Consider the following 57,671-nt stretch of genomic DNA (forward strand, 5'->3'; position numbering starts at 1 on the left):
CGATGGGCGCATATGACGCCATCAAGGAACGGGGACTGACCATCCCCGGGGACATCGCTGTGATCGGCTTCGACAACCAGGAACTGATTGCGGCCTACCTCAGGCCAAAGCTGACCACGGTTGCGTTGCCATTCGAAAAAATGGGCGCTCTGGGAGTCCGGACGCTCGCCGCTCTGACAGCAGGACAGCCGATCACTGCCGACCAGCAACTGGTCGACTGTCCGCTGCTAGAACGCTCTTCGGTCTGACCGTGAAATCAATTTCGAAGAGCTAACCCTTACCCACCCCTTCACCTTGCTGATGAAGATAGGAAAGAGATACCCATCATGACACAACCCCGATACCTGAGGTCTGCCCGCGTGGCAGCGGCCGGATTGGCGGTAGGCGCAATGCTGCTCACTGGCTGCGTTGCCACCGTCAACAAGCCCGCCGGCACCGATGCAGGAGCGAACGCGAACGCCTTCCTGACCATCCCGCGTGAGGACATGGGGACGTTCGTACAGAACTTCAACCCGTTCGCCCCCACCGTGAATCCGATGGTTCAGCAATCGATCTACGAATCCCTGCTGATCTTCAACCCCGCTAAGGGAAACACGACGCCGTGGCTCGCCACGGAGTGGAAGGCCGCCGAAGACGGCAAGTCCATCACCTTCACCTTGCGCGACGGCGTGAAGTGGTCCGATGGTCAGCCGCTGGTGGCCGACGACGTCGCCTACACGTTCGAACTCCAGAAGAAGATCAAAGGCGGCTTCGAGTACCTGGACAAGGTAACCGCTGAAGGCACCAACAAGGTCACGTTCAACTTCAACAAGCCATGGTCGCCGGCCCTCTACGAGGTCGGACAGCTCAGCATCCTGCCGAAGCATGTTTGGTCAGCGCTAACCGACCCGGAGAAGGACGCCAACGCAAAGCCTGTTGGTACTGGCCCGTATACAGAAGTGGACAGCTTCCAGGCCCAGTCCTTCGTGCTGAAGAAGAACCCCAACTACTGGCAGCCGGAAAAGCAGAAGATAGCCGGTATCAAGATGCTCGCCTTTGCGGGCAACGATGGGGCCAACCTTGCCGCTGCTAACGGCGACGTGGACTGGGCTCCGCAGTACATTCCGAACATTGAAAAGACGTTCGTCTCCAAGGACAAGGAACACCGTCAGTACTGGTTCCCGGCCACGGGTGCCATGATCAACTGGCAGCTCAATACCACCAAGGCGCCGTTCAACGATGTTGACGTCCGCAAGGCGCTGAGCATGGCTGTTGACCGTGATCAGGTGACCAAGATCGGCATGAGCGGCTATGCCAAGCCCGCCGACTGCACAGGGCTCTCCGGCAACTACGAAACCTGGAAGAACAGTGAGGTCAAGGACAACTGCACCTGGACCAAACTTGATGTGCAGGCGGCAAACGACCTCCTGGACAAGGCCGGCTACCCCAAGGGTGCTGATGGCAAACGCACGCTCAAAGACGGCAAGCCGTTTGAGTTCAAGATCTCCGTGGGTGCGACGTCATCTGACTGGTTGTCCGTTGCCAACGTGATCTCGCAGAACCTCGCCGAGGTTGGCGTGACGGTCAGCGTTGACTCGCCGGACTGGGCAGCCGTGGTGGCTGGCTACGAGACCGGGGACTTTGACTCCGGCATTGTGTGGAGTGCCAACGACCCCAGCCCGTACAAGTACTTCAACACGTCCATGGGCACAGCGACCGTGAAGCCGGTGGGCACCAAGACGTTCGACAACTACCACCGCTTCGGCGACACCAAGGCTGATGCCCTGTTGGCCGAGTTCGCGGCAGAGTCCGACGAGTCCAAGCAGAAGGATATCGCCAACAAGCTGCAGGAAGAGTACAACGACGCCGCTCCGCTGGTCCCGCTCTTCTCCGGCCCGGAATGGGGGGCCTTTAACGACACCCGTTTCACCGGCTGGCCCACCCAGGACAACCCGTACGCAACCCTCTCGGTCCGTGCGCCCACCACAGTCCTGGTGCTGACCTCGCTGGAACCGCGGAAGTAGTCCCCACCGCCTCCCTAGCCTCGCTTCGCTTCGGCCAGGGAACCCGGGCGGCGTGGGCCCACCCACCGCCTCCCTAGCCTCGCTTCGCTTCGGCCAGGGAACCCGGGCGGCGTGGGCCCACCCACCGCTGGTCGCCGGCAACCCGGCGACCAGCCCTGAACTGCACGCCCGGCGGCGCCTCGCCGTATCGAGGGACAAGCCAGCCGGGCGTGGCCCCAAACGTTCCATAATTCCCGAAATGGAGGGAAACTGTGCGCTTCATCCTTCGCCGTCTTGGTTTCTACCTGATCGCCTTCTGGGCATCCATCACCCTGAACTTCCTGCTCCCGCGCTTCATGCCCGGCGACCCCGTCTCCCGCATGTTTGCCCGCTCCCAGGACAGGTTGCAGCCTGAACAGATCGACGCTCTGCGCAAGCTGCTCGGAGTGGATAGCCGGCCCCTCTGGGAGCAATACATCGGCTACCTGCAAAACGTGTTCACCGGCCAGATGGGCGTCTCCATTTCCCGTTTCCCCACTCCGGTCACCGAGGTTATCTCGTCCCAGATCGGCTGGACCCTCCTGCTAGGGGGCACCGCGCTGGTGATTGCCGCCGTCGTGGGCAACCTGCTCGGTATCCTCGCGGCCTGGCGACGGGGCGGGGTGATCGATTCGGCGCTGCCGCCGGTGCTGGTGTTTATCGGTTCATTCCCGTACTTCTGGCTCGCGATGGGTGCGCTGTACCTGTTCGGCGTGGTGCTGGGCTGGTTCCCGATCCGCCACGCGTTCACGGACGGATTGGAGCCCGCGTTTACCTGGGAGTTCATCGGCGACGTCGGTGCTCACCTTGTACTGCCGGCCTTGACGATTGTGCTGGTATCCATAGGCGGCTGGATGTTGGGCATGCGGAACACCATGATCGCCACGAATTCGGAGGATTACATCACCATGGCCGAGGCCAAGGGTCTCCGGCCGGGCCGGATCATGCTCCGCTATGCAGCGCGGAACGCCATGTTGCCGTCGGTCACGAGCTTCGGCATAGGGCTGGGCTTTGTGGTGGGTGGTGCGCTGCTCACCGAGGTGGTGTTCGCGTACCCCGGTGTTGGCTACCAGCTCCTCAATGCAGTCCAAGGCCTCGACTACCCGCTGATGCAGGGCCTGTTCCTGACCATCACCGCCGCCGTGCTGTTGGCGAACTTCCTGGTGGACATCCTCTACGTCCGCCTCGACCCGCGCGTGCGCAGCAACTGAGGGACCCATCATGACAACCGCAATTCTGAAGCAGCCCACTCAGCCCACAACTGCCCGCAAGCCCAACCGCAGTTTCGTCCACGGGCTTATCACCAACAAGAAGGCACTAGTGGGCATGATCGTGATGCTCGTGTTCATCGCGCTAGCTTTGCTGGCCCCCGTGCTGTTCCCCGGAGACCCGTCGCGGATCACCGCGATGGCCTCGCTTGAACCGTCCCCCGAGCACTGGCTGGGCACCACGGCCAAAGGTCAGGACGTGCTTGCCCTGACTGTCCACGGCTCCCGCAGTTCCTTGTTCGTTGGATTGACTGTGGGCTTCGCATCCACCTTCATCGGCATTTTGGTGGGCCTGGCCTCGGCGTACTTTGGCAAGTTCATTGACGAAGCACTGTCCCTGGTGACCAATGTCTTCCTGCTCCTTCCCGGACTGCCGCTTCTTGTCATCCTGGCCGCGTTCCTGCCGCCGGGTCTGGGAACCGTGATCCTGGTCCTCGTGGTCACCGGTTGGGCCGGGTCGGCACGTGTTTTGCGCTCTCAGGCGCTGTCCATCCGCTCAAAGGACTTTGTGGCCGCGGCCGTGGTGTCCGGTGAACGGGCCGGCCGGATCATGTTCCGGGAGATCCTGCCGAACATGGCCTCAATCGTCATGGGTACGCTGCTGGCCTGCGTGATTTACGGCATCGGCGCCCAGGCCGGACTGGAGTTCCTTGGCCTGGGTGACGTCAGCACCGTCTCATGGGGCAACAACCTCTTCTGGGCCGGCAATGAGGGCGCCCTACTGACCGGCAGCTGGTGGGTCTTTGTTCCCTCGGGTGTCTGCATCGCGTTGGTCGCGTTCGCACTGGCGCTCGTCAACTACGCCGTGGACGAGGTCACCAACCCCCGGCTGCGGAAGATCAAAGCCCCAAAAATTAGCGAAAGGAGCACCGCAAAGTGACAGTTTCCCAAGTTTCCTTCGGCTCCCACGAGCCCGTCCTTGAGGTCAAGAACCTCACCGTCAAGTACATCGGTGACACCCGCTCCACAACCGCCGTCGATCGTGTTTCCTTCAGCATCGGCACCGGTGAGGTGTTCGGGCTGGCGGGCGAGTCCGGCTGCGGGAAGTCCACCATCGCCAACTCGATCATGCGGCTGCTGAAGGATCCCGCGAAGATCGCCGGCGGCAGCATCTCCTTCGGCGGCAAGGACGTCCTGGCCATGAGCCCGGAGGAGCTGCGGCGCTTCCGCTGGCAGGACGTGGCCATAGTGTTCCAGTCGGCCATGAACTCGCTGAACCCGGTGCTGACCATCGGCGAGCAGATCGTGGACATTTTCACCACACACTCGGGCTATTCGCGCAAGGAATCGCTGCGGCGAGCCGGCGAGTTGCTCGAATTGGTGAGGATCGACTCCGCACGCCTCAAGTCCTACCCGCACCAGCTTTCGGGCGGCATGCGCCAGCGTGCGGTGATCGCCATGGCCGTGGCGCTCAAACCGTCCGTTTTGATCCTGGACGAACCCACCACCGCTCTGGACGTGGTGGTGCAGCAGGAAATCATGGCCCAAATCAAGGAACTCCAACGCGAACTGGGCTTCTCCGTCCTCTTTATCACCCACGACATGTCCCTCATGGTGGAGCTCTCGCACCGCATGGCCGTGATGTACGGCGGCCGCATCGTGGAGACCGCCAAGGCCCAGGACGTCTACACCAACCCCCGCCACCCCTACACTCAGGCGCTGATGAGTGCATTCCCGCCGCTCACCGGTCCGCGGGTCCCGCTGACGGGGCTACCCGACGGCGTGAAGTTCCGGAACATCCCGGACCTTACCGAAGCAGCACCCGGCCATTTCGTAGCACCCGTCAGTGCCGACGCTTCAGCGGCTGACACCGCCATCATGGAAGGAGCCGCACGATGAGTCACGCTGTACTGTCATCCCAGGACCCCTCCGCCGACACCGATGCTCCAGCCCTCGAGGTCCGCGGACTAGGAAAGTCTTTCCCAATAGGTGGTTTATTCTCCCGGGATTCCGTCCGGGCCCTGCACCGCGTGGACCTGACCATTGGCCGGGGCGAAATCGTGGCCCTCGTGGGAGAGTCCGGGTCCGGTAAAAGCACCCTGGCCCGGTGCGTTGCACGGCTGGAAAAGCCGAGCTCCGGCCAGATCCTCATTGACGGCGTCGACGTCCTCAAGCGAGACCGCTTCCAGGCATCCCGAGCCTTCCGCTCCCAACTGCAGATGGTCTTCCAGGATCCCTTCGGCTCGCTGAATCCTGCCCACAGAGTGGAGCACTTCCTGCGAAGGTCCCTAGCAATACACCGGAAGGGCGGCAGCTCCGAGGCAGAGACACAGCAGCGACTCGAGGAGCTTATGACCACCGTGGGCCTGCAGGCGGACATACTGAACTCCTACCCGCACGAGCTCTCCGGCGGTCAGCGCCAGCGAGTCGCGATTGCCCGGGCCCTTGCCGTGGAACCACAGGTCATCCTCGCCGACGAACCCACCTCCATGCTGGATGTTTCGGTCCGGATCGGCGTGCTGAACCTGATGCGGAAGCTGCGCGATGAACAGGAAATCTCCATGCTTTACATCACGCACGACCTCGCCTCGGCCCGATACCTCGCGGACCGGACGGCGGTCATGTTCGCCGGAGAGCTCGTTGAAGAGGGCGAGTCTTTGGACCTCCTGGCCAACCCTGCCCACCCCTACACGCAACTGCTGGTCACAGCCGTCCCGGATCCGGCCCGGGCTGGATCCTACGATCCCGTCCGCCGTGCCGAGCTGCGGCAGGCTGTGATGGCTTCGACCACCTGCACTTTCGACGGCGACCCAAACCAGGTCTGCTCGGCCGAGGAACCCGTTCGCCACCGCGTGGGCGACCCCGAAAACAGTCACTGGGTGCGCTGCCACCCATACCGCCCGCAAGCTGGAGCTGGCGGCCATGCCCTGGCAACTGAACCTACCGGCAACAGAGCTTCCGCATGACAGAACTTACGCACCCGCTGGCCACAGTGCCCCGGGACGAACTCGTCGCCCGGGCGGCAGCCGACCCGCTCCGGCCCCGCTTCCACTTTGTATCCCCGGCGGGTTGGCTCAACGACCCCAACGGGGTTTCGCAGTGGAACGGCACCTACCACCTCTTCTACCAGTACAACCCTCAGGGCGCCTTCCATCACCGCATCCAGTGGGGCCATGCCACCAGCACGGACCTGGTTACCTGGAAGGACCAGCCTGTGGCGCTGTCTGCGGGCGGTCCGGACAGCACCGACGCTGACGGTTGCTGGTCCGGGGTTTTGGTGAACGACGGCGGCACGCCCACCATCGTCTATTCCGGCCGGCACGGGGAGCATGAGCTGCCTTGTGTCGCGATTGGGAGCCCGGACCTGCTCAGCTGGACCAAGTTGGCCGAGAACCCTGTGATAGCCGCCCCACCTGCCGACGTCGACATCACCGCCTACCGCGACCACTGTGTCTGGGAGGAGGGAGGCCGGTGGCGGCAGCTGGTCGGCTCAGGCATCCGCGGGCGCGGCGGAACGGCGTTCCTTTACGAATCGGCGGATCTGCGGAGCTGGGAGTACATTGGTCCGCTCTGCATCGGCGACTCGTCACAGGGCAGACGCACCGACTCGGACTGGACAGGCACCATGTGGGAGTGCGTGGACCTGTTCCGTGCCGACGGCGATGCACCAGGTCAGGTTCCGGACACCTCGGGCGCTTCGGGTGGGGATTCGCATGTGCTGGTCTTCTCGGCCTGGGACGACGGCGTGACGCACCATCCCCTCTACTGGACGGGGCGATACTCGGGCGACGCATTCCAGCCGCACGCCCTGCACCGGCTCGACTACGGCGGCCGTTATTTCTACGCACCGCAGTCGTTCCAGGACGAGTCAGGCCGCCGGATCATGTTCGGATGGCTGCAGGAGGGTCGCTGCGAGGATACCTCCGTGGAGGCGGGATGGTCGGGAGTGATGAGCCTCCCGCGGGTTGTTTCGCGTGACTCTGACGGTTCCTTGTTCTTCGCACCGGTGCCCGAGGTCGCTGCCCTCCGCCGGGAGCACATGAGTGTGAGCCCGGCCGTGATCACGGAATCCACCTCGGGACCCCGTGTCGTCACCGGCGTTTCGGGCCTCCAACTGGACGTTGAGCTGGAGCTGGAACTGGACCCGGGCGCCGTCGTCCGCCTCGGCGTGCTGGAGACACGGGATGGAGACGGGTCCTCAATCGAGCAGACCGCCGTCGAGCTTTCCCGCGGGGACGCCAGTCAACGCTGCGGTGAGGCACCCAGTCAGGGCACGCTGCGCCTGGACCGGACCCGTAGCAGCATGGAAGCCGACGTCGACACTGATCCCAGGGAGGGGCCGGTGTCCATGCCTGGTGGGCGGGTTTCGCTGCGTGTCATCGTGGACCGTTCCGCCGTCGAGATTTTTGCGAACGGCAAACCCCTCACGGCACGCGTGTATCCGCGGCTTGGCGGAGGGGGCGTCAGCCTCGAGGCCATGGAAGGCACAGTCCGCGTGGTCCGTTTCGACGCCTGGACAATGGGGGAAATCTTCGGCAGCAAGCGCCTGCTCTTTCCTTGAACCCAGTGCCTATGCCGGGACTTCATCCTTTGATGCCAACTCGTGTGGGGGAAGTTTTGGCGAGACACCTGCAGCCTGATCTCCTGCCGGCGTATTCGCCAGCCAGCAGATGTTTTGCAGCCTTTCGAAGGAGGAGGGAAGAGTGTCATCGGGCCATACCGCCCCTATCCAGGCGATGATTTGAGCGGGCGTGTCCGGCCAAGGAAAATGGTCCGTGCCGATCATGTCTCCAACGCTGAGGAGCCCGGTTTTCAGGGCGGTCACGAGTTGCCCGATGACCTCTTCCCTCAGCTCAGGGCCATCCGGGCAGCCGGAAAGTGAACTGACGTGGTGGGCAAACAGGCCAAGACTCATGCAGTCGCCCCGGTTATCCGCAAGCACCAGCTGCAGGACGGGATTCACAGGGGCAGCTCTCATACGGGACTGACGCGCGTAAGTCCGGATCGTGACGCTGACCGTTCTGGAAGCCATTCGTGACGTGAAAGTCCTCAACAGGAAGCGCGGAGTCCGTCATGATTTCCGTCTCGCGGGGTTGTAAAGGTGTCGGATGGCGGGATCTGGCGGCCAAACTACTCAACCTGGCGAGCACCTCTCGCAATGAATACGGAGAAACGCCACGTGAGAAAGCCTCATATCGGAAAGCCACCCCTCGTATCCTGGACCGTCCAGTCAACGTTGCGCGACGACGTCGCAGATCCTGCCGGGTACACAAGTTTCATCCGCACCTACACGGAGATGTGGCCCGGGCGATACGGAAGGTTGGCTCACTCCATCCGGGTTAATGATTGGGACCAGGCCATGGACGCTGCACTGAGTCTCAGGTCCTCCAGCGAAATGCTGGGCGCCGTTAACCTAGCCAGATTGGCCTTGGCCGTTGAGCAGGCAATCCGCAGCAGGCAGCTTCATGCCGCCGGAATGCTGCTGCCCGGATTAAAGTCCTGCGGTGAGGATACGATGTCCGTCCTCCTCCGAGGCTCTCAGTCCGTAGGGCCGGAACGCACGGGATACCGTTCATAGCTCAGTCGTAAGTTAGCCATGCGCCTGACACACCTCACCTGCGCCCCGCATGCAGGGCCAACTCCAGCTCGAAGCGTGCTTTCGGATCCTCAAGATCCTCGCCGAACAGTTCGCGGAGCTGGGCGGCCCGGTAGCCCACTGTCTGTGGATGGATGCCCAGCTCGGCGGCAACGGGGCCTCGCTGGCCCCAATGCCGCAGCCAGGACAGGAGCGTCTCCGCCAACCGCTCGCGTTGGGCCGGGCGCAAGGCCTCCAAGGGGGCCAGCCGCCGGTTTGCGAGTTCAGCGATCGCCGACGGTTCGGAACCAAGGATGATCTTGGAGAGGTGGTCGTCGGCCCACACCGGACCTTCCTCCGGTCCTTCGCGCGGTGGCAAAACCGAGGCGGCCAGAACCGCCAGCCGCAGGGAATCAGGCACTTTTTCCCAGCCGACGGCAGGCCCAACAGCGGCGGAGCGTCCACGGAGTGCCTTTTCCAGCTGTCCGCGGGTTGCGGGGGAGTTGCGGGAGGGAACGAGTGCCACGACGTCGGTTTCGCGCTCCACCACCAGCGTTCCGGCGCCAAGCTGGAGCCGGAGCCCGGCGGTACGGTCAAGCGGCATGGTCACCACCCTCAGCTCCTCAGGAATGGCCCAGTCCGCCATGGAGGCCTTCTGCCGGAGGGCAGCCTCATCGGCCTGGCCGGACAACAGGAGTTCCAAGAGTTCGGTGCGCCGCCGTTCCACAGCTCCGGCACGCTCGGACTGTTCAAATGCGAATGCCTCTGCGCTGACGGCGGACAGCTCGTCAATGTAGGCGAGGATGGATTCGCCGAGGGCCACAACCACGTTCAGCCCCAGGTTCCGGTCCATGGAGATCCTCGACATCTCCCGGAAGGTCACCCTGGCGCTCATGCGATACGCGCTGAGGAGGGCATCCATGCTCCTGCCCTGCCGAAACTCCCCGCTTCCCAGGCCGGCAACCAGCTGCCTGCTTTCCTCAGAGAGTGCAGGCAGTCTGGTGCCGGGGAGCTGGAGGAACCTGTCGAGGGCGGCTCCCACTCCGCGCCGCAGCCCGCGGCCAAAGCGGCCTTCAATGGGGCGCGCATAGGCGGGCACCAGTTGGGGTACGGACTCAATGATTGCCTCGACAATGCCGGGCATCAGAGGCCGCAGTATTTCGCTGACTTCCACCGGAAGCTCCAGCCAGGGAGGTTCATGGGCCGGGGTGGCTTGACTCTTCTTGGAGGGATGGTTCATGAGAGACTTCCATAAGTTGTTTCGGGGGAACAGTTTAGAACGTTCGATCGTATTCCCTGGGAGAAGTAATATGCCTCGTTCCGACATAAGCTTAGGTCTATGATCCGGCTCCGTAAGCTGGCGCGCGCCGCATCTCTGTTCACAACCCCGCTGGCTCCAGAAGACTTCCTGGCGCTATTCAACCCTGTTTTCTCCACGCGACAACTTCGTGGCGTGGTTACCAGGGTGGTTCCGGAGACCGCCGATTCCGCCACAATTTTCTTCCGTCCCGGCCGCGGCTGGCAGGCCCACAAGGCCGGCCAATGGGCCCGCATAGGCGTCGAGCTTGATGGTGTCTTCCATTGGCGCTCGTATTCGCTCAGTGCTCCCGCCGGGCAGGACCCTGCCATTACTGTCTCCGACGTCGGGGCAGTATCAGGCGCCCTGGTCCGCAACACCAGGCCCGGTGACGTCCTCTTCCTCGCGCCGCCACAGGGCGATTTCGTGCTCCCCGAGCATCCGCGGCCGCTGCTGATGCTCACCGCGGGCGCCGGGATCACCCCCGTGATGTCCATGATCCGCACGCTGGTGCCGCACCGTCCTGATTCGGACGTCGTGCTGATCCACTCAGCGAGGACTCCAGCTGACAGTATCTTCAGGGAGGAACTGGCTGAACTCGCGGACCAGTTCCCGAACCTGCTGGTCACCGATTGGTACACCAGCGAACGTGGCAGGTTCGACTTCAGCTCGTCGAAAGAGCTGGATGCGCTTTGCCCCGACTGGCGCGGCCGTGCCGCGTATGCCTGCGGGCCCGAGGGTTTCCTGGACGACGCCGAGTCGCTGTGGTCGGCCGAGGCTGCTACCGCTGCCAGGAACGGAGGCAAGTCTCCCGCGGGGCCCTTTGCCGCTGACCCGGTGAACCTCATCATCGAACGCTTCACCACCAGCCTCGCCGGCGGTGACGCGCACGACGGCGGACTGGTCACCTTTGAGGCCTCCGACCGCGAAGTTGAGGCTGACGGCGCCACTCCTCTTCTCGACGTCGGTGAAGACGCCGGCCTGCTGATGCCCAGCGGATGCCGCATGGGTATCTGCCACAGCTGTCTCATTCCACTGCGCGCAGGTCACGTCCGTGACCTCCGCACCGGTGAAGTCCATGGCGAACCGGGCCAACTGATCCAGACGTGTGTTTCGGCAGCCGCCGGACCCGTTAACCTCGACATCTGAGGAGCAACATCGAATGACAACTGTTTCAAATCGCACCCACGAGGCAACGGCAGCCGGAGCTCCGGCAGGCGCCAAAACGCGCCCCGGCGCGCTTGCAACAACCGGCAGTCCGCTGGTACGCCCACCCGCTGCGGCCCACCTCACCGACGAACAGGTGGCGGAGCTGGGCCGTGAACTTGATGCCATCAAGGATGATATTCTCGGCAAGCGCGGGAGCTCGGATGCCGACTACATCCGCCGGATGATCAAGATCCAGCGCGCTCTGGAGATCTCGGGCAGGGCAGCCCTTCTCTTCAGCAAGAACAAGAAGGCCTGGGTGGCGGGTACCACGCTGCTCAGCTTCGCCAAGATCCTGGAAAACATGGAGCTCGGCCACAATATCCTGCACGGCCAGTGGGACTGGATGCGTGACCCGGACATCCACTCCACCACTTGGGAATGGGACTTCGTCACCCCGGCACGCTCCTGGCAGCACACCCACAATGACCTCCACCACCGTTGGACGAACGTTGTGGGCAAGGACAACGACGTCGGATACAACCTGCTGCGCATGGACGCCGACCAGCCATGGAAGCCCTTTAACCTGGGCAACCCGCTGTACAACGCGCTTCTGGCTCCCGTCTTCGAGTGGGGCATCGCCATCTACGACCTCGAACTCGCTGATTACCAGGAGGGAAAGAAGACCAAGGAAGCCCTGATGCGGGACCTCAAGGCCCTTGGGAAAAAGGCACTCAAGCAGTTCACCAAGGACTACGCCGCTACCCCTGCCGCAGCCATGCTCACCGGTTCAGGGAAGCAGGCGCTCTACGGCACCCTCACAGCCAACGCGGTCCGCAACGTCTGGGCCCACGCAGTGATTTTCTGCGGCCACTTCCCCGACGGCGCGGACACCTTTACCGAGGAAATGGTGGAAGGCGAGACCCGCGGCGATTGGTACGTGCGCCAAATGATCGGTTCCGCCAACATCTCAGGTTCCAAGTTCATGCACCTCATGACCGGCAACTTGTCCCACCAGATCGAGCACCACCTCTTCCCTGACCTTCCGTCCAACAGGTATGCCGAGGTGGCCCCGAAGGTGCAGGAGATCTGCAAGCGCTACAACCTTCCGTACACCACCGGCCCGCTGCTCAAGCAGGTCGGGTCATCGTGGGCGAAGGTCTTCAAACTGGCTGTTCCTGGCAAGCCCAAGACCACTTAGTTCACTCATTGAGGCCCCGGTTGCTCGTGAAAACAAGCAACCGGGGCCTTTGTCTGCCCCGCTCAGGCCAGGCCCGAAATCCCGCGCGGTAGGCACTGGTCGCTCCGGTAGGTTCGTGGAACACTGGGCAAATGGCAACCAGCTCAAACGCGCAGTCATGGCCAAAGGACTTCATCTGGGGATCCGCCACTGCGGCCGCCCAAATTGAGGGCGCCGGGCATGAGGACGGGAAAGAAGACTCCATTTGGGACACCTTCGCCCGCCTACCGGGTGCAATAGCCCATGGAGACAATCTGGAACGGGCAGTTGACCACTACCACCGGATGCCGCAGGACGTGCAGCTGATGAAGGAGCTGGGCCTTGATTCCTACCGGTTTTCCACCAGCTGGGCCCGGGTGCGGCCGGGTGATCGCTTCACCAACACCAAGGCCCTGGACTTCTACTCCAGGCTGGTGGATGAACTGCTGGAGGCTGGAATCCTGCCGTGGCTGACCCTTTACCACTGGGATCTGCCACAGGCGCTGGAGGATGAGGGCGGCTGGACCAGCAGGGACACCGCCTACCGCTTCGTGGAGTATGCCAACGACGTTTATGCCGCACTCGGTGACAGGGTGCAGCACTGGACCACCTTTAATGAGCCGTTCTGCTCGGCCCTGCTCGGCTACGGCTCAGGAGTGCATGCGCCAGGGCGGCAGGAGCCTCGAGCAGTCGTTTCAGCTGTCCACTATCAGCACCTGGCCCACGGGCTTGCCCTCGATGAGCTGCGCCGGCAGGGTGCCCAGCACCTGGGTATCACCCTCAATCTGAGCAACGCCATTCCCCGGGATCCCAATGATCCGCTGGACCTGGATGCTGCCCGGCGCTTCGATTCACTGCAGAACCGCATTTTCCTTGATCCCCTGCTCCGCGGGGCATATCCGGAGGACACTTTGCGGGACCTGACACCCTTCGGGCTTCCGGAGCTGATCCACCCGGGAGACATGGAGCTCATCGGGGCGCCGCTCGATTTCCTGGGCGTGAACCACTATCACGACGACCTTGTCAGCGGGCATCCGGACCAGCCGAACATTGACGGCCATTCCGGAGGTGCGGAGCGGAAGGCTGCCTCACCCTGGGTGGGTTCGGAAGACATCACGTTCCCCAGCAGGGGCCTGCCTCGGACAGCGATGAACTGGGAAGTAAACCCCGACGGCCTCCGCCACTTGCTCGTCCGGCTGGGCAAGGAATACCCTTCCCTGCCGCCGCTATACGTTACCGAGAACGGTGCTGCCTACGAGGACACTCTCAGCCCTGACGGGAAGATCCATGACCTGGAGCGGACCAACTTCATCCTGGACCATATTGAAGCGATGAGGCAGGCCATGGAACAGGGGGCTGACGTCCGCGGATACTTTGTGTGGTCGCTCCTGGACAACTTTGAATGGTCCTACGGCTACGGAAAGCGCTTTGGCATCGTGCGAGTGGACTACGACACCCTGGAGCGCACCATCAAGGACAGCGGACTGGCCTACGCCCGCCACATAGCCGCCGCCAAGGGCCAGCCAGTCAGCTGATCAGCAACCCCAGTGCCTCAGTCAGGTGCCCCACTTCCCTGACCGAGAAACCAGCCGGAACCGTGCCGGGCCCGCTAGGGCTCAGTGGGACTACTGCGTGGGTGAAGCCGAGCCGGTGGGCTTCGTGGATTCGCTGGTTGATGCCGGGGACGGGGCGGACCTCACCGGCCAGGCCCACTTCGCCGAATGCAATGAGTCGCTGGGGGAGCGGCTTCTTGGCTTTGGCCGAGGCTACCGCGAGAGCAATGGCCAGGTCAGTAGCAGGTTCGCTCAGCTTCACCCCGCCTACCGTGGCCACGTAGGAGTCGTCCTTGTGCAGCAAGCATCCGGCCCTCTGCTGAAGTACAGCCAGCAGCATCGCCACCCGTGAACTGTCCAGCCCGCTGGTGGCTCTCCGCGGCTGCGAGTTGGCGCTCTCGGCCAGCAGTGACTGGACCTCGGCCAGCAGGGGACGCCTGCCCTCCATGGTCACGGTGATGCATGTACCGGACACAGGATCCTTGGTGCGAGTGACAAATAGCCCGCTGGGATCGGCAAGGCCCACGATGCCGTCCTCGGTCAGGTCGAAGCAGCCGACGTCGTCCGTTGGGCCATACCGGTTCTTGACTGCCCGCAACAGCCTGAGCCGGGAATGGCGCTCGCCTTCGAACTGGCAGACGACGTCCACCAGATGCTCCAGGAGCCGAGGACCCGCAATTGAGCCGTCCTTGGTGACGTGGCCTACCAGCAGGGTGGTCATGTTGCGCCGCTTGGCTGCAGCGATGATGGACGCCGCCACGTCGCGAACCTGCGAAACCCCGCCCGAGCTCCCCTCGACGTCGGCGCTGCTGAGGGTCTGGACCGAGTCGACCACCAACAGCCGGGGTTCCACCTTCTCCACCTGGCCCAGGGCCTGGCCGAGGTCAGTTTCCGCGGAGAGATAAAGCGAGTCCGCCACAGCATCGATCCGCTCGGCCCGGAGTTTTACTTGCGCGGCGGATTCCTCGCCGGTGACGTACAGGACGTCCTGGCCGCTGCGCGCGAACTTGGCGGCAACATCCAGCAGAAGAGTGGACTTTCCCACGCCTGGTTCTCCCGCGAGCAGGATCACCGCTCCAGGAACCAGCCCTCCACCCAGCACGCGGTCCAGTTCGTCAACGCCGGTCGGCAGGAAAGCGGCCGTGGTGGCATCCACCTCAGCGATTCGGCGGGCGGGCTCGACAACTGTGGCGGCCGCCGTCGTACGCGCAACAGCTGCACCGGTCTCCTCAACTGTTCCCCAGGCTTGGCACTCGCCGCAACGCCCCACCCACTTGACGGTGGTCCAGCCGCATTCGGCGCACTTATAGGCCGGGGCTTTGGACGCCCGGGAAGTCTTGGTTGCCATGGGTACACAGTAGCCGCGGGGGCGGACAAGTTTCGCGCCGGCGGAATCGGAAGGCAGGCTCACAGCGGCAGTTCACTGCGTTCCGTAATGCTGGCATTGCCCGTTGACCTCACCTCTCAGACCCGGATACTTTGGATTGTAAGCATACTTATTAAGCGATCCTGCGAGCCGGAATTGATCTGAACGTGCCCTTTGTAGCCACCGCGAAAGCCGCCTCAAAAACAGGATCGCTGCCGCTTGCCGCCATGCTCGTTCTGGCCGCCATCGGTTTTACTGCCATCACAACCGAGCTCCTGCCGTCGGGCCTGTTGCCGCAGATGGCTGAGGACTTCGACGTCGGCGAATCACAGGTCGGGCTGCTCACCGTGGCCTATGCCGGCATTGTGGTGGTCACCGTACTGCCCATGGCGCGGCTATGTGCACGCCTGCCGCGGCAGGCGCTGCTGCTGGGCCTGGTGGTGATCTTCGCCCTGAGCAATGTGCTCCTTGCCCTCAGTCCCGAATTTTCCGTAGCAGTGGTGGCCCGCCTTATTGGCGGCGTGGCCCACGGACTCTTGTGGTCCACCATGGCTCCATACATCGCGGCGCTGGTGCCCGAGCACATGCTCGGACGGGCCATGGCCGTTGTGTTCAGCGGGAACAGTCTCGGCCTTGCCCTTGGCGCACCGGCGGGAACGGCGCTGGGGGCCTGGGTAGGCTGGCGCACGTCCTTCCTGATCATGGCGGCCACCGGAGCTGTGCTGGCCCTGCTGGCCCTCTGGCTGCTTCCATCAGTCCGGGGCAGCCGCAAGGGACAACCGCCGTCAGTGCTGCGGGCCATCCGCCAACCCGGCGTGAAATCGGTGACTATGGCCTGGCCCTTGATGCTCTTCGCCCGCTTTGCAATCTTCACCTACATTGCACCCTTCATTCTCGCTGCGGGATTGCCGTCCCAGGCCATCAGCATCTCCCTGTCCGTGGTGGGGGCAGCAAGCTTCGCCGGGCTCTGGATCGCCGGCATGACTGTTGACTCCCGGCCACGGCGTTCCCTGATCGCCGCCGCAGGAACTGTTGTGGCTGCCTGCCTGCTCCTGCCCTGGGCGGGCACCACGCTGCCAGGCGCATATTGTTTGATGGCCGTCTGGGGAGCGGCCCTGGGCGCCTGCGGCATCTACAACCAGGCAGCAATTCTTCGGGCTGGGAAGGAACATAGCGACGCCGCCAATTCACTGATGGTATTGGCCACCCAGTTGGGGATCGCCATAGGGGCGGCATATGGCGGGCTGGCGTTGTCCTTGGCCGGGCCGCTCTTGGTTCCCGTCGCAGCGGCGCTGCCCGCCGCCATCGCGCTTGTTGCGGTGATAGCCGGACGCAAGGCAGGCTACCCGCCGGGCCCGAAAGAGGGCGGGAAGGAAACCGGGCAGCAGGTGGAAAATGACGAGTCTCCCGCCGGAGAGCAATCCCCGGCACCGGAGGGAAGCGCGGCAGGCATCCGCCGGCGCTAGCCCTGTCCTGCAGCTAGCTGTATTAACCGGAGAGGTTAGTGACGCGGCTGGCCGGTGTCTGACCTTTGAGGGCAGTGTGGGCTCGGTGGTGATTGTAGGCATGGAGCCAGTCCGGGAATCCGGCAACACGCTCAGTTTCTGATCGGTAGGGGCGGGCGTAGGCCCATTCCTCGAGCATGGTGCGGTTGAACCGTTCGACTTTACCGTTGGTTTGGGGCCGGTAGGGGCGCGTGCGTTTGTGCTTGACATCCGGGCCCAAGGCCTCGGCGAAGAGGCGGGACCGGTAGCAGTTTCCGTTATCGGTCAGAACCCGTTGGACCGTGATGCCACGGGACTGGAACCACGCGTTGGCTCGCTGCCAGAACGCTGCTGCGGTTTCCTTTGTCTCGTCGGTGAGGATTTCGGTGTAGGCCAGGCGAGAATGGTCATCGACGGCGTTGTGGAGGTAGTGGTAGCCGGGCCTTCGGTTGGACGGGGTCCTGGTCCTGTTCTGTATTCCGGTGGCCCTGCCGAGGGCCCTGTGCCCGCCGCCGTCGGGGATCCTGCCGAGTTTCTTGATGTCAACGTGGACCAGGTCTCCGGGGTGGGCGTGTTCGTAGCGGCGGATCACTCGTCCTGTGCCTCGGTCCAGCCAGGTCAGCTTCGCCAGCCGGTAGCGGGAGAGGACGCGGTGCACGGTGGAGGGGTGGATGCCCAGCAGATACCCGATTCTTGCCGGACCCCACCGGCGGTTCACGCGCACGGCAATGATCCGCCGCTCCGTACGCCTTGCGGTCCGTTGCGGCGAGGAGTGCGGCCGGCTGGAACGGTCGGTCATCGCGGCCGGACCGTGCTCGCGGTAACGCTGTGCCCAGCGCGCAACCGTGGGTACCGAGACCTGAAACCGCTCAGCTGCGCGGCGCAGGCTCCAGCCCTGCTCAACAACACATTGCGCGAGGTGCAGCCTGCCACGTGGGGTCAGGAAAGCGTTAGGGTGGGACATGAAGACCTCCGTGCGTGGAATTGGACTCTAGGCAAGCCCCACTCCACCCGGAGGTCTTCTTCATGTCACCAAACCACGCCGAGCGTCACTAATGTCCGTGGTCAATACAGCTAGCTCTCGTCCTGCAGTGGCGGCAGCAGGTCCCGGGCTTCCTTTGAATCGATCCCCGTAGCCTCGAGCAGGTCAACCATAAGCGGCCGGAAGAGCATCACCACGGTTTCGCCTTCCAAGCGGTCAACGTCGAGCATCCGGGGGTGCAGCCTTCCGGCGACGTAACTGAGATCTTTACGGGCGGCGCGCAAATGGGCGCGACGAACGCCGTCGTGAACCTCGCCAAGACCCAGCGAAAGTTCATCGATGGCGTCCGCTGTTTCCCGCAGCACCTCAGCGAGGTTTTCCGTTGCCTCATCGGAGAGGGCTGCATGATTGATGGCACTCGTGAGGCGCCGGGCGAACACCCGGCTGTTACGGAGGGCAAGGTCGATGTAGTCCAGCGATTGTTCGAGCCGGTCGAGCTCATCGCGATGCCTGCGGTAGGCCGGAGCCAGGGTTGCTACTTCGCCGGAAGCCCGGAGGGTCTGGCGCATGGCATCCACCAGCGGTTGGCAATTACGGCCACGGACCAGAGCATGCCATGCCTGGGTGGAGTCGCTGTAGGTCAGGGCAGAGGCGCACTCACGCAGCACCTCGGCCAGTTCATGCAGCAGCTTCCGGACGTCCTTACGGGGTTCACGGCGGGGATCCTTGGGCACCAGGATGGTCACCAGCAAGGCAAAGAGCCCACCCACTACGGCGTCCAGGCTCCGGGTGAACGGCCCTCCCGCCGGCGCCGGCAGCAGCACCACCAGCAGGGACTGCAGCCCCAGCTGGGTGGTGAAGATGTTGCCGCCATCCAGGAATCTTGCCAGCAGGATGGAGACGAAAAGTACGACGGCGGCCACCCATATGTCGTCGCCCAGCCAGTGGAGCAGCAGGTCACCCACTGCGATGCCGATGGTGCAGCCCAGCCCTACCTCCACAACCCGGCGCAGGCGCGGCTCGCGGGAAAAACCGAGGGAAATCAACGAGGACGTCGCCGCGAACAAAGGCCCCGAGTGGCCCAGGACATACTGGGCAAAGGCGTAGGCTCCCACCGCACACACCGTCATCTGGAGGGCAGGGACCAGCGAGTTCTTACTCCTGACCAGACCGGTCCGGGCCCGGCCGCGGAGGAATCGTCTGGTTGCGGATATTCCAGTGACGGCCATGAACCCCAGTCTATTTGTTCCGTGTGACGCCTAATGGAACCGGACCGCCGACCGAATTGCGTGACTTTTGGCTGGCTAGTGCTGGTCCCGAGGCAATGTTTGCGCGGGATGCCAGCATTCTTCGGCACCTTGTTCCGCCAAAAGTTACGCATTCCGGCCGCTGCCAGCCCGATTTCGTGGCCAGTGATCCTCGGCCCTGTCGAAGCCAGCCGCTCCCAGCCAGTCCTGCAGGGCCAGCTCATGGGAATATTTGATCCCCATCCTGCGCTGCTCGGGCGAATCAACCAGGAACAAGCCACCCAGGGACCAAAACGCCTGCCCGCCGAGACTCGCCTTCACATGACCGTCGCTGGCGGACCAAGGCCGGGTTTTTCTTTAGGATCGGATAAAAGCTGATCGGATAAACGCTGATCGGATAAACGCTGCTCGGCAAACAAGGCAGGGAATGGGTGTTCTGTGGGAGATGCCACGCGGGAGAAAGCCGCAGATGTGCTGCGCGGGTGGGCTTTGGATGAGGAACTGAAACAGCGGGTGATGTCGTCGCCACCGCTGGCTGCTGTTGCCCAGAAGATTGCGGCGAACTACTCGGCGGGCGAGACGGTCCGGGATGCCATTGAAGCTGCCAAACGAAGCATGGCGCGGGGTCACCTGGTCAGTCTGGAGTACGCAGGTGAAAGCGTGCGCGACGCCGAGGTTGCAGAGGCCGAGACGGGAGTATTCCTGGAGCTGATTTCCGAGCTGAAGCAGGCGGGGATACCTGCCACGGTGTCCTTTGACCTCTCCCACGTCGGCTCCCTTGTCAGTCCGGCGCTCGCCTTGGAGAACGCGCGACGGATGGCAGACGCCTTGGCGCCGCTCGGAACGTCACTGATGATCTCCGCGGAAGGTTCCGATCGGGCCGATCTGGTGCTTGACCTCTACGAGGCACTCAGCGAGGAAAGGGTCGACGTCGGCGTCACCCTCCAGGCCCGTTTGCACCGCAGCGAAAGGGATCTTGAGCGTCTGCTGAAGCAACCGGGAACCATCAGGCTGGCGAAGGGTGCGTTCCTCGAACCAGAAGGGATCGCTTACCCGCGTGGCAGCGCTGAACTCCAAGAGAATTATCTGCGCCTTGCCGGGCTGATCATCGACGCCGGACATCCCGTTTCCATCGCGACCCATGACGCCGCGCTGATCGCTGAAATCCTCGAAAGGCACCCCAACCTCAGTGAGGCGAAGGATGTGGAGTTCGAGATGCTCCTGGGCTTGGGCACGTCCACCCTGGACCGCCTGCATGCTGAAGGCTTCACTACCCGTGAATACTCCATTTTCGGCGGCGAGTGGTGGCTCTATGTTTTGAACCGCATCGCCGAGGATCCTGAGCGGGTGTTCGACGCCATCATTGCGGCCACCCGCTGACACTACTCACCAGGGCGCCTGCCAGCTAAGGCGAGCGGTCAGTAGCTTTCAGACTTTGGCTCTTCCGTTGGCTTGATGAAAGCTGCGGCGAGGGCTTCGGAGCCGCGGGCCAGCAGTGCGACGTCCGCCCCGACCAGAACGAAGCTGGCGCCGTTGTCGACGTAGTGGCGTGCGGTATCGGGGTTGAAGGCGTTCACGCCGGCCGGTTTACTTGCCGCTTTCGCGGCTCCGAGGCAATGTTCGACGGCGGCACGGACCTCAGGGTGTTCCTGTTGTCCCAGCACACCCATGGAGGCAGCGAGGTCCGAGGGGCCAAGGAAGATGGCGTCCACACCCTCCACGGCGACGATCTCTGCCACCGAGTCCACTGCCGTTGTGGACTCAATCTGGACGGTGATGCTTATGGTCTCCCCGGCTCTGGCGAGGTAATCCGGAATGCGGTTCCAGCGGGCGGCGCGGGCCAGGGCTGAGCCCACCCCGCGGACCCCGTGGGGAGGGTAGCGGGTGGCGGCCACTGCAGCCTCAGCTTCAGCAGCCGAATTCACCATGGGGATCAGCAGGTTCTGGACGCCCAGGTCCAGGTACTGCTTGATGAGCACGGTGTCGTTCACTGGCGGACGCACCAGGGTGTGGACGGGGTAGCCGTGGATGGCCTGGAGTTGGGCGAGGATGGATTCGAGGCCGTTCGGGCTGTGCTCGGCGTCCACCAACAGCCAGTCGAGGCCGGAGCCCGCGCAGAGTTCCGCGATCAGCGGGCTGCCGGAGCAGACCCACATGCCCGCCAGCGGGCGGCCGGCTTTACCCTTTTGATGGCGCAGCGCATCCCGAAAGGTGTTGTCCGATTCTAGTCGAAGCGGCATGTGACACTCCCCAGCGGTCCGTAGTCGGCATGGACGGTGTCCCCTTTATATACCCACAAGGGCCGGGTGAAGGACCCGGCGAGGATGATGTCGCCGGCCTTCATGCTGTCTCCGTGGGCGGCGATCTTGTTGGCCAGCCAGTGGACGCCGTTGGCGGGATGGTCCAGGACGCCTGCGGCGACGCCGGTTTCTTCCACGGTCTGGTTTTTGTAGAGAATGGCCGCCACCCAGCGCAGGTCGACGGCGTCGGGCTTGACCGGCCGGCCTCCCACCACCATGGCCCCCATCGCGGCGTTGTCCGCGATGGTGTCTACGATGGTCCGGCCCTCCATCTCAATCCGGGAATCCAGGATCTCCAGGGCCGGAACCACGTACTCGGTGGCCTTCAGGACATCGAAAATGGTGCAGCCCGGGCCTTTGAGCCCGTCCTTCAGGATAAACGCCAGCTCCACCTCCACCCGCGGGTGCGTGTACCTGTCCCATTCAACCGAACAGCCCGTTTCCAGCACCATGTCATCGAAGATGGCGCCGTAGTCCGGCTCAGTGATCCCGGTGGCGGCCTGCATGGCCTTCGACGTGAGGCCGATCTTCCGCCCAACCAGGGTCCGGCCGGCATCCTCATTCCGGCGGCGCCACAGCTGCTGCACGGCGTAGGAGTCCTCCACGGTCATCTCCGGATAGCGGGAAGTCAGCCGGGGCACGGGAGTCCGGGAACGTCCGGCCTCCAGCAGTTCGTCCGCAATGGCCTCAATCGTCTTGGCATCCAGCATGCTAGACCTGCGCTCCGAGCTTGAACCCGGTGGTCTTTTCTGTGGAACCGCCGGATTCCTGGCCCGGCTCCCGGGTGTAGGAGAACCCGTCCGCGCCCACGGTCACTGCCATCTCGCTCTTTTCCTCGCGTTCGATCACAGGCTGCGGATTGCCGTCCAGGTCCAGCACCAGGGAAGCCTCGGTGTACCAGCTGGGCACTACCGGGTTGCCCCACCAATCGCGCCGCTGGTTATCGTGAACGTCCCAGGTCACCACCGGGTTGTCCGGGTCCCCGGTGTAGTAGTCCTGGGTGTAGATCTCGATCCGGTGCCCATCCGGGTCCAGGATATAGAGGTAGAACGCGTTGGATACGCCGTGCCGGCCGGGGCCGCGTTCGATCCGGTCGCTGATGCGCAGCGCGCCCATTTTGTCGCAGATCTGGATGATGTTGTGCTTCTCGTGAGTGGCGAAGGCGATGTGGTGCATGCGCGGGCCGTTGCCGCCGGTCAGTGCTGTGTCGTGCACAGTCTGTTTGCGATGCATCCACACGGCGTAGGAAACGCCGTCGGAATCCTGGATGTCTTCTGAGACGCGGAAGCCGAGGTCCTCCAGGTATTTGCGGCCCCGCTGGACGTCAGGGGTGACCTGGTTGAAGTGGTCCAGGCGCACAAGCTCGCCGGCGGAGTAGAGGTCGTAGCGCTGGGTGAGGCGCTCCACATGCACCACATCGTAGAAGAACTCGTAGGGGAACCCCAGCGGGTCCTCGACTCTCACGGAATCGCCGATGCCCTTGGTGAAGCCTTCCTTGCGGCGTTCGGTGCGGCAGCCCAGTTCCTTGTAGTACGCCTCAGCAGCATCAACCTCTGCTGGGGACTTCACCCGGTAGGCGAACGCTGCGACGGCGGCGATGGGGCCCTTGCGGAGCACCAGGTTGTGGTGGATGAACTCCTCGAGGGAGCGCAGGTAGATGGTGTTCTCGTCTTCTTCGGTGACGTGCAGGCCCAGAACGTCGACATAGAACGCGCGGGACTTGGCGAGGTCCGTGACCACGATTTCCATGTAGGCGCAGCGCACGATGTCCGGAGCGGGAACGGTGGGGGTGGGAACAAAGTTGGTCATGTGATTCTCTCTTCTTTGAGGAGGTAGGGGACGGCAGCCGTACAGGCTAGCCCTCGTTGGCGGCCGAGGCTTCGATGCTGCCGAACTTAGGAGTGTGAACAGAGCCGAGGGTGATGTGGACGGCCTGCTGGTCGGTGTAGAAATCGATGGAGCGGTAGCCGCCCTCGTGGCCCAGGCCTGAGGCCTTCACTCCGCCGAAGGGGGTGCGGAGGTCGCGGACGTTGTGGCTGTTCAGCCACACCATTCCGGCCTCGACGTTCTGGGAGAAGTTATGTGCCCGGGTCAGGTTCTGCGTCCAGATGTAAGCAGCCAGGCCGTAACGGGTGTTGTTCGCCAGAGCCAGCGCCTCGTCGTCGTTCTCAAACGGGGTGATGGCTACGACGGGACCGAAGATCTCCTCCTGGAAGATCCGCGCGTCGGGGGAGACATCAGCGAAGACTGTCGGGGCGATGTAGTTGCCTTCGGGCAGGTGCTCCGGCCGTCCGCCGCCGGCCAAAAGCCGACCTTCGGACTTGCCGATCTCCACGTAGGACGCCACTTTGTCGTAATGCTCCGGGTGGACCAGGGCGCCGACCTCGGTTTTGGGGTCGTGAGGATCGCCGACGACGATGTTCTTCGCGCGGGCGGCGTACTTTTCGCAGAACTCGTCGTACACGGGGCGCTCCACCAGGATCCGGGACCCTGCGGTGCAGCGCTCGCCGTTGAGGGAGAAGACGCCGAACAGGGCGGAGTCGATGGCGGCATCCAGATCGGCGTCGGCGAACACCACACAAGGCGATTTTCCGCCGAGCTCCATGGAGAGGCCCTTGAGGTTGGCCGCAGCGTTGCGGAAGATCGTCTGACCGGTAGTGGTCTCGCCAGTGAACGAAATCAACGGCACGTCCGGGTGCTTCACCAAGGCATCGCCGGCTTCCTCGCCGAGGCCATTGACCAAGTTGAAGACGCCGTCCGGCAGGCCTGCATCCTTGAAGATCTGCGCCCACAGCGATGCCGAGAGCGGAGTGAACTCAGCCGGCTTGAGAACCACCGTATTCCCGGTGGCCAGCGCCGGGGCGAGCTTCCAGGACTCCAGCATGAACGGCGTGTTCCACGGCGTAATGAGGCCGGCGACGCCGATCGGCTTGCGGTTCACGTAGTTGATCTGCGAGCCGGGCACCTTCATCGCGTCGTCGAACTGCGCCACGATCAGGTCCGCGAAGAAACGGAAGTTCTCGGCCGCACGGAGGGCCTGGCCCTTCGCCTGGGTGATCGGCAGGCCCGTGTCGAACGTCTCCAGTTCGGCAAGCCGTCCCTCCTGGGCTTCAACGGCGTCGGCGATTTTGTTCAGGACCCTGGCGCGCTCACGGGGCTTCATCTTCGGCCACGGGCCGTTGGTGAACGCCTCGCGGGCTGCTGCGACCGCGAGGTCGATGTCCTCTTTCTGCCCGGCTGCGGCAGTCGCGTAGTTCCGGTTGGACACCGGATCCAGGACGTCGAAGGTCTTGCCGCCGACGGAATCCACGAACTGGCCGTTGATGTAGTGCTGAATGTGCGCGGGCAGATCCTGCGGCACGTAATGGGCTTTGGTTTCTTCTGCAGTGAACGTCATTGTTGTTTCCTTACTGCTTTGCGGGTCTTTGCCTCCGGTGGGGAAGCTGGTCAGATGTTTTTGGCCTGGCTCAGGTACGCGTCCAGGGTGGCGGAGCGGTGCAGGCGGGCGGCCTTTTCGATGTCGTCAGGGCTCGCGCCGGACTCGATGAGCCGGAGCAGGGCTTCGTGTTCATCCACGGAGTCGTGGGCGCGGCCAGGCACGAAACGGAAGGTGGAGGACCGGAGGGAAGCTAAGCGGTTCCAGCCTCGGTGAACCAAATCAAGGATGTGCGGGTTGGGGCAGTGCTCGAACAGGACACTGTGGAACTCCTGGTTCAACAGGGTGAAGCGGACAGGATCGAAGTGTTCCAGGCACTCGCGCATCTCCGCGTTCACCGCACGGGCTCGCTCAATGTCCGTTCTGCCGATGAGCGGAGCCGACAGGGCAGTGGCCGCACCCTCCACGATGCTCAGGGTCTGCATGGTGTAGAGGTATTCGGTGGGATCGATGCCGGAAACGGTAGCGCCCACGTTCCGCTCGAAAGTCACCAGTCCTTCGGCTTCGAGCCGGCGGATGGCCTCGCGGACAGGGACCACGCTGACTCCAAGGTTGTCCGCGATTTTGGCGAGCACCAGGCGATAGCCGGGGGAGTAGGTGCCATCAACAATCCGCGCTTTGACTGCGTCGTAGGCCTGCTGGGACTTGCTGCCTGTGGCGGTGGCCGTATTGCTGCCTGTGATTACAGCCGTGGCGGCGGTGGGGGTTTCAGTCATCAGACCTTGCCTGCTTCCCATGCTTCATATTTACGGCGCCATTCCGCGTTGAGCGGGTACAGGCCATCCACACTGTTCCCCTGCTTGACCATCTCGAAAATGAACGCCTCCTCTTTCTCCTGGGCGATGCAGTCTTCAACAAGATCTTCGGCGAGCGACGGCGGGATCACCAGGATGCCGTCCGAATCTGCCACGATGATGTCACCCGGCTGAACGGTGGTGCCACCGCACGCGATGGTGATGTCCGTGTCCCAGGGGATGTGTTTCCGGCCCAGCACTGCCGGGTGTGGATTGGCGAAGTACGTGGGCATTTCCAGTCCTGCCACAGCCGAGAAGTCCCGCACGCCGCCGTCGGTAATGATGGCAGCCGCACCGCGTATCTGGGCGCGGAGAGCGAGGATGTCGCCGATCGTTCCCGTGCCCTTTTCTCCGCGCGCTTCCATGACCAGGATTTCCCCGTCATTCACCGAGTCGATGGCCCTTTTCTGGGCATTGAAACCGCCGCCGTGGGCCTCGAAGAGGTCCTCCCTGTTCGGCACGTAGCGAAGCGTGCGGGCGAGGCCAACCACGCGCCGGTCCGGATGGGTGGCCTGCAGCCCGTCGATGCTGACGTTGTTAAGGCCCCGTTTCCGCAGTTGAGAGGAAAGCGTGGCTGTGGCAACGCTTTCGAGCTTCTTCTTTAGCTCCGGAGTCAGCACGGATTTTAGTTCCGGCAGGCCGGCGGCTGCCCTGGAGCCGTAGGCTTCCTCACGCTGAACGTCATCGGTCCTGGGCTGGGCGCCGAAGTCCGCGAACGGCGTCGTTCCCTGCGTAACGGTTGTGGTGAGGCGCCCGCTGCTGTGCCCCGTTTGAGGGGAATCCACTTCAACCTCGACGACGTCGCCCGGCACCGCAACAGAGGCCCCCGCCGGCGTCCCCGTGAGGATGATGTCCCCGGGCTCTAGGGTGAGCAGCTGCGAAAGGTCTGCGATCAGGCGGGCAAACGGGAACAACAGATGCGCTGTGGTGTCCTCCTGGATGAGCTCCCCGTTGTGCCAGGTTCGGATGCGGAGTTGTGTGGGCTTCACTGCCTCGGCGGGAATGAGGCCCGGGCCAACGGGGGTGAAGCCATCTCCGCCTTTGGACCGGACGTTGGAGCCCTTATCCGCATACCGGAGGTCGTACACACCAAGGTCATTGCTCGCAGTCACCCATTCGACGTGGCTCCAGGCGTCCTCAAGGCTGACGCGGCGGGCGGGCTTGCCGATCACCAGCGCGATTTCACCTTCGTAGCCGAGGAGCTCGCAACCGGCAGGCCGCTCGACAGTTCCCGGAGTATCGGGCGAGCCAAGGGCCAGGGAAGACGGCGGCTTGAGGAAGTAGGAAGGCTGGGCCGGGATACGTCCGCGCTGGGCGGCACGGCTGGGGTAGTTCAAATGCACAGCGATGACCTTCCGGGCTGAGCCTAGCGTGTCGCCATTGACCTGCTGCACAGGTTCTCTCCTCATCGAGTATGAAATCGTATACGAAACATAGTCTCCCCTTTGGCGCTTGTCGTCAAGAGGGAAAGGATAAATGGCTACGCAGTAATGATTCTCATCACCTTTGATCTGCTGAAACTGTTGACTGTTAACAATCACCTCCCTAGAGTCGCGGTATGACAATCCCCAGCTTCCGGCCCGAGCACGTTTCCTTCGGCTGCTACGGCACCCTCATCAACTACCAGACTGAGGCGGCGACCCGTCCCCTCCTTGCAGGCCGTGTACCCGAAGAGCAAATAAATCCTTCATGCGCGATTGGCGATAGTTCCGCTACGCCAGGTGTGCCGCGACTACTACCCTTACGAGCAGGTGGTCCATGATGCACGGAACCGCGTCTCAGGAAATGAAATATCGAACCCAATGAGGACGCCGGGGGAAGCAGTTCGGCGCCGCTCTGAGGACGTGGGGAGCCCACGATGGCGTCATCGAGCCACTGAAGACCATGGGTGAAAACTACAAGCTCATCATCCGTTCCCCCGCTGGGCGCAGATTTCCACGCTGTGTACACGGCAGAGCAGGCGGCTACGATCCCCACAGCCCCGCCTACAACTACACCACCGTCAACTCCCTCGACGAGTCAATAAGCTCCTCGGGCTGTAAAGGAAAACGCATGAGTTCTCAACAGAAGGGCAAAGTCGCCCTCATTACGGGAGGCAACCGCGGGATCGGGCTGGAGATAGCCCGGCAGCTCGCGGGTCACGGCCACCACGTTGTTCTGGGTGCAAGGAACAATGGCGCCGGGGAAAAGGCGGCAGGGCAACTGGAGGAGCAGGGCTACTCCAGCTCCGCCGTCGAACTTGACGTCACGGACCCCGGTTCGGTCCAGCGGGCTGTTCTGGAGGTGATCGAGGAGTTCGGCCGGATCGACGTACTTGTCAACAATGCAGGGATTGCCATCGACGGGCCGGAGCATGTGCCTTCCGATCCCGGCTTCGAGAAGATCAGGGAAACCTTGGATACCAACCTGATTGGTGCCTGGGCGTGTGCCGGAGCTGTATTGCCGCACATGCGGGCTGCCGGCTATGGCCGGATCGTTAACCTGACCAGCAACATGGCCTCCCTGGGACTGACCGGCGATGCAGAATCTCCCGCCTACCGGATCTCGAAAGCTGCGCTGAACATGTTGACCGTTGTCCTCGCGGCTGAGGTTCGTGGCGAGGGTGTCCTGGTCAACGCAGCGTCGCCCGGCTACACGCGGACCGACATGAGCCCCAAGGCGACGCAAACCGTCGAGCGTGGTGCCGATACTCCCGTCTGGCTGGCCACCTTGCCTGATGGGGGCCCTTCCGGCGGCTTCTTTTTCGAGCGTTCGCCGCTGCCATGGTGAACACCCAACTGGAACAGGCACTGCTCCAGCCGCCAAGCGGGATAGAGACTCCGGCGGTCTTTATTGACCGTGACGTCATTGCCGCAAACATCAAGCGGATGCAGGACTTCGTAGCAAACAGCGGTGTCAGCTTGCCACCGAGGGATCGCCGCGGCCCCTGCGCGTGCTGGTGGAGATCGACGGAGCCCGCCGGGGCGAGGTTCGCCCGCAGGAAGCCGGGGAGCTCGCTGCCGAATGGATTCGGCTGGGCCTGGATGTTGCCGGGATCTTCACCTACCCCGGGCATGCCGGCAAATCCCGCGACGCTCGCCGGGGATGGGCCGCTGACGAGGTGCGTGCAGTTGAAGAGGCCATCGCGTCCTTCGCCGCGCAGGGCATCCCGGCGGGAATCGCCAGCGTGGAAAAGCTGCTCACCGACGTCGGACTCGGCCTCCAGGACGTCGTACGGTGCGTCTGCTACCTCACCGACTGGGCAGACTTCGCCGAGATGGAGAAGATCTTCCGCGAGGTCTTCTCCGTAAACCCTCCGGTCAGGGCCACCGTAGGCGTCGCAAGCCTCGCCCGGGACTGCAAGTTCGAAGCCGAAATCACCGCAACCCGGTAGGCATTAGGCCTCAAATACATCAGCTGGCACCCGTGGTTCCTGCGAGTGCCAGCTGTGGTTAACGAGATGTTTGGACAGCTCGTTGGATGGGGCGGGAAGCATCCTTATTAGCAGCCTGCCGGTGCCTGGCTACGGCATCGGTGTTTCCACACCGGGCGCTGCAGTACCGCTGCCGTCCGGCCTTTGAATTGTCCACGAATGCTTTGAAGCAGGTCGCCCGTGCGCAGCTGCCGATCCGTTCGCCGCCGCTCCAGGCTATGAACAGGGCCAGGCCACCCGCCGTGACAGCCTTGACTCGTGACAGGACGTCATCGCCTTCAGGGAAAAGGTGGAGGTGGGGGCGGGAACCGTCATGGGTGGTCAAGGAGATGGTGCCGGCGACGCTATCAAGGAGGGAATTGATTGCGGTGCATCTTTCATCCACGTTTTGGGCGGCAAAGGCTGGTCTGAGTTCGCCCGCCCACGTGTGCAGACCCTGCTCCGCCTTGGCGTCCAGCATGGGTTCGCGAATGTTGAAGTCCTGCAGCAGCGCTTCCAGGTTCTGCCCTTCCGGGGCGTTGACCAGAGCGGCGGCCAGCTGGGCTCCCACCTGATTTTCGTGACTGTAGGCCATCCCTCTAGTGTAATGGTTGAACGGCACCAACCCATTACAGGATGCTGGATTTATGCATGAACATCACTGGCAAATCCAATCCGAGCACTCCACGTCTTCCGGAACCGTCACCTATTCCCACTGCCGCTGCGGCGCCCACACGATGCAGTTAAGGGAGGCCACCGAAACCCTCCTGGCCGCCGTCGTGAACTACAAAGTCCTGTGATAGCCCACAGCCTGTTGGCATTGCTTCCAATGCTGGGATTAATCGGTGGCGGCTTCGCAATGAAGACGAGGACTTTCCTCACCCCCGAGTTTTGGCCTCAGGCTGAAAAGCTTTGCTACTTCGTACTCCTACCCGCCCTGTTCATTAACGGGACGGCGACCACCGAACTGGCCGACTTGCCGATTGGCACGATGGCTCCGGTTCTGGCCGGATCGGTCATCGTGACTGCCCTGGCCCTGGCCCTGGTGCAGCGGAGATTCCGCTTTGACGGGCCGGCCGTTACCTCAGTGGTGCAGGGAAGCATCCGCTTCAACAACTATCTCGGGCTCTCCATTGCCGTCATCCTCTATGGTGAACAAGGAGTGGCCCTGGCGGCGATCACCAACGCAATTCTCGTCCCGTTGGTGAACGTTCTCTGCACCATCGTCTTTGCCCGCCACGCGCGCAATCCGCTGTCCGCCACGGGAACCTTCCGCAGCATCTGTACGAATCCGCTGATCCTGGCGTGCGCCGCCGGAATCGTCCTCAACCTCACCGGCGTCGGACTCCCGGTAGGGATTGCAGAACTTGTCCGCGCGCTCGGCAGCGCATCTCTGCCCCTTGGACTTCTCTGCGTCGGTGCAGGACTCCAAGTCAACAACATCGGGCGCAATGTTCTCCCCATCGCCTACGCGTCCGCCATCAAATTCCTGGTACTGCCGGCAATCGCCGTCGCAGGATGCCTGCTGTTGGGGTTGGCCGGGCCGCCGGCGGGCATCGTCGTCCTCTTCCTGGCCCTGCCCACGGCATCCTCGGCGTACGTCATGGCCAAGGCACTCGGGGGAGACTCTTCCTTGATGGCATCAACCATTACGCTGCAAACCATCACAGGGGTGTTTTACCTGCCCGGCCTTCTGTTCCTCATCACATCATTCACCGCGTAGCTGGAGGTCCTGAGTCCATACGCGGTTTTTCGGTAAGTGCGTGCATTCTGCCGGTTCCTCGTCATAGGGTACGCAAATACACATCATCTTGGTTTCCGGGGAAGGGAACGACACAATGAGCCTGCGAGGATTCACCATCATGCGCGGAGGGGCCCTAATGCACTGGCATGTGGACGACCTCGAGGCCACTGTGGAGCGGTTGCAATCGATGGGCGCCACGGAGTACCAGCCGATCACTGCGCACGGGGAGAAGTGACGTGGAGGCCCTCGAGTTCCGCGACGCCGCAGAATGGGAGTCCTGGCTCGGGGCCAACCGGCATGAACAGATTGAAGCCTGGCTGCTGATCGGTAAGCGCCGTTCGGGGACGGCTCTGATCACCATCGAGGAAGCGCTCGACGTCGCTCTTTGCCACGGATGGATCGATGGCCAGCGCAAGTCCCACGACGACGTGTCATTCCTCCAGCGCTACTCGCGACGCCGGGCGAGGAGCTCTTGGTCGAGGGTCAACGTGGCTAAGGCCGAGGAACTGATAGCGGCCGGGCGGATGCAACAGTCCGGATTCGCGGAGATCGAGGCTGCTATTGCTGATGGGCGGTGGGAGGCTGCCTATGAGTCTCAACGCACCGCCGTCGTCCCTCCCGGTTTCGCGGAGGCCCTGGCCGCCGATGCGGCAGCGAACGCTGCTTTTGAGAAGCTGGGACGATCCGAGCGGTACGCCGTGATCCTGCCGCTGCTTAAGGCACGCACTCCGGAGTCCCGAGCCAAGATTATGGCCCGCGAGATGGCGAGACTGGCCCGGCGGGACTAGCCTCCGGGTGCACAGCCGGGGCACACGATCGGCAAAACTGCGAACAGGCGAAGTCTAGGCCCGGGGACGCGCAAACGGTCCAGGGACGCGCAAACGGTCCAGGGACGCGCAAACGGTCCAGGGACACGCATATTCAGGTGTCCCCGGACCGTATGCGCGTCCTGGCAACTTTTGCTAGGCAGTCTCGCGTCGCGCCACGTTGTAGAAGCGGATGTTTTCGTACTCTTCGAGGCCCTCGGCGCTTCCTTCACGTCCAAGGCCTGACTGCTTGACGCCTCCGAACGGGGCGCCAGCGTTGGACGGTACGCCTTGGTTGATGCCTACGATGCCTGTCTCGAGACGATCGGCGACGTTGAGGGCGCGGTCGAGGTTCTCGGTGAAGACATAGCCTGCGAGGCCGAATTCGGTCGCGTTGGCCCGGGTGACTGCCTCGGCTTCTGAGCTGAACCGCTGGATCGCGGCAATGGGGCCGAAGATCTCGGACTGGGCGACGTCGGAGTCTTCCGTGACCCGGTCCAGCACGGTCGGGGCAAAGAAGTTGCCGGGCGAGTCGTAGCCGTGGCCGCCGGTGAGCAGTGTTGCTCCGAGGGCGACGGCGTTGTCGGTGTAGGCCTGCATTTGGGCTACGGCACGGTCATCGATGAGTGCGCCGAGCCCGGTCTGCTTTCCGAGGCCGCTTCCGACGGTTATCTGGGCGAAGCGTTCGGTGAGTGCGCCCACGAAGTCATCCGCTATCCCGTCCTGGACGTAGATGCGGTTGGCGCCGATGCAGGACTGCCCGCCGTTGCGGAGCTTCGCTGCGAAGGTTCCGTCCACTGCCCGCTGAAGGTCGGCGTCGTTGAAGACGATAAGCGGTGCGTTGCCGCCGAGTTCCATGGAGCTGCGGAGAACATTCTGGGAGGCAAGCTTCAGGAGCTGGCGGCCCACCGGGGTTGAGCCGGTGAAGGAGACCTTCCGGACGCGCGGGTCAGTCAGGACGGCTTCGCTGAATGCGCCTGACTTTGAGGTGGTGATGACCTGGATCAGGTCTTCGGGCACTCCTGCTTCAATGGCGAGCTGGACCGCGAAGTAGGTGGTCAGGGGCGTGAGGGTGGCGGGTTTGATGACCACGGGGCAGCCTGCTGCCAGGGCCGGTGCGATCTTCCGGGTTGCCATGGCCAGGGGAAAGTTCCACGGGGTGATCAGCACGGCCAGGCCTACGGGGGAGCGGCGTGTCAGCAGGCTTGCTCCGCCGTCAGGGGTTTCCCGGAAGTTTCCTGCGGGGCGGACTGCTTCCTCGGCGTACCATCGGACGAAGTCGGTACCGTACTTGACCTCGCCGCGGGCCTCCGCGAGCGGCTTGCCCATTTCGCGCGAAATCAGGTGTGCCAGATCTTCGGTGTGTGCAACGAGCTTGTCGTACCAGGCGTGCAGCACGTCGGCGCGCTGGCGGAGGCTGCTCGTTGCCCAGTCAGCTCCTGCCGCGTCGGCCTTCCCCACAGCCTGCAGTGCAGCCTCAACATCATGGTCGGGGACATGGGCTATGGTCTCGGCCGTGGCAGGATCCTGGACTGCGATGCCGGAGCTGGGGAGATTGATGGATCGGATGACGGCGTCTGCCTGCCGGAGGCTGTCGGGGTCTGCCGCAATCAGGGGCGTAGTGACGTCGGAAACGAGGCTCATTGGTTCTCTCTTTCGGTAATGGATTGCTCGTTGGATGGCTCTGTGGCTTGTTAGTTGGCGTTGGCAGCCGGTATTGGCACGAGATCAGGAATTGCGTGCTTTCGCGCTGCTTCCAACATGGGGACGGAGTTCTTCAGGTGCCATTCGATCTCGGTGAGGTAGCTGGCTTCATCACGCGTCCGGATAGAGTCCTGTAGACGGCGGTGCTGTTCGAGAACGGTTTCCCTGCGTCCGTGAATGTGTCGGAACTGGCGGATGCACAGCAGGGTTTCGGCCGCCAGGGTTGAGAACATTCTTTCCAGCCGGGGGCTGCCGGTAGCCTGCACGATGGTTTGGTGGAACTTGACGTCCTCGGCGGCCACGTCCTGCCACCTGTCCTCCTCCAAAGCATTGTGCATGCTTTCAAGGACCGTGTTCAGTTTGGCGGCCAGCTCAGCAGTATCTTCCTGGAGGACGAGGCGGCCGGCCTCCAGTTCGATCGCCATGCGCGCCTTGTAGATGTCCTCGATGTCCGCCGGCCCAAGGTCCACAACGGAGGTGCCGTAGTTGCGTGTGCAGAGGAGGAGTCCTTCCTGCACAAGCCGCTGGACGGCTTCGCGGAGCGGTCCCCGGCTGATGTTCAGATGGGCGGCGAGTTGTACTTCATTGATGTTTGAGGAGGGCGCGAATGTCCCGTCGAGGATCCGCTCACGCAGATACTCAGCGATGAGGTCCGCGGTGACTTTTGACTGGAACTCCACTATTTGAGGTGCCACGTGCAGTGCCCGTCCTCTCATGCCTTCGGTCGCCGTCGACGTCTTTTTGATAACAGTAAGGACAAAACTGTAAACAGTCAACAATTTGCAACGCGCCAAGTCAGAGTGGATTCAGGTCTCCAGCGGGGCATCCCCCCGCTTTGCGCCGGAATCCCGGCACAGCTGAATCACGCGCTACCGCCACCACGCTTCGATCGGCAGACCAGGCCGTGTATCACGGCCCAGACATGCCTAGGCGGTGATCGTGCCGGTGCGGACGTAGCCTTCTAAAGGCAGCTGCATAGCTGCTGATAGCGTTGGGATTCCCGGAAGAAATGGATCCCGAAGTAAATATGGTGCGGAATAGGGCAATAGTCTCTTCCCTGAAACAGCTTCAAGACCTGAGAGAGGGCGTCCCCAGCCTGCTCCGCCGAACGGCAAGCGCGAGCGGTCGGCTTGTCCCGCGTCGAGTGTTTCTGCTTACCTGGGTGCTGCCTCTAGGCGCGGTACTGGCGATCCTGGCACTATATGTAGCGGGCGAGCAACGCATTTACTTCTACGACCCCCGCGGCTACCAGGAAGTGGCAATAGGCGCTTCCGAAGCCCTTCGCCGTGGGCCGCACGACCTATACACCTGGCTGAGGGTGCAATCGCTCACCGAGTATCCGCCGTACTGGTCATTGCCGCTGGCGGTGTTGCCGCCCGGAGTTCTCAACCTCCGCGTGCCTTACGAGATCGGCATGGGCCTGCTCGGCTTGCTCCCATTGACTGTGTTCACGGCCAAGATCGCCTGCCGAACTCTGGGACTGCGGGTTACGCCCTGGATGGTGTTGGTGGCCGGCCTGAATCCCCTGGCGTTCCTCGTGTGTGTGCAGGGTGTGCCCGACCTGATCGGGATGTCTTTGATTCTTGCCGCGATCTGGATACTCATGTCCCGTCCGATGCACCGGTCCACTCTTTTCTGGGCGCTGGTGGTCGGGGCAGGGGCATTGCTGGTGAAAAAGAACTTCCTTTTCGATCTTGCGGCCGTCGTGGCGTGTTATCTCATTGCCTATGCGATCTCTGCCGTCCGATACCGGCGGCCGCCGGAACGATGGCGAATCCTGCTCAAGGAGATGCTGAGCCTGCGGGTGCTGTTTGCTGTGGGCGCAGTAATTGCCGGCACAGCAGTGCTCACCCCGGGGACCCTTTCGTCCATCTTCGCGCGCGACAACTCGCTCTTCTACATCAGCTATCAGACCACCTTGACGGATGCGCTGACCAGTAACCTGTCCTATGCCGGGGGCTTTGTGGCGCTCGTCCTTGCCCTCGCTGCCGTAGTGGCGCTTACGGTGGTCATTGCCCGCAGGACATCGCTTTCGGTCACACGCAACGCTGTGTTTGTGGCCGCATTCCTGACCGTGTCCGAGGTGCTGTGGGCGCTCGTCCAGAAGCAGGCCGGAATCATCCACCAAGTGCATGTGTGGCCGCTGCTAATGGCGCTTGGCTTCGCAGGGCTAGTGCGGATTGTGCCCCGAATACGACTGGCTGTCCGGAAGGGGGTCGCGCTGGCCATCGCGGTGGCGCTCTTCGCGTTTATGTATGCACCGGCCCCGGCTCTGACGGGGCTGCGCCATACGGCGGCGCAGCTGCCGGCAGGTTTGTACCCGAACGCCACTGCGCCATTCGTTCAGACGAATCTCGACAACCTCATCGAGGTGGCCCATACCGTCCGGGCCCTGTCTGAAACCGATGGGCCGGTCCTCGTGCCGATCGCATCCACTGCGTTCAATTCAAGCCTGCTGTTCCAGACGTACGTTCAACAGGCCGGATTTCCGATCCCCGACATCTACCAGCTCCCTCAGGTGGACCTGCGGGATGCGCAGCCATGGTCCGGGCTTATTGGCGATGAAGGACGTACCGTGCTCGTCTCCAAGCAATGGCTTCCCGACCTGCCTGAGGGACACCGAAACCTGCAAGCAGTCAACGAGTTCCTGGATTCGCCTGCGGCTCAGCAGTGGATCAAATCGTCGCAACCCCTCGACGCCGGAGTTCCCGGGCAATTGGCAGACCTCCACGTCGTCCACCTTGTAATCCCGGAATCCGATGCCCTCGCCTTCGCCGCGGCAATCAGGCCCTACCTGCCGGCAAATGAGGTCCAGGGGCTGCCCGGTGCGGTTGCACTACTCACTGACCAGGACCGCCGGACCGAAGGGCCAAGTGCGAAGACACTGGCGGCATGGTCCACCCGGGCGGGAACGCAGCCCGCTCCGACACGATTGCTGATTGACGCCACCGCGGCGCACTCGATCAGTCTCGGCACGGAAAGTGCCGGCTGCGATGGCCTGAAGTACGAGTGGACTGCCCTCGGGCCAGACACTGCGGGCTCTCCGGTCGCGGCATCGGACGTTGGCGAAGGCATGTTGCAGCCGGGTGCTGTGGAGACCCTCCCAATCCCGGCTTCTGAAGCTGGCGGTGCGCCTTGGAGCCATGTGCTGACGCTTGGCACCCAAGGCAACACTCCGGCGGACTGCCAAGTGACCGTCCGCGTGCAAAACTGACGCGGATATGCGCCTAAGGAACTTGCCCCTAAGAGATTGCCCTAAAACAGCAGCGTTGTCAGAGGGGGCGGATGTTCTCTGCCTGGGGGCCCTTCGGCCCCTGGGTTACGTCGAATTCGACTTTCTGGTTCTCCTCAAGTGACCGGTAGCCGCTGCTGGCAATAGCTGAGTAGTGGGCGAATACGTCCGGGGACCCGTCGTCGGGGGCAATGAAGCCAAAACCCTTTTCGGAGTTGAACCACTTAACTGTTCCTGTAGCCATGTCTGTTTCCTTAACTTCACATCTGTCTCTGCCGACACCAGCGGGGCAACGGCTGCGGATACCCTGCCCTTCCCTAAACATACCGGGAAGGGCAGGGAGTACAAGGTCAGGGGCGTGTGGTTTGCTCTGTTTTTTGAGAAGGGCATCACATGCGGAGCCCAGGCTGTAGAAGCCGCGGCGCAGTTCTTTCGCGGAAAGAGGGATCCGAGCTGATGTACTTCTTGATGACTGAAACCGGGGGACCGTTTTGAAGATTGGTCCGAGGCGGCGCTCCTACCCCACATATCAGTTCAGGGATCCGAACGGCACGTTGTTCGCCGAAGAGTCCGAGCAACGTGCTGGGACCTTAGGCCCAGGCAGCGAGGGCCTTCTGAACCGATGGCTATTCGGGTGCGGAAACTTCTGAGGGGACAGCGGCAGTGGGCACTTTGTCCTGGGGGCAGAGCTGGTTCACGAGCGATGTGAGTCGGACGGGCCGGAACGGTTTCATCAGGTATCCCGCGGCGCCTGTTGCCATTCCTGCGTACTGATCACTCATTTCTTGGCCGCGACGTCGAGTCCGTTGATATCGGGCACGTCCCTCTTGAAGCCATGGACCCTCCCCCTGCAGTGTGTTAGGTGTTTACCAGCCAGGTGCAGATCATTCGTTAGGCGAGGGTGCTGAACTTCTCGGCCAGGGACTTGCTGCCCTGCACGATGATTTGATCGTCGTCGTAAAGAACCGTCTGGGCTGTTGTGTGCCCCCAGGTTCCGCCTGGCCGTTTCACCGCAACAATGGTGATGCCGTATTGGTCCCTGAGGCCAAGAACTCCAAGTGGCCTGTTGCGTGCCACGGAGGGCGGGCTTGTGCGGATCATAACGAAGTCATCCTCGAACTCGACGTAATCGAGTATGGAGCCGCGGACCAGGTGGGCCACCCGCTTGCCCATGTCATGCTCGGGCCGGATGACGTGCTCCACGCCCAGCTGGCCCAGGATTTCGGCATGTGGTTCGCTGATGGCCTTGGCCCAGATCTGGGGGCCCTTGAAGGTGAGCAGGCGTGATGTGGTCAGGATGCTGGCCTCGATGTCCGTGCCGATGCCCACTACGGCACGGTCAAACTCGTGCACGGAGAGTTGGCGGAGCACTTCTTCTTTGGTGGAGTCGGCCCGGACCACATGGGTTAGCCGTCCGTTGAAGGATTGGACGATTTCCTCGTTGGCATCGATGCCCAGGACCTCGGTTCCCTGTGCTTCGAGTTCAAGCGCCAGCGCGCCGCCGAAACGGCCCAGCCCAATAACGACTACTGAATCCGCCTGAGCCAGCCGCTCGGGGGGACGGGTGAAGATGTTCTTAGCCAATGAGGGGCCTTTCCTTCGGGTATTCGTAGAGTACCGGCCGCTCTCGAACGGCCAGCGCTACTCCGAGAGTTACGGGTCCGAGGCGTCCGACAAACATAAGCAGGATTAGTACGATCTGGGCCACGGGAGGCATCGATGCAGTGATGCCGGTGGACAGCCCCACCGTGCCGAAGGCAGAGACAACCTCAAACAGGATCCGCTCCATGCCGAAATCAGTGATGAGCATGAGGAGCATTGTGGAGCCAACCACCAGCGCGATAGCCAGCAGAACCACGGAGATTGCCTGCCGATGAACCGCCCGCGAAAGCCGTTTTCCAAAGATGTTGACCGCAGTGTTGCCGCGCAGCTCGGTGGTGAGGATAAAGAACAGGACGGCGAAGGTGGTGATCTTCAGGCCGCCCGCAGTACCCGCAGGGCCGCCGCCGATGAACATCAGGATGTCCATACCCATCCACGACACAGGATGCATCTGGGCGATATCGACGCTGTTGAACCCCGCCGTGCGTGTGATGACGGACTGGAAGAAACCGGCAAGGACCCTTTCCCCCGGCTGCATGGGACCCAGCGTTGCGGGATTGTCCCATTCGACGGCGGTCAGGAAGGCTGTACCTGCAACCAGGAGGACCGCTGTTCCGGACAGGACGAGCTTTGTGTTCATGCTCCAGTGAATGGGCCTGTGGTACTGGCGGCGCAGCTCAAAAAGTACGGGGAATCCGAGGCCTCCGATGATGACGGCCGCAGCGATCGGCAGACAGATCCAGGGGTCGGTGGCGAAGCTGATCAGATTGTCCGAATAGAGGGCGAACCCGGCGTTGTTGAACGAGGATATGGAATGAAAAGCGCCATGCCACAGTGCCTCGCCCGCCGAGTAGCCATATCCGTTCATGAACCGAAGCATCAGGATGAGGGTCAGGGCCGCCTCAGTGATGAGGCTGATGGCAAGGACCCCGAGGATAACGCGGCGCACGTCACCGGGGCCTCCGGACTTGGTTTCGGTTGCAGCAAGCAGCCTGGACCGCAGTCCCAGCCTGCGGGCCATGAGCACCCCCAGCAGGGCACCGAACGACATCACGCCGAACCCGCCGAGCTGAATCAGCACGAGAATGACCGTCTGCCCGAAGACCGACCAAAAAACCGGCGTGTCCACCGTGATGAGGCCTGTTACGCAAACGGAGGAAGTGGAGGTGAACAGGGCTTCCAGAAAGGTGGCCCCGCCGGGTCCTTCCTTGGCTGCGGGAAGCATCAGTAAACCTGTGCCGACCGCAATCGCGCCGGCAAATCCCAGCACCACCACCTGGGTCGGATGCCTGGGTGCAAACACCCTTGAGAAGTCCCTGAAACGGCTTCTGGCCCTCAAAGCTGCACGGAAGGACCCTCCGCCTAGAGCGCCAAGGCTTCGCTTTGTGGCGGAAAGAAGGCGCATAGCGGACACGCTACCACCCGCTGAACGCAACTTCGCATCGCAGCAGAGTCCTGCTCCGCCGAGGGAAAGAACGATGCTGAGGCAACACACTTTGTTACCCCATACTGCGATGAATTGAGCAATGTTGCGTCGCGAGTCCATGGGTGTCGCACGGCATTGAGAAGCAGCAAACCGAATGATTGATTGGGGGCATATTGCCACCGATCCCGATTGGACAGGTTCCATGATGACACGCTTGGCCCACAGGATCTGGAGTCAGTGCCGGGAAGAGCTCGATCTCTTCCTCGACCAAGTCCACGCGCTTTCCAGGCAGGAGATCGGGACCGGTGGCCTGGACTGTGCCGCAACAGCGATGTGGCGACGGCGGTCCCTCACCAGCCCTGATGTATCCGTTGACGTAGTCGGATTCGTCGCTCGCACGTCCGGCAATGGAACGAGCGGGTTGGGCGTTTCCGTTGCCCTGCGCTTCCACCGCGATGGCAGCATCTCGCAGCATCACTGGGAGGAAGCCCACGCCTGGGCCGAGGCCGTTGCAGGCGGCTCATGGATGGCAGCCGAGTTCGTCGAGTCCGTGGAAACACCGGAAGGCGTGGTGTTCCACTATTCCTTGATCGAGGACCAGATTCCCTATTATTCGTGGACGCCCCCTGAGGCACACTGACTTCCCCTGAATCGCCCTGAGCGAGGGCAGAGGACGGGAAGACGGCAGCAATAAGGCAGATCCGGCGGATGGTTACCACCGGATCTGCCTTATTGCTGTCTGGAAATGCTTCGACGCGCGAACGCGTTCAGGTCATTCCTTGCCGAGTCCTGCAGACGAAGTCTTTTCTCCTGTGACGCCGTTCAGGGTGGTGAGGTCAAAGATTCCGTTGATTTCGGCCTGCTTCGTGGTGCCTGCTTCCACACCGTCCTGGAGCAGCTTCTTGTAAGTCCCGGCCAGGGGGTCCACTGTGAAGTCGATGTTCTGCAGGGAGCGGTCAATAACATTCTGGGGCAGCGCCTTCCCCGCCACCTTTTCCAGCGCTGCATTCAACTTGGCAGCTTTTTCGGGGACGGGGGTGTCGTTGAGCCACTTCACCGACTGCACATGGCCCTTGAGGAGGGCCTCGACCGTTTCAGGATGCTCGGCAGCAAATTTCTTGTTCACGATCAGGATCGTTGTGGGAAATTCGCCTGGCTTAGCGGACAGTGAGCCGTCCCAAAGGTCCTTTTCATCAACCAAAACTTTTGCCCCGGCGTCGAGCACCAATCGTGACGCCCAGGGTTCCGGCAACCACGCGCCGTCGAGCTTTCCGTCGAGGAAGAGCTTCAGCGTCTGGGCATTTTCGGTGGGGTTGATGGCCACGTCGCCGCCGCCGTCGGGATTGGTCTTGAAGCCCTGTTGGGCAAGCCACGAGCGCAACGCAACATCCTGCGTCCCACCCAGTTGCGGTGACGCGAGCGTCTTGCCCTTCAGATCGGCAGGCGACTTGATATCCGGCTTGACCACCAACTGCGCACCACCGGAAGCGGCACCTGCAATGATGCTGATCGATTCTCCATCGCTCTTCACGAAGGAGTTGATGGCGGGATTGGGGCCGATGTACGTCGCATCGATGGCGCCGGCATTGAGCGCCTCCACGGCAGCAGGGCCGGCATTGAATACCTGGGTGCTGAGCTTGGTGGAGCCAAGGTTCTCCTGGATGAAGCCCTGGTTGACCCCCAAAAGCGCCGGAGCGTGGGTGATGTTGCCAAAGTAGCCGAGCCTTAGCTCGTCAGCGTGACCTGAACCCACTGAGCTCGCGGCCGGCTGGGGGGTGCCGGCCGCCGTCGTGGCGACGGCGGCTCCGGCACCGGCCAGGGCAAGCAATCCGACAGTGACAGCGACTTTGAACCGAAGCGAACGCTTGGGGGTGCGAGGCTCGTCTGCGGAGATCCGGGTGGATCCTGGGTCATTCTCAGGGGTAGACATGGTGTTCCTTCGATCATGCGGCTGGATGTTGGAACGAGATTACGTAGGGCCGCAGACCGCTGACAAAGGTGCAGGTCTTGGACGTTCACCCGAAGTCTTGGACCTTCACTGAAGGTCTCGAAGGTTCATCGAAAGACCCAATCCGTCAAAAAATGTTGGCTGTCTCTTTAACTGTTTTCACTACTGCAGGGAGCAGGCGGTCGTTCCGGCCCCAGATGGGGTCGAGCAACTCGACGTACCAGGATTCAGCCAGCAGAAGTGCCAGGGCGTCGTTGCTTTCCTCCGCCCAGTCACTCATCTGTCCAGCCTCAATGGGGCTCTCACTGGTGCCCAGGACGGTGACCACTTCGCCGTCGATGACGGTGACGGGTATAGCGGAGCGGCTCATCTCGCCGGGGGAATGGACGACGGCGATGAGTTCCGTATGTGTCGAAAGCTGAAGCAAGCGCCGCGCAGCTTCCGGAGAACAGAAGCCTGTTACGTACTGACGTTGCGCCTGACCGGTATCCAGCAGGAGGCCCGGCTGGGATTCCTTGGTGAAGAATCCGCTGCGGTTGAGCTCCGCCAACCCGGCAGCTATGGACCGGGTTTCCTCATCCATCTGCGGAGAAAACGTTCCGGCCTGGTAGCGGCTGTTGCCTTCAAGCCATCGGGCGGTGAGCTCCCCGGCGGCGGCGAGAGTTGTGGCTTGGCGCCATACTTCGCGGTCCCGCAGGAGCCTTCCGTGACTGTCCAGTTCAGTGGTGAATCGGGAATCATTCATTATTCGACCCTAGAGCGAATGGGCTTTAAGTTGCACTTGGCTTGACGAACCGCGTTATCCTGCTCCATTTAGTGCAGCATTTGGCCACATGCCGACACGCCGTTTCGGCGTCCTCGCTAAGGATTTTGCAGCTGGGCATTCTCGGACGCGTGTACAGCTACCCATTGGACCAGCGGAATCAACAGGCGGCTGAGTTCGGTGCCGCTGTCGGTCAGGCTGTACTCCACGAAGGGCGGGACAACAGGCCGGGCGTCGCGGCGGATCACACCGTCGGCTTCGAGGGTGCGGAGGGTCTGTGCCAGCATTTTTTCGCTGATTCCGCCCACCATCCGCGACAGCTCACTCCACCGGAGGGTCCCTTCTGACAGTGCCAGAATGACCAGGGTTCCCCACTTGTTGGTGACGTGGGTAAGCAGAGTCCTCGACGGGCACTGCTCCGCAAACACATTGTCCGCAAAGCCTTCAATAACACTTTCGGTGCCTGGGGCGGCCAGGATGTTCCGTAACTGGTTGAGGGGCATAAAAGGAGCTTACCAAAAAGTGCGTACAGGCGTTTTGGAATGTACCGGAAATGCCCGAGGTTGTTAGGTGTGATCGAGCGGTTGGATCGCTTGAAAGAGACCCCTATCTAAAGGAAGACGTACCCATGGCAATCGTTATCACCGGCGCTACCGGACAACTCGGAAAACTCGTTATCGACAGCCTGCTGGACCTGGGCATAGCTCCGGAGGAGCTTGTAGCCGCCGGCCGGGACCAGGAAAAACTGGCCGCCTACTACGAAGCGAAGGGCGTCAGAACAGCCCGGATCGATTTCAATGAGCCGGAATCTTTGGGTGCAGCTTTGCAGACTGGCGACAGGGTTCTCCTGGTCTCCAGTAGCGAGGTGGGAAAGCGAGTAGAGCAGCACATCAACGTTATCAATGCCGCCCGGAAGGCCGGCGTCGACCAGCTCGTCTACACGAGCGCACCGAAGGCCGACACAACAACGCTCATCCTGGCGCCCGAGCACAAGGCCACGGAAGAAGCGCTCATTGCGTCTGGTCTTCCCTACACGATCCTTCGCAACGGCTGGTACTCCGAGAACTATGCAGCTGCCTTGGAGCAGGCCCGCCATACCGGAAAGGTTGTGGCGAGTGCCGGCGACGGGAAAGTGGCCAGTGCGGCCCGCTCGGATTTCGCTGCCGCCGCGGCTGCCGTCCTCACGACCGACGGGCACCACAACGCTGTTTACGAGTTGACGGGTGATGTCGCCTGGGATTTCGAAGAGCTTGCCGAAGCCATCGGCACCGTCCTGGGCCGTGAGGTGACTTACGAGGCTGTGGATCCCGCCCAGCACCTGGCAATCCTCACGGCTGCAGGGCTGGACGAACAGACGGCCGGCTTCCTCGTGGCACTCGACGGAAACATCCGCGACGGCGAGCTGGCATCCGTCACAGGCGACTTGTCCCGGCTGACGGGACGTCCGACCGTTCCGCTGACGGAGGCACTCGGCCGCCTGGCCTGATCCCTCGGCTCGGGGTCCTCCCTGTGCCCCAGGCAGAGCAAAGCCCGAGCTGGCATGACGCGCATACGGTCCGAGGACACGTAAATATGGGTGACCCTGGACCGTTTGCGCGTCCCAGACCGTTTGCGTAGCTGGTGCGCGGGCGAGCCTCGAGAACGCAGGCACACCCCTTGACGGGAACTGCGGCACCGTAGATGATTGAGCGCGGCGTTGTTAACGCTCACAATTCAATTTCACGGTCTAAGAGAAAGCAGGACAAGGATGTCCGGTTCAGCGCTTTATTCAACGTACTTTCCGCCCGGTACACAGTTGGTTCAGCCGGCATCAGCCCGTATCTGTGTCAGTGTCACATCCTGATGGCCATGAAGCGACTGCTCCGGCTCGCGGCTGCCTCCGCAGCCACTGCCCTCGTTTTTGGCCTTGCGGCCCTTCCCTTCACCCCGCCAGCGCAAAGTGTGGGTGAGCCCACCTTTACCAACGCGCTCTTCACCGAGGCCGATCCCACCGTTGAGTATTACAACGGGAACTACTACGCCGCAGCCACCACCTGGTCCGGCGTCGTGACCATGCGGAAGGCGCCTACTTTGGCGAATCTCAAAACGGCCACCCCCGTCGTCGTCTATTCCGATACGGCCACAGGCCGGTCATCGAACATGTGGGCGCCGGAACTGCAGAGGCTGCAGGGGCCCAACGGTTGGCGCTGGTACCTGATGTACACCATGGGCACGCCGGGGAACTTCGACAACCAGCACCTGCACGTGCTCGAAAGCTCAGGCGACGACCCGCTGGGGCCCTACTCCTATAAAGGTCAGCCCGTCCCTACCACCGCATGGAACATCGACGGGGCGTACCTGCAGCTGAATGGCGAGCTGTTCGCAGTCTGGTCGCAATTTGCCCCCGCTCCGGACGGCCGCCAAAGCAATTACATTGCACGCATGTCCAACCCCTGGACAGTGTCCGGGCCTGCACAAATCCTGTCCCAACCCACCTTGAGCTGGGAGACCGCGGGAGGCGCAGTCAACGAGGGCCCCATCCCGTTGCAGCGCGACGGAAAGACCTTCATCGTCTACTCAGCCAGCGGCTGCTGGACCCCCGACTACAAACTTGGCATGCTCACCTATAACGGCGGCGACCCCGTCCTTGCAGCCTCCTGGACAAAGGGAGCCGATCCGATTTTCAGCAAAGCCAACGGCGTTTTCGGACCAGGCCATAACGACTTCTTCACATCCCCTGACGGTACGCAGGTGTGGAACGCCTACCACGGCAACGATTCATCAGGAGACGGCTGCGGCACGACCCGCTCTACGCGGGCACAGCCCGTTTCCTGGGGTGCTGACGGAAGTCCCCTGCTGGGGCAGCCGGTTTCCACCTCAACCGAACTCAGCGTTCCCAGCGGAGAAAGAGGACCCATCACGACGCCGGTGAACGGCGCCGCGTATGAGCTCGTCAACCGCAACAGTGGCCTGTGCGCCACTGCCAGCGGCGGTTCCGGCGGGGACGGTGCCGGCCTGGTGCAGACAACCTGTACCGGCAATCCTGCAAGCAGCTGGAAGCTGGATTCCACGGCGGATGGTTACTACCGGCTGGTGGGCGCATCCAGCAATAAATCTCTGGATGCTGCCAACTGCGGCACCCTCGACGGAACCCAGGTGCGGCAATGGTCTTGGCTGGCCAACGCCTGCCAGGAGTGGCGACCCGCTTTCGCCGTCGACGGCTACTCGTCGCTGACAAACCGCAACAGCGGGAAGGTCCTTGACGCCGCGGGCTGTTCCGTCGCCTCCGGATCCAAGGTCCAGCTGTGGGCCTCGCTGGGCAACGCCTGCCAGCAGTGGGCACTAAGGCCTGTCGGCAACGTAGGGATCGTGTCCGCGGCGAGCGGTAAGTCCTTTGATATTCCCGGTTGCTCCACGGCAAGCGGAGCGTTGCTGCAGCAATGGGAGTGGTCTGGCAGCCCTTGCCAGCGGTGGAGCTTCTCGCAGGCAGCAGGCGGGTACGTCCAGATCCATCCCCAGTCCGCGCCGAGCCTCTGCCTGGGCGTTTCAGCGTCCAGCACGGCCGATGAAGCAGGTGTGGCCCAGACTGCCTGCACAGAAAACGGAACCAGATGGCGCATCGATCACCGGCAGGACGGCACTATCAACTTCGTCGCTGCCCACAGTGGGAAGCTGCTTGACCTGGCTGGCTGCGGCCTGGCCAACGGAACCCGCATAAACCAGTGGTCCAACTTGAACAACACCTGCCAGCAATTTCGGGTGACCCCGTAAGCGACGCTCCACGGAACTGAGGTAGCAGCAGAACACCGAGAGGTCGGGGCGCAGCGTAAGTGCTCCCCGACCTTTCGCCTTGCAGGCGGACCCTGTCAGCAGAGGCTACTTATCCTGTTACAACCGGTGCGCGGCTGACCCCTGGGGACGATTGTCGATCCTTACAATGGCTAGTGTGCGCGATACGGAGCTAGGAGGGGTTGCAGTCAGGGCGGTAGCTCTGCAGGCGCCCAGTGCTTCAGAATTGACGCTGCTCGACGACTTAGAACATCGGCGCGCCAGGCGTTTTGTTAACCCTTCGGATGCTTCTGCCTTCCTGGCCGGGAGGCTGGCCTTGAGATTCTTCGCTGCTGAACTGGCAGGCGTTTCTCCCGAGACATTGGTGGCAGACTTCCAATGCCCGCGTTGCGGCGGCGAAACAGCGGATCATGGCAGGCCGGGGTACCTCCTCAGGGGCGGGGATCCAGGCCCTCTTTTGAGTTTGAGCCGCACAAGCGGGTGGGTGCTTCTGGCCGGCGCCGTTGGCGGCGGATCCCTGGGCGGGGTTGGGGTGGATGCGGAAAAGATCGGCAGGACAGCATTCCCTGGCTTTGACGCACTTGTCCTGACTTCACACGAACTCAGCGGCCTCACATCGGGAACGACAGCCGAGGGGCATCGCCAGCGGGCACGGCTCTGGGCGCGGAAGGAAGCCTTCGTCAAGGCCATCGGCGAAGGGCTGGAACGGGACCCTGCATCATGTGACGTAACCGGGGACCGGCTTGAGGGGGTTTCACTGGCTGATCTGGATCCCGAGCGGCTGGGGCTTCCCTCCGGAATCGTCGCAGCTTTGGCAACTCTTGCTGGCCGGCCCTGATCGATTTCGCCAGGGGGCTTCAGCGTTGAGGCAGCCGTGACTGGTAGAGCCAAGGGTGAAGGATGCTCTCGGCGTCAAAGCCTGGCAGACCCGCGGACAACTCCTGTGCCAGCCCAATAAGGTCAGCGGTAGTCACTGATCCGAAGCGGTTCCGTTCCGTCCAGGCCCTGAGGAACCCAAAGAAGAGCGAATCGCCCATGGCCCCCCTCAGTGAATGCAGGGCCAAAGCACCTCGCTTGTAAACGCGGTCATCGAACATCAGTTCCGGGCCGGGGTCTCCGATCTCCAGGTCCTGCGGTTTGGCAGCGAGACCATCCCGGGCAGTTTCTGCCCGGGATGAAGCCGTTCCGTGGCCGGAGGCTTCTGACCACAACCATTCTGAATAGCAGGCGAAGCCCTCGTGGAGCCAGATGTCCTTCCAGGAGGAGGCTGTAACAGAATTCCCGAACCACTGGTGCGCCAGTTCATGGGCGATGAGGCGCTGTGATTCCCACCGCTGGTCCAGATGGTTGCGCCCGATGATTGACAGGGACTGCGCCTCAAGCGGAATTTCCAGTTCGTCGTCCGGGACGACGACGGTATAGGAGTGAAACGGGTACGGTCCGAAGCAGGATTCGAACGTGGCCATCATCTGGTCCTGCCGGGCAAGCGTTGCCTGTGCTCGGCTCATCAGGACTGCCGGCGCCGCGACGAGCTGCCGGACCCTGCTTCCGGCGGCTGGTTCGTTCCGGCCGCCGGCACCAGGCTCTTGAGAGTCTGCCAGTGGGGCGATCTCGTAGCGGCCGATCTGTACCGTAGCCAGGTAAGTTGCCATCGGCTCTGATTGTTCATATACCCAGGTTTCGCGGCTGGCCTTCGCGTGCCTGGAAACCAGGGTCCCGTTGCACACCACCTGATAGTTCGCATCAGTGGTGACAGTGAACCCGAAGCTGGCTTTGCGACTGGGGTGGTCGTTGCAAGGGAACCAGGACGGTGCTCCTGTGGGCTGTCCGGCGACCAGGACGCCGTCGGTCAGTTCTTCCCACCCGACGTCGCCCCAGTTTCCCCGCAGGGGGCCGGGCCGTCCTTCGTAGCGGATGTCCAGGCTGAAGTCGGATCCCTCCGGGAGGGGGCCAGCGGGGGTGATGACGACGCGGCCCTCGCGCTGGATGAAGCGTGCGGCACGTTGGCCGTCCACCCTGACCTTCACCACGCGCAGTCCTGAAAGGTTCAGCATGATGGACGTCAGCTGCGTGCTTGCGGTCGCGGAAACAGTTACATGCGCCTCGAGGCGGTTCGTGACCACACGGTAGTCGAGGTGCAGTTCATACCGTGACACGCTAAAGTCCGAGGAACCGTGGCCCGGGGTGTAGGGGTCCGGCAGCGGATCCGGAAGGAGTGCCCGGCCCAGTTCAGGGGAAGCGAAAGGTCGGTTCACCCGATCATCGTAACTTGACCCGGCCCGCCGGGCCCCACCGCCCAGGGGCTGACGGGATTCCCGATCCAATAGCTGCCTGCGGGGACGGTCTCCCCGCGCATTACGAGGGACGCCGGGCCGACGGTGCCTCCGGCTGCGATACGCGCTGCGGGCAGGATCACGCCGTGGGGACCTATGGTGGCCCCGTCCTCCAGAGTCACTGCTGCCATGCTCATGACGCGGTCGTGGAACAGATGCGTCTGGATCACGCACCCGCGATTGACTGTGGAGTTTTCCCCCAGGGTAACCAGATCGGCTTCGGGCAGCCAATAGCTCTCGCACCAGCTACCGGAGCCAATGCGCGCACCCAAGGCGCGAAGCCACCAAACGAGGGCAGGACTGCCTGTTGCGGATCGCGCGAACCAAGGTGCTGTCACCATCTCCACAAAGGTGTCCACTACCTCGTTGCGCCAGATGAAAGAACTCCACAGTGGATGTTCGCTGGCTTCGATGCGGCCCACGAGGGTCCATTTCGCGAAGACGGAGGCCGCCGCCGCCACGGCTCCGGCGGCCAAGACGATGACTCCACCCAAAAGGGCCGCGGCGATGTAGCCTCCGGCGCTGCCTGCCAGAAGATCCAAGGCCAGCAGAACCCCGGCGGCGATGCCTACGGTCAGGACCACGGGAATCGCCCGGCAGAGTTCCCAGCATGCACGAAATACTTTTAGCCGCAGCGGCGGATCAAACGTCAGGGTTTGGTCGGCGTCGAGCTTTGACCTCCTGAGTCTCACGGGAGGGCTGCCGAGCCAGGACGTGCCTGACTTGGCCTTGGCAGGCGTAGCGGAGAGTACAGCGACGAGGGAATTTTTAGGAACGCTGCGGCCGGGGCCGGTCATGCCGGAATTCCCCAGAAAAGCTCGTTTGCCAATCTTTGCGGGAGCTACTTTCATCCAGCCCCCGCTGAGTTCGTAGGAGGCGATCATCGTGTCATCGGCCAGAAAAGCGCCGTCGCCGACCGTGGTCATCGAAGGCAGGAGCAGAACGGTGGAGGCTTCGACATTGCGTCCTACCTTTGCACCGAGCATTCTCAACCAGAGAGGGGTGAACAGGCTGGCATAAATCGGAAACAGCAGATCCCGGGCTGCGTCCAGCACCCGCTCTGTGGCCCAGATCCGCCATCCCGTAAGGCTGCGCACCCGGTAGTGGCCTTCCTTCAAGCCGATCCCCAGGATACGGACCACGCCGGCAATGAGCAGGAGGTTGGCGATGAACCAGACGGCAGCCGCCACGGGCACAGCTCCAAGCACAGTCGGCCAGGCTTGAGCGAGGGAACCTTGGCCGCGAACCGCCCAAGCCACCACCGAGGCGCCCGCCAACACCGAGCAAAAGGGAATCCCGGCGAGCAGGGTCGACCCGGCCGCGTAGGCGGGAAACCAAAAGCTGGATCCTTTGTTGAGCGCAGGGTACGCGGGGACGTCGCGGCGGGCCTTGCCTATCCTGACGGCCGGAGACCCGGCATAGTGCTGGTTAGCACGGACCTTCCCTAGAACCGCGGAACCAGGGGAGACCTCTGCTCCGGCCCCCACGCGGGCACCGGGCATCAGGGTGCTGCGGGAGCCAACCGTGGCACCCCGGCCTACATGAATGGGTCCGATATGGACCAGATCCCCGTCGATCCACCAGCCGGAGAGATCCACCTCAGGTTCAATCGAGGATTCCGGGCCTAGGTACAGCATCCCGGTGACCGGGGGCACGGAATGGAGGTCAACATTCGGGCCGATCTTCGCGCCCAGCGCCCTGGCATAGTACGGAATCCAGGGGGCCCCGGCGAGACTGACAGCCCCGGCAAGATCAGCGATCTGCTCTGCCAGCCAGAGCCTCAAGTGCACTTTCCCCGATCGGGGATAGGCGCCTGGGACAACGCCGCGAAGAAGTATTCGGGCGGCCGCCGCAGCGATTGACATGCGTCCCAAAGGACTGACGAAAACTGCCCAGGACGCCAGCACCCACCACCAGGAGACGGTGGGTGCAGCCGTAAGAAGACCAAGCATGGACAACACGTTATTTCCGGCCATCAGATAGGTCAGCCAGCGCATCCCCACCAGGACATGAAGGGGCGCACTGATGAGCACTTGGAAGACCTGGGATTTCCGGGCGGTTGGTCTGACGGTACGTTCGGGTGCCGGGACTGCGGCCCCTCCGCCGCCCGATGTCAGGGCCAGCTCCACCAGTGCTCCCAGCCGCGGCCGGGAGTAGATGTCAGCGACCGTGATGGTGGGATATCTGGTGCGCAGCGCGGACACCAGCTGGGCCGCTGCCAGACTGCCTCCGCCATGTGCGAAAAAGTCGGCCTCCAGGCCTTCGGGAGTCCCACCCAGCACCGCGGTCCAGTGCTCGGCGATCCACGCGGCAACAGGATCCAAGGTCACTGTCCCGGTAGATGTATCCTCCGCCACGGATTTAGGGGGCCACGGCAGTGCGGCCCGGTCCACCTTGCCGCTGGTCTTCACAGGCAGGGAGTCGACGACGGCGAGCATGGGAACCAGCGCGGCCGGAAGTTTCAGGGCCAGCACCTCACGAAGGGCGGCAAGGTCGGGTTCGATGCCTGGCCCCGGGGCAAGGTAGCCAACCAGAACCTGGTGTCCCGCACCGGTGTTTTTCACTGCGGCAGCTGCCCCGTGGATTCCGGGCAAGGCCTGCAAGGCGGAATCTACCTCCCCCAGCTCGATGCGCCGGCCACCGAGCTTGACCTGTTCATCGGCCCGGCCCATGAACAGAAGACCCTCGCGTTCATAGCGTACGAGATCGCCGCTGCGGTAGGCGCGGTCCCATCCCAGGCTTTCCATGGCGGCAAACTTCTCGGCGTCCTTGAGCGGATCGAGATACCGCGCCAGTCCTACTCCGCCGATGATCAGTTCTCCAATATCGCCCTCAGCCACCGGAATGCCTTCGGGATCCACGACGGCGAGATCCCAGCCATCCAGCGGAAGGCCTATTCTGACGGGCCCGGATCCATCCATTAGGGCTGCGCAGGCTACCACCGTAGCCTCAGTCGGTCCGTACGTGTTCCAAACCTGGCGGTCCTGCACTGCAAGGCGGGCGGCCAGTTCCGGCGGGCATGCTTCGCCGCCGAAGATCAGCAGCCGGACGGCGTCAAGTGTCTCAACCGGCCAGAGGGCGGCCAGCGTTGGCACGGTGGAGACGGCAGTAATGCCCTTGGTGACCAGCCAGGGACCCAGGTCCATTCCTGTCCTTACCAGGGCACGAGGAGCCGGAACCAGGCATGCCCCGTGCCGCCATGCCAGCCACATCTCTTCGCAGGATGCGTCAAAGGCAACGGAGAGGCCTGCCAGTACCCGGTCAGCAGGACCGAGGGGCTCCTCCTGCAGGAAGAGGCGTGCCTCGGCGTCGACGAATGCTGCCGCAGAGCGATGTGTCACCGCCACGCCTTTGGGTGTCCCCGTGGACCCGGACGTGAAAATGATCCACGCGTCATCATCAGGTGCTGCCGGACGCGGCTCCGGCAAGGAACCGCCGGGGACGGGGTTGTCCTGGATACCGCCGGCGCCCAGAACGGCGGATACGCCCGCTTCGGCGAACACCAGCCTGGCGCGCTCATCCGGGTCGTCGGCGTCGACCGGGACGTAGGCCGCTCCGACAAAAAGGACAGCAAGAATCGCCACATACAGTTCGTTGGTCCCTGACGGAATCCGCACGCCCACTCTGTGCCCCGCGCCAATGCCGGAGCGCTGCAACAGCCGGGCATAGGCCCTGACCTCGGCCTGCAACTCGGTGTAACTGAGGCTGGCACGGCCATCGTCCAGGGCCGACGAGTCAGGGTACGCGGCAACAGAATCTTCAAAAATTTCTACAAGGGTGCGCGGGGCGGAAGCCTTCAGCGCACCTTTCAGCTGCGGGCTGTGGGTTTGCACGAGCCCGTTTATGCCTGCAACAGGCGTGTCAACCCCAGGCCTAGCTTCCACCTGGACTTTCACCGTCCTCGAAGATCCTTGAAGCGGGGCCAACAATCAGGCTGTCCGGCGCCGCGACAAGTTCGGTGTCTTTGTCCTCATACTCAAACATGTGCAGGACATGGCGCATGGCTTCAAGCCGGGCGCGTTTCTTGTCGTTGCTCTTGACCACCGTCCAGGGGGCCCACGCTGTGTCCGTGGCCCGGAACATGGTCTCCTTGGCTGCGGTGTAGGAATCCCATTTGTCCAGAGAGGCCAGATCCATGGGCGAGAGCTTCCATTGCCGGACCGGGTCCACCTGACGGATGGTGAACCGCGTCAGTTGCTCGGTGCGGGATACCGAAAACCAGAACTTCACGACGTCGATACCGTCGTTCGTCAGAACCTGCTCAAAGGCCGGAGCCTGGCGAAGGAACCCCTGGTATTGGACGTCGGTACAAAACCCCATGACCCGCTCAACCCCCGCCCGGTTGTACCAGGAGCGGTCAAACATGATGATCTCGCCTGCAGCCGGCAGATGGGCCACATATCGCTGGAAGTACCATTGCGACTGCTCACGTTCACTGGGCTTCTCCAACGCCACAACATGAGCACCGCGGGGGTTCAGGTGCTCCGTGAAGCGCTTGATGGTCCCGCCTTTACCGGCTGCATCCCGTCCTTCAAAAACCACCACCAGGCGACGGCCCGTGGATTTGATCCACTTCTGCAGCTTCAGTAGTTCGATCTGAAGTAACCGCTTCTCCATCTCGTACTGCTCCCGCGTCATCCGGGCAGCGTACGGGTAGCCTTCCCGCCAGGTGTCGACGGGGGCGCCGTGGGGACTGACGAGAACCGGGTCATCATCATCATCGTCGAGCACGGAGAAGCCATGGCTGGACAGATCGAATACGTTCACCGGCAGACCATACGCCCAAGCGGTGAACTGCCGATGAACAGGGAAACAACAGAGTGAGATGTGAACCGCACGATCCTAGGCTTGTGGCCGGACCCTGAGCCAAACGTACTCGCGCGGGCTGAGGGTGATTCCTTGGCCGAGGCTCAGCGGACTGTCGGACAGAATATCCACTGCCTCCAGTGCAAATCCAGACAACGTCATGGCCGGAACGTCCTGGGGTTCGTCGCTGAAGTTGGCCAGGGCGAGGATTGCGGAGCCGTTCCCCGGCCGCTGATAGCCGAGAACGCTTTGATTATGGGTGTTGAAGTCCACGAGGCGCGTGCCTGCGATTTCCGGGGTGGCAGCGCGCACTGAAATCATCTTCCGCAGCCCGGCGAAGATTGTGCCTTCCGGCGTCGCGGGGTCGTGCCGTCTTTTATATTGCTCCGCTGGGTAGTGCGGCCGGTGCACCCAGCGGCTGTCGGCTGCGTGACCTTCTTCCATTGCATATTGGTAGTCATTCAGCTGGCCCACCTCGTCGCCCAGATAGAGCAGCGGGATGCCACCGGTGCTGAACGCCACCGAGTGTGCCAGCAGGATCCTCTCCAGCGCCTGCTTGGAACCGTCCTCAAGGCCGCAGAGGGACGCCGTTGTTCCGGAAATCCGGCAGTCCCCGGTGCGGGGGTTGTCCTGGAAGGGGACACCATGGGCGAAGCTCCCCGGAAACCGGTTGACGTAGAAGGAGTTCAGGAACCGCCGGTGCTCGAAGCCGTTGATGCCCAACTCTGCTGCGTCTTCGTCTGAGAAGGTCCAGCCGATATCGTCGTGGCTGCGGACATAGTTGATCCAGGACGTCCCCGGCGGAATGTTGTGGCGCCGTTCCAATCCTTGAGAGAGCAGAGAGACGTTCCTAGTGGCCATCGCTTCCCAGATCAGGGCCATCTGCAGTGGGTTATAGGAAAGCTGGCACTCTGCCGGATCGATGTACAAGGCCACTTCATCGGGGTGGACGATGGCTTCGGATTTGAAGAGGAGGGAGGGGGCGCCGATGCGGCAAACGGCGTTGAACGCCTGCAGCAGGGTGTGGGCTTCTGGCAGGTTCTCACACGTCGTTCCGAGTTGCTTCCAGATAAAGGCCACAGCGTCCATCCGGAGAATGTCCACTCCCTGATTCGCCAGGAAGAGCATCTCCCTGGCCATGGCACGAAACACTTCAGGGTTGGAGTAGTTCAAGTCCCATTGGAATGAATGGAAAGTAGCCCAGACCCACCGACCATCAGGCATTTGAATGAAGGAGCCCGGGTGGTCATCGGGGAAAATCTCGCGGACGTTCTTCTCAAACTCGTCGGGCAGGGTACGGTCCGGGAAGATCCAGTAGTAGCCGCTGTATTCCGGGTCGCCCTCAGCAGCCTTGCGGGCCCATTCATGTTCGTCTGAAGTGTGATTGAAAATGAAGTCGACCACCAGGCTGATGCCGTTGGCGCGCAGTTCAGCTGCAAGTTCGCGCAGCTGTTCCATTGTGCCGAGCTTGGGGTTGACCTCGCGGTAGCTGGAGACGGCGTAACCGCCGTCGGAGTGCGGCTCGGGCGCCAGGAACAGCGGCATCAGGTGCAGGTAGGTGAGGCCCAGTTCCTTGAAGTACGGGATCCGCGCTCGGACACGCTCAAGGTCGGCAGCATACCGGTCCACGTAGCAGACTCCGCCGAGCATCCGGTTGGACTGGAACCAGTCGCTGTTGCCCTCCCGCTCGACGTCGATGGTCTTGAGATCTGCGGGCCTTTCCTTCCACGAGCGGGCGATTTCGAGGAGGAGCGAAGTCAGCTGGTCCTGAAAGTCCCGCCGCTGGCCATAGAGCGAATGGAACAACCGGGATAAGTCAGAAAAATGCCTGCCGAAGCGCCGCTCGAAGTCGGTCCAGTCCTGATCTCCACGTCCGATGCCTGCCTGTCGGGCGACGGCGTCAAGCACCTTCCGGTTTAGGATCTGGTCTGCTTCTGTGAGCTCAGGCATGGAAACTGCTCCTTGGAGGAGGTTGCGGTTCGGTTTACTGGCTGTAAGTGCCATTCACCGGCGGCTGGCTGCTGCCGGTCTTTTGAGAGCGCTTGCCCCCGCTGGTGATTGTAGTGGTGCTGCCCCGACGAGGCCTTGAGGGCCCGGCTAAACTTCGCGGGTGTTATAAGGCAAAACGTTGTTACAATCATGCGTGACGCGGGTTCCGCGGTCTCTATTCTTGCGCGATCCGGCTCCTGGGGGGGTGGACGCCTAGACCCTAGGATTTCGCAATGTTTGATGCTCTGCGCACACGCCTGTCCTCACGTCTCCTGATTCCAGGTGTGCTGGCACTCGTCTGCGGCTCTGTTGTTTCCCTCCCGGCCCAGGCCGCGTCGGAACTTCCTGTTGCACCCGCCGCCCCGGCCGTCGGCGCCGCAGCTGGCACCGACCAGATCATCGTTAAGTTCAAAGCTAAAGCCGCCCCGGGTTCTGCCATGCGGGCGCAGGCCTTCGGCAAGGTAGCCCAGATCGCAGGGGCCCCGGCGAAGGACCTCCGCGCGACGTCAGCGGGGGCACGTGTGCTGCGGACAGAGCGCGCACTGAATCCGGGCGAAATCGAAAAGGCGCTGGCCGCGCTGAGGGCGGATCCCGCCGTCGAGTACGCCGAGCCGGACCACCGGATGCATCGGGCGGCAGCGCCAAACGATCCTTACTATTCGGGGGTGTGGGGACCGGAACAGTGGGGCCTCGGCGAGGAGAACAGCGGGATGAGGATGGAAGGTGCCTGGACAGTCAGCAAAGGCGCCGGGGCAGTGGTGGCCGTGGTGGACACCGGTATCACCAGCCACTCGGACCTGAACGGGAACGTGCTCCCCGGCTACGACATGATGTCTGATCCCGACTACTCCCGAGACTCCGATGGTCGCGACGCCAACCCGCGCGATGAAGGCGATTGGACGGCCGCAAATGAGTGCCAGGACGGCCTTCCGGCCAGCGACTCCTCCTGGCACGGCACTCAGGTTGCCGGCATCATCGCCGCTGTCGGCAATAACGCTCAGGGCATGATAGGAGTGGCGCCCGAGGCGAAGATCCTGCCGGTCCGCGCCTTGGGACCGTGCGGCGGCTACACGTCAGACATCGCGGACGGAATCATCTGGGCTGCCGGTAAGACCGTTGAGGTGGAGGAGGGCGAGGAGGAAATACCTGTCAATCCCAACCCGGCCCGCGTCATCAACCTCAGCCTCGGCGGCGTGTCTCCCCGCTGCTCTGTGACGTTCCAGAACGCGGTCAACGTTGCCTACAACTCCGGGGCGGTGGTGGTGGCGGCGGCAGGCAACGACAAGATACTGGCTGCGGAAACAAGCCCGTCGAACTGCGAGAACGTCGTCTCTGTCGCCGCTCTTGCCCGCACTGGACAGTTGGCACCCTACTCCAACTATGGCTCTGCCGTTGACGTTGCGGCGCCAGGTGGGGACATGACAGCGATGACGCATAATCTCCCGGACGGGATCGTCGTCACATTCAATGCCGGCAGCGAGGTCCCCGGCAGTGAAGACTATGCCTTCTCCGAAGGCACCTCCATGGCGGCCCCGCATGCGTCGGGACTTGCGGCGCTCCTCATGTCGCGGCTTGGAGACCTGGCCACACCGGCAAATGTGGAGACGAGGATGGAAACCACCTCACGGAAGTACGCCTGGGCCTGCCAGCCACCCAAGACATGCGGAAGCGGCGTGCTGGATGGAACAGCGGCACTGAACTTCAAGAATGACCGGGAAATAACCGGAAGTACGCCCATCATCCAGGGAACGGCCGTCGTCGGGAACTCCCTTTACGCCCAGACCGGCAGCTGGATCCCCAGCGATGTCAGTTTTTCCTATCAGTGGCACCGGAACGGCACGCCCATCCAAGGAGCACAGGGAGCGGGCTACGACGTGCAGCCGGCCGACGTCGGGGCGTCTTTGACAGCCACGGTGAAAGGGAGCCGGTTCTTCGGGACCAGCGTGTCCGAGACCTCGGCGCCGACGCCTCCGGTTGAGCCTGGAGCGTTGGTTGTGCCAAATGACCCGCTAATCAATGGGCAGGCCATTGTGGGTGGACTCCTCACTGCGTACGCGGGGACATGGGAACCGGCGCCCGTCTCGATGTCCTACCAGTGGTATCGGGCCGGTGCCCCAATCCCCGCTGCTGTGGCCAACACCTACCGGGTAAGCGCGGAAGACAAGGGGAAGACCCTCTCGGTTCGAGCTACGGGTACTAAGGACGCGTACGTCTCGGAGGAACGCAGCAGCGCGGAAACTGCAGTCGTCGCCACAGGGGTAGTGCCAGCGCCGGTTCAGTTCACCGACAAAATCGGGACCCCCAACGACACCTACACGGTGCCCTCGGCTGAGGGCGTGGAGTACGTGGTGGCTGGCAGCGTAGTGGCACCAGGGACTTACCCTGGCGTCGGCGCTCTCCGTGTGGATGCCCGGGCGACCCACGGCTATGCCATAGTGACAGGGAGTGTTGCCTCCTGGACCGTCACTTTCGACTCCCGTGTCTTCAGCGACATCAATGCGGGGTCATCCTTCTCAAAGGAAATCACCTGG

Annotated in this window: 50 protein-coding genes and 2 pseudogenes (2 of these 52 running past the window's edge); 26 read left to right on the plus strand and 26 right to left on the minus strand. The window is 62.7% G+C overall.

Features of this window, described 5'->3' with window-relative positions; all coding sequences use genetic code 11:
* The 7 genes from M1D88_RS01415 to M1D88_RS01445 form a co-directional block, all read left to right on the plus strand.
* Nucleotides 1-248, plus strand: the final stretch of a protein-coding gene (locus M1D88_RS01415; protein WP_458112848.1) for a LacI family DNA-binding transcriptional regulator. 823 nt of this gene lie to the left of the window's left edge; the window shows 248 of its 1,071 coding nt (coding positions 824-1,071); its start codon lies off the left edge, out of view; its stop codon occupies nt 246-248.
* Between the two features lie 78 nt (nt 249-326).
* Nucleotides 327-2,003, plus strand: coding sequence for an ABC transporter substrate-binding protein (locus M1D88_RS01420; protein WP_458112849.1), 1,677 nt, complete (start codon nt 327-329; stop codon nt 2,001-2,003).
* Between the two features lie 251 nt (nt 2,004-2,254).
* The gene (locus M1D88_RS01425; protein ID WP_458112850.1) at nt 2,255-3,232 is read left to right on the plus strand and encodes an ABC transporter permease; all 978 of its coding nucleotides are present in this window, start codon (nt 2,255-2,257) and stop codon (nt 3,230-3,232) included.
* A 10-nt stretch (nt 3,233-3,242) separates the two neighbouring features.
* Nucleotides 3,243-4,169 carry an ABC transporter permease gene (locus M1D88_RS01430; protein WP_458112851.1) on the plus strand — a complete coding sequence of 309 codons (927 nt, stop codon included), beginning with the start codon at nt 3,243-3,245 and terminating at the stop codon, nt 4,167-4,169.
* Nucleotides 4,166-5,128, plus strand: a complete 963-nt coding sequence (locus M1D88_RS01435) for an ABC transporter ATP-binding protein (RefSeq protein ID WP_458112852.1) — start codon at nt 4,166-4,168, stop codon at nt 5,126-5,128. Before M1D88_RS01430 ends, M1D88_RS01435 begins: the two co-directional genes overlap by 4 nt.
* Entirely contained in the window at nt 5,125-6,195 is a 1,071-nt protein-coding gene (locus tag M1D88_RS01440; protein ID WP_458112853.1) for an ATP-binding cassette domain-containing protein, read from the plus strand. The genes M1D88_RS01435 and M1D88_RS01440 overlap by 4 nt, the downstream gene beginning before the upstream one ends.
* On the plus strand, nt 6,192-7,790 hold the full coding sequence (locus tag M1D88_RS01445) for a glycoside hydrolase family 32 protein (protein ID WP_458112854.1): 1,599 nt from the start codon (nt 6,192-6,194) through the stop codon (nt 7,788-7,790). Before M1D88_RS01440 ends, M1D88_RS01445 begins: the two co-directional genes overlap by 4 nt.
* A 9-nt stretch (nt 7,791-7,799) precedes the next feature.
* On the opposite strand, the gene M1D88_RS01450 is transcribed toward M1D88_RS01445, so the two are convergent.
* Nucleotides 7,800-8,261 carry a hypothetical protein gene (locus M1D88_RS01450; RefSeq protein WP_458112855.1) on the minus strand — a complete coding sequence of 154 codons (462 nt, stop codon included), beginning with the start codon at nt 8,259-8,261 and terminating at the stop codon, nt 7,800-7,802.
* Between the two features lie 147 nt (nt 8,262-8,408).
* On the opposite strand from M1D88_RS01450, the gene M1D88_RS01455 reads away from it, so the two are divergent.
* Nucleotides 8,409-8,807 carry an Hpt domain-containing protein gene (locus M1D88_RS01455; protein ID WP_458112856.1) on the plus strand — a complete coding sequence of 133 codons (399 nt, stop codon included), beginning with the start codon at nt 8,409-8,411 and terminating at the stop codon, nt 8,805-8,807.
* Nucleotides 8,808-8,841: 34 nt separating this feature from the next.
* Here the strand turns inward: M1D88_RS01455 and M1D88_RS01460 are convergent, their stop codons facing one another.
* Nucleotides 8,842-10,044: a PucR family transcriptional regulator gene (locus tag M1D88_RS01460; protein ID WP_458112857.1), complete on the minus strand. Its 1,203-nt coding sequence runs from the start codon at nt 10,042-10,044 to the stop codon at nt 8,842-8,844.
* Between the two features lie 99 nt (nt 10,045-10,143).
* Between M1D88_RS01460 and M1D88_RS01465 the strand changes: the two genes are divergently transcribed.
* The 3 genes from M1D88_RS01465 to M1D88_RS01475 all read left to right on the plus strand — a co-directional run bounded on the left by M1D88_RS01465 (nt 10,144) and on the right by M1D88_RS01475 (nt 14,001).
* Nucleotides 10,144-11,250, plus strand: a complete 1,107-nt coding sequence (locus tag M1D88_RS01465; RefSeq protein ID WP_458112858.1) for a ferredoxin reductase — start codon at nt 10,144-10,146, stop codon at nt 11,248-11,250.
* Between the two features lie 13 nt (nt 11,251-11,263).
* Nucleotides 11,264-12,448, plus strand: a complete 1,185-nt coding sequence (locus M1D88_RS01470; protein ID WP_458112859.1) for a fatty acid desaturase family protein — start codon at nt 11,264-11,266, stop codon at nt 12,446-12,448.
* 131 nt (nt 12,449-12,579) lie between these two features.
* Nucleotides 12,580-14,001: a GH1 family beta-glucosidase gene (locus M1D88_RS01475; protein ID WP_458112860.1), complete on the plus strand. Its 1,422-nt coding sequence runs from the start codon at nt 12,580-12,582 to the stop codon at nt 13,999-14,001.
* Here the strand turns inward: M1D88_RS01475 and radA are convergent.
* On the minus strand, nt 13,994-15,367 hold the full coding sequence (gene radA / locus M1D88_RS01480) for a DNA repair protein RadA (protein WP_458114602.1): 1,374 nt from the start codon (nt 15,365-15,367) through the stop codon (nt 13,994-13,996). The two genes, M1D88_RS01475 and radA, sit on opposite strands and share 8 nt — an antisense overlap.
* A gap of 185 nt (nt 15,368-15,552) precedes the next feature.
* Here radA and M1D88_RS01485 point away from each other — a divergent pair, with 185 nt between their 5' ends.
* A complete protein-coding gene (locus M1D88_RS01485) occupies nt 15,553-16,851 on the plus strand; it encodes an MFS transporter (RefSeq protein WP_458112861.1) in 1,299 nt (432 codons plus the stop codon).
* Nucleotides 16,852-16,873: 22 nt separating this feature from the next.
* Here the strand turns inward: M1D88_RS01485 and M1D88_RS01490 are convergent, their stop codons facing one another.
* From M1D88_RS01490 to M1D88_RS01500, 3 genes and pseudogenes are all read right to left on the minus strand, one after another.
* On the minus strand, nt 16,874-17,833 hold the full coding sequence (locus M1D88_RS01490) for an IS481 family transposase (protein ID WP_458112862.1): 960 nt from the start codon (nt 17,831-17,833) through the stop codon (nt 16,874-16,876).
* A gap of 110 nt (nt 17,834-17,943) precedes the next feature.
* On the minus strand, nt 17,944-19,080 hold the full coding sequence (locus M1D88_RS01495; RefSeq protein ID WP_458112863.1) for an FUSC family protein: 1,137 nt from the start codon (nt 19,078-19,080) through the stop codon (nt 17,944-17,946).
* 165 nt (nt 19,081-19,245) lie between these two features.
* Nucleotides 19,246-19,413: pseudogene (locus M1D88_RS01500) on the minus strand (FAD-binding protein); the annotation flags it as partial.
* 123 nt (nt 19,414-19,536) lie between these two features.
* Between M1D88_RS01500 and M1D88_RS01505 the strand changes: the two are divergent.
* Nucleotides 19,537-20,478, plus strand: a complete 942-nt coding sequence (locus tag M1D88_RS01505; protein WP_458112864.1) for a proline dehydrogenase family protein — start codon at nt 19,537-19,539, stop codon at nt 20,476-20,478.
* Nucleotides 20,479-20,516: 38 nt separating this feature from the next.
* Here M1D88_RS01505 and M1D88_RS01510 read toward each other — a convergent pair whose 3' ends face one another.
* From M1D88_RS01510 to M1D88_RS01535, 6 genes are read right to left on the minus strand one after another with little or no spacing between them, the layout of a single operon-like run.
* Nucleotides 20,517-21,338 (minus strand): HpcH/HpaI aldolase family protein, encoded by an 822-nt coding sequence (locus M1D88_RS01510; protein WP_458112865.1) that lies wholly within the window; start codon nt 21,336-21,338, stop codon nt 20,517-20,519.
* A complete protein-coding gene (gene hpaH / locus M1D88_RS01515; protein WP_458112866.1) occupies nt 21,323-22,108 on the minus strand; it encodes a 2-oxo-hept-4-ene-1,7-dioate hydratase in 786 nt (261 codons plus the stop codon). Before hpaH ends, M1D88_RS01510 begins: the two co-directional genes overlap by 16 nt.
* 1 nt (nt 22,109) lies before the next feature.
* The gene (gene hpaD, locus M1D88_RS01520; RefSeq protein WP_458112867.1) at nt 22,110-23,207 is read right to left on the minus strand and encodes a 3,4-dihydroxyphenylacetate 2,3-dioxygenase; all 1,098 of its coding nucleotides are present in this window, start codon (nt 23,205-23,207) and stop codon (nt 22,110-22,112) included.
* Between the two features lie 46 nt (nt 23,208-23,253).
* Nucleotides 23,254-24,795: a 5-carboxymethyl-2-hydroxymuconate semialdehyde dehydrogenase gene (gene hpaE / locus M1D88_RS01525; RefSeq protein WP_458112868.1), complete on the minus strand. Its 1,542-nt coding sequence runs from the start codon at nt 24,793-24,795 to the stop codon at nt 23,254-23,256.
* 50 nt (nt 24,796-24,845) lie between these two features.
* On the minus strand, nt 24,846-25,550 hold the full coding sequence (locus tag M1D88_RS01530) for a GntR family transcriptional regulator (RefSeq protein ID WP_458112869.1): 705 nt from the start codon (nt 25,548-25,550) through the stop codon (nt 24,846-24,848).
* Complete coding sequence (locus M1D88_RS01535; RefSeq protein WP_458112870.1) at nt 25,550-27,022, minus strand: fumarylacetoacetate hydrolase family protein; 1,473 nt, start codon at nt 27,020-27,022, stop codon at nt 25,550-25,552. Before M1D88_RS01535 ends, M1D88_RS01530 begins: the two co-directional genes overlap by 1 nt.
* A 658-nt stretch (nt 27,023-27,680) precedes the next feature.
* Between M1D88_RS01535 and M1D88_RS01540 the strand changes: the two genes are divergently transcribed.
* The 3 genes and pseudogenes from M1D88_RS01540 to M1D88_RS01550 all read left to right on the plus strand — a co-directional run bounded on the left by M1D88_RS01540 (nt 27,681) and on the right by M1D88_RS01550 (nt 29,001).
* Nucleotides 27,681-28,397: an SDR family oxidoreductase gene (locus M1D88_RS01540; RefSeq protein ID WP_458112871.1), complete on the plus strand. Its 717-nt coding sequence runs from the start codon at nt 27,681-27,683 to the stop codon at nt 28,395-28,397.
* Between the two features lie 148 nt (nt 28,398-28,545).
* Nucleotides 28,546-28,737 (plus strand): annotated as a pseudogene (locus M1D88_RS01545) (alanine racemase); the annotation flags it as partial.
* A gap of 57 nt (nt 28,738-28,794) precedes the next feature.
* On the plus strand, nt 28,795-29,001 hold the full coding sequence (locus M1D88_RS01550; protein WP_458114603.1) for a RidA family protein: 207 nt from the start codon (nt 28,795-28,797) through the stop codon (nt 28,999-29,001).
* A 58-nt stretch (nt 29,002-29,059) separates the two neighbouring features.
* Here the strand turns inward: M1D88_RS01550 and M1D88_RS01555 are convergent, their stop codons facing one another.
* Nucleotides 29,060-29,614, minus strand: coding sequence for a CGNR zinc finger domain-containing protein (locus tag M1D88_RS01555; RefSeq protein WP_458112872.1), 555 nt, complete (start codon nt 29,612-29,614; stop codon nt 29,060-29,062).
* A gap of 52 nt (nt 29,615-29,666) precedes the next feature.
* On the opposite strand from M1D88_RS01555, the gene M1D88_RS01560 reads away from it, so the two are divergent.
* The 4 genes from M1D88_RS01560 (at nt 29,667) to M1D88_RS01575 (ending at nt 31,551) form a co-directional block, all read left to right on the plus strand.
* Complete coding sequence (locus M1D88_RS01560) at nt 29,667-29,819, plus strand: hypothetical protein (protein ID WP_458112873.1); 153 nt, start codon at nt 29,667-29,669, stop codon at nt 29,817-29,819.
* Nucleotides 29,820-29,833: 14 nt separating this feature from the next.
* A complete protein-coding gene (locus M1D88_RS01565; protein ID WP_458112874.1) occupies nt 29,834-30,742 on the plus strand; it encodes an AEC family transporter in 909 nt (302 codons plus the stop codon).
* Between the two features lie 115 nt (nt 30,743-30,857).
* Nucleotides 30,858-30,998, plus strand: coding sequence for a VOC family protein (locus tag M1D88_RS01570; protein ID WP_458112875.1), 141 nt, complete (start codon nt 30,858-30,860; stop codon nt 30,996-30,998).
* A gap of 1 nt (nt 30,999) precedes the next feature.
* Entirely contained in the window at nt 31,000-31,551 is a 552-nt protein-coding gene (locus M1D88_RS01575; RefSeq protein ID WP_458112876.1) for a YdeI/OmpD-associated family protein, read from the plus strand.
* 174 nt (nt 31,552-31,725) lie between these two features.
* Here the strand turns inward: M1D88_RS01575 and M1D88_RS01580 are convergent, their stop codons facing one another.
* Entirely contained in the window at nt 31,726-33,213 is a 1,488-nt protein-coding gene (locus M1D88_RS01580) for an NAD-dependent succinate-semialdehyde dehydrogenase (protein WP_458112877.1), read from the minus strand.
* Nucleotides 33,214-33,263: 50 nt separating this feature from the next.
* A complete protein-coding gene (locus M1D88_RS01585; protein ID WP_458112878.1) occupies nt 33,264-33,968 on the minus strand; it encodes a GntR family transcriptional regulator in 705 nt (234 codons plus the stop codon).
* A gap of 449 nt (nt 33,969-34,417) precedes the next feature.
* Here M1D88_RS01585 and M1D88_RS01590 point away from each other — a divergent pair, with 449 nt between their 5' ends.
* On the plus strand, nt 34,418-36,487 hold the full coding sequence (locus tag M1D88_RS01590; protein ID WP_458112879.1) for a hypothetical protein: 2,070 nt from the start codon (nt 34,418-34,420) through the stop codon (nt 36,485-36,487).
* Nucleotides 36,488-36,545: 58 nt separating this feature from the next.
* Here M1D88_RS01590 and M1D88_RS01595 read toward each other — a convergent pair whose 3' ends face one another.
* From M1D88_RS01595 to M1D88_RS01610, 4 genes are all read right to left on the minus strand, one after another.
* The gene (locus M1D88_RS01595) at nt 36,546-36,749 is read right to left on the minus strand and encodes a cold-shock protein (RefSeq protein ID WP_247043898.1); all 204 of its coding nucleotides are present in this window, start codon (nt 36,747-36,749) and stop codon (nt 36,546-36,548) included.
* Between the two features lie 382 nt (nt 36,750-37,131).
* Complete coding sequence (locus M1D88_RS01600; protein ID WP_458112880.1) at nt 37,132-37,287, minus strand: hypothetical protein; 156 nt, start codon at nt 37,285-37,287, stop codon at nt 37,132-37,134.
* 109 nt (nt 37,288-37,396) lie between these two features.
* The gene (locus M1D88_RS01605; protein WP_458112881.1) at nt 37,397-38,089 is read right to left on the minus strand and encodes a potassium channel family protein; all 693 of its coding nucleotides are present in this window, start codon (nt 38,087-38,089) and stop codon (nt 37,397-37,399) included.
* Nucleotides 38,082-39,512 carry a TrkH family potassium uptake protein gene (locus tag M1D88_RS01610; protein WP_458112882.1) on the minus strand — a complete coding sequence of 477 codons (1,431 nt, stop codon included), beginning with the start codon at nt 39,510-39,512 and terminating at the stop codon, nt 38,082-38,084. The genes M1D88_RS01605 and M1D88_RS01610 overlap by 8 nt, the downstream gene beginning before the upstream one ends.
* A 223-nt stretch (nt 39,513-39,735) precedes the next feature.
* Between M1D88_RS01610 and M1D88_RS01615 the strand changes: the two genes are divergently transcribed.
* Entirely contained in the window at nt 39,736-40,173 is a 438-nt protein-coding gene (locus tag M1D88_RS01615; protein ID WP_458112883.1) for a hypothetical protein, read from the plus strand.
* Between the two features lie 132 nt (nt 40,174-40,305).
* Here the strand turns inward: M1D88_RS01615 and M1D88_RS01620 are convergent, their stop codons facing one another.
* From M1D88_RS01620 to M1D88_RS01630, 3 genes are all read right to left on the minus strand, one after another.
* Nucleotides 40,306-41,463, minus strand: coding sequence for an ABC transporter substrate-binding protein (locus M1D88_RS01620; RefSeq protein ID WP_458112884.1), 1,158 nt, complete (start codon nt 41,461-41,463; stop codon nt 40,306-40,308).
* Between the two features lie 145 nt (nt 41,464-41,608).
* Nucleotides 41,609-42,226, minus strand: a complete 618-nt coding sequence (locus M1D88_RS01625; protein WP_458112885.1) for a DUF6919 domain-containing protein — start codon at nt 42,224-42,226, stop codon at nt 41,609-41,611.
* A 116-nt stretch (nt 42,227-42,342) separates the two neighbouring features.
* Complete coding sequence (locus M1D88_RS01630) at nt 42,343-42,747, minus strand: winged helix-turn-helix transcriptional regulator (RefSeq protein WP_458112886.1); 405 nt, start codon at nt 42,745-42,747, stop codon at nt 42,343-42,345.
* Nucleotides 42,748-42,872: 125 nt separating this feature from the next.
* Here M1D88_RS01630 and M1D88_RS01635 point away from each other — a divergent pair, with 125 nt between their 5' ends.
* The 3 genes from M1D88_RS01635 to M1D88_RS01645 all read left to right on the plus strand — a co-directional run bounded on the left by M1D88_RS01635 (nt 42,873) and on the right by M1D88_RS01645 (nt 46,850).
* Nucleotides 42,873-43,730 (plus strand): SDR family oxidoreductase, encoded by an 858-nt coding sequence (locus tag M1D88_RS01635; RefSeq protein WP_458112887.1) that lies wholly within the window; start codon nt 42,873-42,875, stop codon nt 43,728-43,730.
* Nucleotides 43,731-44,086: 356 nt separating this feature from the next.
* Nucleotides 44,087-45,994 (plus strand): RICIN domain-containing protein, encoded by a 1,908-nt coding sequence (locus M1D88_RS01640; protein ID WP_458112888.1) that lies wholly within the window; start codon nt 44,087-44,089, stop codon nt 45,992-45,994.
* A gap of 481 nt (nt 45,995-46,475) precedes the next feature.
* A complete protein-coding gene (locus tag M1D88_RS01645) occupies nt 46,476-46,850 on the plus strand; it encodes a 4'-phosphopantetheinyl transferase superfamily protein (protein WP_458112889.1) in 375 nt (124 codons plus the stop codon).
* Nucleotides 46,851-46,869: 19 nt separating this feature from the next.
* On the opposite strand, the gene M1D88_RS01650 is transcribed toward M1D88_RS01645, so the two are convergent.
* The 4 genes from M1D88_RS01650 to M1D88_RS01665 all read right to left on the minus strand — a co-directional run bounded on the left by M1D88_RS01650 (nt 46,870) and on the right by M1D88_RS01665 (nt 55,101).
* Nucleotides 46,870-48,267: a M1 family metallopeptidase gene (locus tag M1D88_RS01650; RefSeq protein WP_458112890.1), complete on the minus strand. Its 1,398-nt coding sequence runs from the start codon at nt 48,265-48,267 to the stop codon at nt 46,870-46,872.
* Nucleotides 48,264-52,178: a Pls/PosA family non-ribosomal peptide synthetase gene (locus M1D88_RS01655; RefSeq protein WP_458112891.1), complete on the minus strand. Its 3,915-nt coding sequence runs from the start codon at nt 52,176-52,178 to the stop codon at nt 48,264-48,266. The genes M1D88_RS01650 and M1D88_RS01655 overlap by 4 nt, the downstream gene beginning before the upstream one ends.
* A gap of 40 nt (nt 52,179-52,218) precedes the next feature.
* Nucleotides 52,219-53,112 (minus strand): polyphosphate kinase 2, encoded by an 894-nt coding sequence (ppk2, locus tag M1D88_RS01660; RefSeq protein ID WP_458112892.1) that lies wholly within the window; start codon nt 53,110-53,112, stop codon nt 52,219-52,221.
* Between the two features lie 75 nt (nt 53,113-53,187).
* A complete protein-coding gene (locus M1D88_RS01665; RefSeq protein ID WP_458112893.1) occupies nt 53,188-55,101 on the minus strand; it encodes an amylosucrase in 1,914 nt (637 codons plus the stop codon).
* Between the two features lie 272 nt (nt 55,102-55,373).
* Here M1D88_RS01665 and M1D88_RS01670 point away from each other — a divergent pair, with 272 nt between their 5' ends.
* A protein-coding gene (locus M1D88_RS01670; protein WP_458112894.1) for a S8 family serine peptidase crosses the window boundary here: on the plus strand, nt 55,374-57,671 show its 5' portion. It continues 528 nt past the right edge of the window; 2,298 of the gene's 2,826 nt are visible here — the first part of the coding sequence; the start codon lies at nt 55,374-55,376; its stop codon lies off the right edge, out of view.

The sequence above is a fragment of the Arthrobacter sp. R1-13 genome (genome assembly GCF_054161475.1).

Coding starts and splice junctions, on each gene's coding strand:
- M1D88_RS01570 (WP_458112875.1), top strand. CDS start 30,858: ATGAGCCTGCGAGGATTCACCATCATGCGCGGAGGGGCCCTAATGCAC.
- M1D88_RS01495 (WP_458112863.1), bottom strand. CDS start 19,080: ATGGCCGTCACTGGAATATCCGCAACCAGACGATTCCTCCGCGGCCGG.
- M1D88_RS01630 (WP_458112886.1), bottom strand. CDS start 42,747: ATGCCCCTCAACCAGTTACGGAACATCCTGGCCGCCCCAGGCACCGAA.
- hpaD (WP_458112867.1), bottom strand. CDS start 23,207: ATGACCAACTTTGTTCCCACCCCCACCGTTCCCGCTCCGGACATCGTG.
- M1D88_RS01580 (WP_458112877.1), bottom strand. CDS start 33,213: ATGAGCCTCGTTTCCGACGTCACTACGCCCCTGATTGCGGCAGACCCC.
- M1D88_RS01555 (WP_458112872.1), bottom strand. CDS start 29,614: ATGGCCTACAGTCACGAAAATCAGGTGGGAGCCCAGCTGGCCGCCGCT.
- hpaE (WP_458112868.1), bottom strand. CDS start 24,795: ATGACGTTCACTGCAGAAGAAACCAAAGCCCATTACGTGCCGCAGGAT.
- M1D88_RS01620 (WP_458112884.1), bottom strand. CDS start 41,463: ATGTCTACCCCTGAGAATGACCCAGGATCCACCCGGATCTCCGCAGAC.
- M1D88_RS01430 (WP_458112851.1), top strand. CDS start 3,243: ATGACAACCGCAATTCTGAAGCAGCCCACTCAGCCCACAACTGCCCGC.
- M1D88_RS01490 (WP_458112862.1), bottom strand. CDS start 17,833: ATGTCCCACCCTAACGCTTTCCTGACCCCACGTGGCAGGCTGCACCTC.
- M1D88_RS01470 (WP_458112859.1), top strand. CDS start 11,264: ATGACAACTGTTTCAAATCGCACCCACGAGGCAACGGCAGCCGGAGCT.
- M1D88_RS01450 (WP_458112855.1), bottom strand. CDS start 8,261: ATGGCTTCCAGAACGGTCAGCGTCACGATCCGGACTTACGCGCGTCAG.
- M1D88_RS01445 (WP_458112854.1), top strand. CDS start 6,192: ATGACAGAACTTACGCACCCGCTGGCCACAGTGCCCCGGGACGAACTC.
- M1D88_RS01440 (WP_458112853.1), top strand. CDS start 5,125: ATGAGTCACGCTGTACTGTCATCCCAGGACCCCTCCGCCGACACCGAT.
- M1D88_RS01530 (WP_458112869.1), bottom strand. CDS start 25,550: ATGACTGAAACCCCCACCGCCGCCACGGCTGTAATCACAGGCAGCAAT.
- M1D88_RS01510 (WP_458112865.1), bottom strand. CDS start 21,338: ATGCCGCTTCGACTAGAATCGGACAACACCTTTCGGGATGCGCTGCGC.
- M1D88_RS01665 (WP_458112893.1), bottom strand. CDS start 55,101: ATGCCTGAGCTCACAGAAGCAGACCAGATCCTAAACCGGAAGGTGCTT.
- M1D88_RS01600 (WP_458112880.1), bottom strand. CDS start 37,287: ATGAGTGATCAGTACGCAGGAATGGCAACAGGCGCCGCGGGATACCTG.
- M1D88_RS01475 (WP_458112860.1), top strand. CDS start 12,580: ATGGCAACCAGCTCAAACGCGCAGTCATGGCCAAAGGACTTCATCTGG.
- M1D88_RS01610 (WP_458112882.1), bottom strand. CDS start 39,512: ATGCGCCTTCTTTCCGCCACAAAGCGAAGCCTTGGCGCTCTAGGCGGA.
- M1D88_RS01540 (WP_458112871.1), top strand. CDS start 27,681: ATGAGTTCTCAACAGAAGGGCAAAGTCGCCCTCATTACGGGAGGCAAC.
- M1D88_RS01640 (WP_458112888.1), top strand. CDS start 44,087: ATGGCCATGAAGCGACTGCTCCGGCTCGCGGCTGCCTCCGCAGCCACT.
- M1D88_RS01625 (WP_458112885.1), bottom strand. CDS start 42,226: ATGAATGATTCCCGATTCACCACTGAACTGGACAGTCACGGAAGGCTC.
- hpaH (WP_458112866.1), bottom strand. CDS start 22,108: ATGCTGGATGCCAAGACGATTGAGGCCATTGCGGACGAACTGCTGGAG.
- radA (WP_458114602.1), bottom strand. CDS start 15,367: ATGGCAACCAAGACTTCCCGGGCGTCCAAAGCCCCGGCCTATAAGTGC.
- M1D88_RS01420 (WP_458112849.1), top strand. CDS start 327: ATGACACAACCCCGATACCTGAGGTCTGCCCGCGTGGCAGCGGCCGGA.
- M1D88_RS01635 (WP_458112887.1), top strand. CDS start 42,873: ATGGCAATCGTTATCACCGGCGCTACCGGACAACTCGGAAAACTCGTT.
- M1D88_RS01560 (WP_458112873.1), top strand. CDS start 29,667: ATGCATGAACATCACTGGCAAATCCAATCCGAGCACTCCACGTCTTCC.
- M1D88_RS01595 (WP_247043898.1), bottom strand. CDS start 36,749: ATGGCTACAGGAACAGTTAAGTGGTTCAACTCCGAAAAGGGTTTTGGC.
- M1D88_RS01465 (WP_458112858.1), top strand. CDS start 10,144: ATGATCCGGCTCCGTAAGCTGGCGCGCGCCGCATCTCTGTTCACAACC.
- M1D88_RS01615 (WP_458112883.1), top strand. CDS start 39,736: ATGATGACACGCTTGGCCCACAGGATCTGGAGTCAGTGCCGGGAAGAG.
- M1D88_RS01460 (WP_458112857.1), bottom strand. CDS start 10,044: ATGAACCATCCCTCCAAGAAGAGTCAAGCCACCCCGGCCCATGAACCT.